50 protein-coding genes (1 of these 50 running past the window's edge) are annotated in these 57,671 nt (G+C 71.1%); 21 read left to right on the top strand and 29 right to left on the bottom strand.

Annotated features, from left to right (window positions below; translation table 11 throughout):
- Together OG520_RS07935 and OG520_RS07940 are read left to right on the top strand one after the other, a co-directional pair.
- A protein-coding gene (locus OG520_RS07935; RefSeq protein WP_406012691.1) for a DUF5709 domain-containing protein crosses the window boundary here: on the top strand, positions 1-131 show its 3' portion. Its footprint begins 322 nt before the window's first position; the window shows 131 of its 453 coding nt (coding positions 323-453); its start codon lies beyond the left edge, outside the window; the stop codon is at positions 129-131.
- 144 nt (positions 132-275) lie between these two features.
- Positions 276-644, top strand: coding sequence for a nuclear transport factor 2 family protein (locus tag OG520_RS07940; protein ID WP_406012692.1), 369 nt, complete (start codon positions 276-278; stop codon positions 642-644).
- 40 nt (positions 645-684) lie between these two features.
- Here the strand turns inward: OG520_RS07940 and OG520_RS07945 are convergent, their stop codons facing one another.
- The 4 genes from OG520_RS07945 to OG520_RS07960 form a co-directional block, all read right to left on the bottom strand.
- Positions 685-1,185, bottom strand: coding sequence for an SRPBCC family protein (locus tag OG520_RS07945; protein ID WP_406012693.1), 501 nt, complete (start codon positions 1,183-1,185; stop codon positions 685-687).
- 76 nt (positions 1,186-1,261) lie between these two features.
- Entirely contained in the window at positions 1,262-2,179 is a 918-nt protein-coding gene (locus tag OG520_RS07950; protein ID WP_406012694.1) for an alpha/beta fold hydrolase, read from the bottom strand.
- 25 nt (positions 2,180-2,204) lie between these two features.
- Positions 2,205-3,455, bottom strand: coding sequence for a beta-ketoacyl-[acyl-carrier-protein] synthase family protein (locus OG520_RS07955; protein WP_399329161.1), 1,251 nt, complete (start codon positions 3,453-3,455; stop codon positions 2,205-2,207).
- Complete coding sequence (locus OG520_RS07960) at positions 3,452-3,685, bottom strand: acyl carrier protein (protein WP_406012695.1); 234 nt, start codon at positions 3,683-3,685, stop codon at positions 3,452-3,454. The genes OG520_RS07955 and OG520_RS07960 overlap by 4 nt, the downstream gene beginning before the upstream one ends.
- A 227-nt stretch (positions 3,686-3,912) precedes the next feature.
- On the opposite strand from OG520_RS07960, the gene OG520_RS07965 reads away from it, so the two are divergent.
- From OG520_RS07965 to OG520_RS08005, 9 genes are all read left to right on the top strand, one after another.
- Positions 3,913-4,629, top strand: a complete 717-nt coding sequence (locus OG520_RS07965) for a nitroreductase family protein (RefSeq protein WP_406012696.1) — start codon at positions 3,913-3,915, stop codon at positions 4,627-4,629.
- 223 nt (positions 4,630-4,852) lie between these two features.
- Positions 4,853-6,403, top strand: coding sequence for a peptidoglycan-binding protein (locus tag OG520_RS07970; RefSeq protein ID WP_406012697.1), 1,551 nt, complete (start codon positions 4,853-4,855; stop codon positions 6,401-6,403).
- Positions 6,404-6,708: 305 nt separating this feature from the next.
- Entirely contained in the window at positions 6,709-8,163 is a 1,455-nt protein-coding gene (locus OG520_RS07975) for an MFS transporter (protein WP_399329157.1), read from the top strand.
- Between the two features lie 94 nt (positions 8,164-8,257).
- A complete protein-coding gene (locus OG520_RS07980) occupies positions 8,258-9,829 on the top strand; it encodes an FGGY family carbohydrate kinase (protein ID WP_406012698.1) in 1,572 nt (523 codons plus the stop codon).
- Between the two features lie 75 nt (positions 9,830-9,904).
- Complete coding sequence (locus OG520_RS07985) at positions 9,905-11,578, top strand: FAD-dependent oxidoreductase (protein WP_406012699.1); 1,674 nt, start codon at positions 9,905-9,907, stop codon at positions 11,576-11,578.
- Complete coding sequence (locus OG520_RS07990; RefSeq protein ID WP_406012700.1) at positions 11,575-13,128, top strand: FAD-binding oxidoreductase; 1,554 nt, start codon at positions 11,575-11,577, stop codon at positions 13,126-13,128. Before OG520_RS07985 ends, OG520_RS07990 begins: the two co-directional genes overlap by 4 nt.
- A gap of 51 nt (positions 13,129-13,179) precedes the next feature.
- A complete protein-coding gene (locus OG520_RS07995; RefSeq protein ID WP_406012701.1) occupies positions 13,180-13,839 on the top strand; it encodes a glycerol-3-phosphate responsive antiterminator in 660 nt (219 codons plus the stop codon).
- Positions 13,840-13,844: 5 nt separating this feature from the next.
- Positions 13,845-14,147, top strand: coding sequence for a putative quinol monooxygenase (locus OG520_RS08000; protein ID WP_385548995.1), 303 nt, complete (start codon positions 13,845-13,847; stop codon positions 14,145-14,147).
- Positions 14,144-15,283 (top strand): zinc-binding dehydrogenase, encoded by a 1,140-nt coding sequence (locus OG520_RS08005; protein ID WP_406012702.1) that lies wholly within the window; start codon positions 14,144-14,146, stop codon positions 15,281-15,283. Before OG520_RS08000 ends, OG520_RS08005 begins: the two co-directional genes overlap by 4 nt.
- A gap of 68 nt (positions 15,284-15,351) precedes the next feature.
- Here the strand turns inward: OG520_RS08005 and OG520_RS08010 are convergent, their stop codons facing one another.
- Positions 15,352-15,783 carry a nuclear transport factor 2 family protein gene (locus OG520_RS08010; protein WP_399329151.1) on the bottom strand — a complete coding sequence of 144 codons (432 nt, stop codon included), beginning with the start codon at positions 15,781-15,783 and terminating at the stop codon, positions 15,352-15,354.
- 106 nt (positions 15,784-15,889) lie between these two features.
- The gene (locus OG520_RS08015; RefSeq protein WP_406012703.1) at positions 15,890-16,468 is read right to left on the bottom strand and encodes a dihydrofolate reductase family protein; all 579 of its coding nucleotides are present in this window, start codon (positions 16,466-16,468) and stop codon (positions 15,890-15,892) included.
- Positions 16,469-16,692: 224 nt separating this feature from the next.
- Here OG520_RS08015 and OG520_RS08020 point away from each other — a divergent pair, with 224 nt between their 5' ends.
- Positions 16,693-17,730, top strand: coding sequence for a hypothetical protein (locus OG520_RS08020; protein ID WP_406012704.1), 1,038 nt, complete (start codon positions 16,693-16,695; stop codon positions 17,728-17,730).
- 29 nt (positions 17,731-17,759) lie between these two features.
- On the opposite strand, the gene OG520_RS08025 is transcribed toward OG520_RS08020, so the two are convergent.
- Positions 17,760-18,281: a DinB family protein gene (locus OG520_RS08025; protein WP_406012705.1), complete on the bottom strand. Its 522-nt coding sequence runs from the start codon at positions 18,279-18,281 to the stop codon at positions 17,760-17,762.
- A gap of 233 nt (positions 18,282-18,514) precedes the next feature.
- On the opposite strand from OG520_RS08025, the gene OG520_RS08030 reads away from it, so the two are divergent.
- Positions 18,515-19,747 (top strand): MFS transporter, encoded by a 1,233-nt coding sequence (locus OG520_RS08030; RefSeq protein WP_406012706.1) that lies wholly within the window; start codon positions 18,515-18,517, stop codon positions 19,745-19,747.
- Here the strand turns inward: OG520_RS08030 and OG520_RS08035 are convergent.
- The 12 genes from OG520_RS08035 to OG520_RS08090 all read right to left on the bottom strand — a co-directional run bounded on the left by OG520_RS08035 (position 19,734) and on the right by OG520_RS08090 (position 35,365).
- The gene (locus OG520_RS08035; RefSeq protein WP_406012707.1) at positions 19,734-20,501 is read right to left on the bottom strand and encodes an urease accessory protein UreD; all 768 of its coding nucleotides are present in this window, start codon (positions 20,499-20,501) and stop codon (positions 19,734-19,736) included. The genes OG520_RS08030 and OG520_RS08035 overlap by 14 nt on opposite strands.
- Positions 20,498-21,160: an urease accessory protein UreG gene (gene ureG, locus OG520_RS08040; protein WP_406016440.1), complete on the bottom strand. Its 663-nt coding sequence runs from the start codon at positions 21,158-21,160 to the stop codon at positions 20,498-20,500. The genes OG520_RS08035 and ureG overlap by 4 nt, the downstream gene beginning before the upstream one ends.
- A gap of 109 nt (positions 21,161-21,269) precedes the next feature.
- Positions 21,270-21,935, bottom strand: coding sequence for an urease accessory protein UreF (locus tag OG520_RS08045; protein WP_406012708.1), 666 nt, complete (start codon positions 21,933-21,935; stop codon positions 21,270-21,272).
- Complete coding sequence (locus tag OG520_RS08050; protein WP_406012709.1) at positions 21,935-23,638, bottom strand: urease subunit alpha; 1,704 nt, start codon at positions 23,636-23,638, stop codon at positions 21,935-21,937. The genes OG520_RS08045 and OG520_RS08050 overlap by 1 nt, the downstream gene beginning before the upstream one ends.
- Before the next feature lies 1 nt (position 23,639).
- Positions 23,640-24,032 (bottom strand): urease subunit beta, encoded by a 393-nt coding sequence (locus tag OG520_RS08055; RefSeq protein WP_406012710.1) that lies wholly within the window; start codon positions 24,030-24,032, stop codon positions 23,640-23,642.
- The gene (locus tag OG520_RS08060) at positions 24,029-24,331 is read right to left on the bottom strand and encodes an urease subunit gamma (protein WP_399329141.1); all 303 of its coding nucleotides are present in this window, start codon (positions 24,329-24,331) and stop codon (positions 24,029-24,031) included. The genes OG520_RS08055 and OG520_RS08060 overlap by 4 nt, the downstream gene beginning before the upstream one ends.
- Before the next feature lie 244 nt (positions 24,332-24,575).
- A complete protein-coding gene (locus OG520_RS08065; RefSeq protein ID WP_406012711.1) occupies positions 24,576-28,337 on the bottom strand; it encodes a S8 family serine peptidase in 3,762 nt (1,253 codons plus the stop codon).
- A 104-nt stretch (positions 28,338-28,441) separates the two neighbouring features.
- Positions 28,442-29,593, bottom strand: a complete 1,152-nt coding sequence (locus tag OG520_RS08070) for an XdhC family protein (protein WP_406012712.1) — start codon at positions 29,591-29,593, stop codon at positions 28,442-28,444.
- 94 nt (positions 29,594-29,687) lie between these two features.
- The gene (locus OG520_RS08075) at positions 29,688-31,139 is read right to left on the bottom strand and encodes an NCS2 family permease (RefSeq protein WP_406012713.1); all 1,452 of its coding nucleotides are present in this window, start codon (positions 31,137-31,139) and stop codon (positions 29,688-29,690) included.
- Between the two features lie 352 nt (positions 31,140-31,491).
- Complete coding sequence (locus tag OG520_RS08080; protein ID WP_406012714.1) at positions 31,492-33,876, bottom strand: xanthine dehydrogenase family protein molybdopterin-binding subunit; 2,385 nt, start codon at positions 33,874-33,876, stop codon at positions 31,492-31,494.
- A 2-nt stretch (positions 33,877-33,878) separates the two neighbouring features.
- The gene (locus OG520_RS08085; protein WP_399329136.1) at positions 33,879-34,472 is read right to left on the bottom strand and encodes a (2Fe-2S)-binding protein; all 594 of its coding nucleotides are present in this window, start codon (positions 34,470-34,472) and stop codon (positions 33,879-33,881) included.
- Positions 34,473-34,474: 2 nt separating this feature from the next.
- Positions 34,475-35,365 carry an FAD binding domain-containing protein gene (locus tag OG520_RS08090; RefSeq protein WP_406012715.1) on the bottom strand — a complete coding sequence of 297 codons (891 nt, stop codon included), beginning with the start codon at positions 35,363-35,365 and terminating at the stop codon, positions 34,475-34,477.
- Positions 35,366-35,634: 269 nt separating this feature from the next.
- Between OG520_RS08090 and OG520_RS08095 the strand changes: the two genes are divergently transcribed.
- Together OG520_RS08095 and OG520_RS08100 are read left to right on the top strand one after the other, a co-directional pair.
- The gene (locus tag OG520_RS08095) at positions 35,635-37,374 is read left to right on the top strand and encodes a PucR family transcriptional regulator (RefSeq protein ID WP_406012716.1); all 1,740 of its coding nucleotides are present in this window, start codon (positions 35,635-35,637) and stop codon (positions 37,372-37,374) included.
- A gap of 161 nt (positions 37,375-37,535) precedes the next feature.
- Entirely contained in the window at positions 37,536-38,321 is a 786-nt protein-coding gene (locus OG520_RS08100) for a hypothetical protein (protein WP_406012717.1), read from the top strand.
- A gap of 43 nt (positions 38,322-38,364) precedes the next feature.
- Here the strand turns inward: OG520_RS08100 and OG520_RS08105 are convergent, their stop codons facing one another.
- The gene (locus OG520_RS08105; RefSeq protein ID WP_406012718.1) at positions 38,365-39,129 is read right to left on the bottom strand and encodes a GntR family transcriptional regulator; all 765 of its coding nucleotides are present in this window, start codon (positions 39,127-39,129) and stop codon (positions 38,365-38,367) included.
- Between the two features lie 146 nt (positions 39,130-39,275).
- Here OG520_RS08105 and OG520_RS08110 point away from each other — a divergent pair, with 146 nt between their 5' ends.
- Both OG520_RS08110 and OG520_RS08115 read left to right on the top strand, forming a co-directional pair.
- Positions 39,276-40,124, top strand: coding sequence for a (2Fe-2S)-binding protein (locus OG520_RS08110; RefSeq protein WP_406012719.1), 849 nt, complete (start codon positions 39,276-39,278; stop codon positions 40,122-40,124).
- 191 nt (positions 40,125-40,315) lie between these two features.
- Positions 40,316-41,389, top strand: coding sequence for a DUF2637 domain-containing protein (locus OG520_RS08115; protein ID WP_399329130.1), 1,074 nt, complete (start codon positions 40,316-40,318; stop codon positions 41,387-41,389).
- A gap of 43 nt (positions 41,390-41,432) precedes the next feature.
- Here the strand turns inward: OG520_RS08115 and OG520_RS08120 are convergent, their stop codons facing one another.
- Positions 41,433-41,795, bottom strand: coding sequence for an ATP-binding protein (locus OG520_RS08120; protein ID WP_406016441.1), 363 nt, complete (start codon positions 41,793-41,795; stop codon positions 41,433-41,435).
- A gap of 375 nt (positions 41,796-42,170) precedes the next feature.
- On the opposite strand from OG520_RS08120, the gene OG520_RS08125 reads away from it, so the two are divergent.
- Entirely contained in the window at positions 42,171-42,593 is a 423-nt protein-coding gene (locus tag OG520_RS08125; RefSeq protein ID WP_266428614.1) for a ribonuclease domain-containing protein, read from the top strand.
- Positions 42,594-42,702: 109 nt separating this feature from the next.
- Positions 42,703-43,089 carry a barstar family protein gene (locus OG520_RS08130; protein WP_406012720.1) on the top strand — a complete coding sequence of 129 codons (387 nt, stop codon included), beginning with the start codon at positions 42,703-42,705 and terminating at the stop codon, positions 43,087-43,089.
- A 104-nt stretch (positions 43,090-43,193) separates the two neighbouring features.
- On the opposite strand, the gene OG520_RS08135 is transcribed toward OG520_RS08130, so the two are convergent.
- A complete protein-coding gene (locus tag OG520_RS08135) occupies positions 43,194-45,566 on the bottom strand; it encodes a M9 family metallopeptidase (RefSeq protein ID WP_406012721.1) in 2,373 nt (790 codons plus the stop codon).
- A gap of 350 nt (positions 45,567-45,916) precedes the next feature.
- Here OG520_RS08135 and OG520_RS08140 point away from each other — a divergent pair, with 350 nt between their 5' ends.
- The gene (locus tag OG520_RS08140) at positions 45,917-47,395 is read left to right on the top strand and encodes an aminopeptidase P family protein (protein WP_406012722.1); all 1,479 of its coding nucleotides are present in this window, start codon (positions 45,917-45,919) and stop codon (positions 47,393-47,395) included.
- Positions 47,396-47,487: 92 nt separating this feature from the next.
- On the opposite strand, the gene OG520_RS08145 is transcribed toward OG520_RS08140, so the two are convergent.
- The 7 genes from OG520_RS08145 to OG520_RS08175 all read right to left on the bottom strand — a co-directional run bounded on the left by OG520_RS08145 (position 47,488) and on the right by OG520_RS08175 (position 54,380).
- Positions 47,488-48,216, bottom strand: coding sequence for a GntR family transcriptional regulator (locus OG520_RS08145; RefSeq protein ID WP_399329126.1), 729 nt, complete (start codon positions 48,214-48,216; stop codon positions 47,488-47,490).
- Between the two features lie 88 nt (positions 48,217-48,304).
- The gene (locus OG520_RS08150; protein WP_406012723.1) at positions 48,305-49,249 is read right to left on the bottom strand and encodes an ornithine cyclodeaminase family protein; all 945 of its coding nucleotides are present in this window, start codon (positions 49,247-49,249) and stop codon (positions 48,305-48,307) included.
- Entirely contained in the window at positions 49,246-50,247 is a 1,002-nt protein-coding gene (locus OG520_RS08155; RefSeq protein ID WP_406012724.1) for a proline racemase family protein, read from the bottom strand. The genes OG520_RS08150 and OG520_RS08155 overlap by 4 nt, the downstream gene beginning before the upstream one ends.
- A 109-nt stretch (positions 50,248-50,356) precedes the next feature.
- Positions 50,357-51,265, bottom strand: a complete 909-nt coding sequence (locus OG520_RS08160) for a dihydrodipicolinate synthase family protein (protein ID WP_406012725.1) — start codon at positions 51,263-51,265, stop codon at positions 50,357-50,359.
- Between the two features lie 134 nt (positions 51,266-51,399).
- On the bottom strand, positions 51,400-52,866 hold the full coding sequence (locus tag OG520_RS08165) for an NAD(P)/FAD-dependent oxidoreductase (RefSeq protein WP_406012726.1): 1,467 nt from the start codon (positions 52,864-52,866) through the stop codon (positions 51,400-51,402).
- The gene (locus tag OG520_RS08170; RefSeq protein ID WP_399329121.1) at positions 52,847-53,173 is read right to left on the bottom strand and encodes a (2Fe-2S)-binding protein; all 327 of its coding nucleotides are present in this window, start codon (positions 53,171-53,173) and stop codon (positions 52,847-52,849) included. Before OG520_RS08170 ends, OG520_RS08165 begins: the two co-directional genes overlap by 20 nt.
- A 40-nt stretch (positions 53,174-53,213) precedes the next feature.
- The gene (locus tag OG520_RS08175) at positions 53,214-54,380 is read right to left on the bottom strand and encodes an NAD(P)/FAD-dependent oxidoreductase (RefSeq protein WP_399329120.1); all 1,167 of its coding nucleotides are present in this window, start codon (positions 54,378-54,380) and stop codon (positions 53,214-53,216) included.
- A gap of 156 nt (positions 54,381-54,536) precedes the next feature.
- Here OG520_RS08175 and OG520_RS08180 point away from each other — a divergent pair, with 156 nt between their 5' ends.
- A complete protein-coding gene (locus tag OG520_RS08180; protein WP_406012727.1) occupies positions 54,537-57,656 on the top strand; it encodes an alpha-mannosidase in 3,120 nt (1,039 codons plus the stop codon).
- Positions 57,657-57,671 lie beyond the last annotated feature (15 nt).

Consider the following 57,671-nt stretch of genomic DNA (forward strand, 5'->3'; position numbering starts at 1 on the left):
CCGGGCGGCTCACCCGGCAGCTGGACATCGACGAGCCGGACACCATGGCGGGCGAGGACGTCGGGATCGACGGGGCCGCGGCATCGGCCGAGGAAGCCGCCATGCACGTGGTGTCGGACGGCCAGGGATGAGACGGCGGCCCGCCGCCCCTGCCACCCCCGTCCGACCATGACTTCGGAGGTAATCGACGCCTTTCCCGCCGTCGGACATCGTGTTCCTCACGAGCCCACGAGGGCCCGGCCCGAGGGCCGGCACGCGAGGAGAGGAACAGCACGATGACCGCATACGAGGACGCCGTTCAGCGCTACTTCGCCGCCTGGAACGCGACCGCCGCCGAGGAGCTGGCGAAGGCCGTCGAGGCCGCCTTCACCGAGAGCGCCACCTACACCGACCCGCTGGCCGATGTGAGCGGCCACGAGGGGCTCGCGGCTGTGATCGACGGCGCCCATCAGCAGTTCCCCGGTTTCGAGTTCCGGATCACCGGCACGCCGGACGGACATCACGACATCGTGCGCTTCAGCTGGGAACTGGTCTCCGCCGCCGACGGTTCGGCGCCCGTCGCCGGGTCGGACGTGATCACCCTCGCCGACGACGGACGCATCGCCTCGGTCAGCGGCTTCCTCGACCGGGTGCCCGGCGCCTGAGCGTCCGACGGGAGGCGGACCCGGCACCGCGCCGCCCGCCTCAGGCCGGCTCGTCGAGGAACTTCCCGCCCTCCAGAAGGGTCTTGAGCGTCGACAGGATCGCGACCCAGCCGCCGCTGACACCCTCCAGCATCCTGCTGCCGGGGCTGTCGAACCCGTCGTGGGTGATCGTCAGCTTGATCCCCATCTCGGGCTCCTCGGCCGGCTCGATGTCGAAGGCGACCCTCGACCGCTCCCGGACGGCCTTCTCCCACTCCTCGTCCGAGGCGAAGTCGAACATCTGGCGGTGCATGGGCTGCAGGGTGTGCCAGGTGTACGAGAGCCGCCTGCCGGGATCCGCCTCCAGGACACGCTGACCGACCTCCTCGAACTCACCGTCCGGGTCCATCTTCCAGCGGACCGGTGCGCCGGCCTTCCAGGTCGAATCGGGGCCGTATCCGCCCATGTAGATCTTGATGAGTTCGGGGTCGGTCAGCGCCTGATAGAGCTTCTCGGCGGTGGTCTGGATGTAGATGACGTAGACGAACTCGGGCTTGTCCATGACCGTTCCTTCCAGGGTCTGATCGAGGTGGGACAGCGCGGTCGGCAGTGGTGTTCGTGCGTGGTCCGGGCAGGTCCTACGGGGTGTCGGCGAAGTCCGGTCCGGCCGGTGACCGCGACGCCCGCGACTGCGCCGGGAGTGCCGCGAGTCCGGGTGCCGCTTCCAGCGGGCGGTCGGTGAAGAAGCGGGCGGCGAGGTCCGCGACGTCGTCCGGGCGCTCCAGGACGACCCAGTGGTCGGACTCCCCGATCGTGACGAACCTGCTGCCCTCGATCGTGGCGGCGAAGGCCCGCTGCCGCTCGGGCGAGGTCACCGTGTCGTGCTCGCCCGCGAAGACCAGGGCCGGTACGCCGGCCAGTCCGCCGGAGAAGTCCGGCCGCCGGCCCAGTGCCCGGTGCAGCGACTGCGCGGCGTGCGGGGAGTGGGTGAGGGCGTACAGGAACGAGCGCCGCACATAGCGTCGCGCCAACTCGCCTCGGTGGATGTTCCGTTCGGGGTCCTGACACATCAGCACCCCGGCGGCCAGACCGGCGAGCCCCTCCAGGTCGCCGGTGTCCAGCCGGGAGACGGCGCGGCCCCACTGGGCCCGCTGGCCGTCGGTGATGTGGACGGGTACCCCGCCGAGGATCAGCCGGGCGATCCGGCCGGGGTTCCGGCGGGCGCAGCCGAAGGCGATCGATGTGCCGTAGGAGAACCCGAAGAGGTTGACCCTGGGCACGTCCAGATCGTCGATGATTCCGGTGACGGCGTCGTACAGGACGTCGTCACCCGCACCGGGCGGGAGCGGGTCCGCGTCGCCCATGCCGGGCAGGTCGGCCGTGACCACGGAGGCGATCGGCCCCAGGTGGTCGTCCATCTGCGGCCAGCCGTACATCCCCTGGAGCGCGCCGCCGAGAATGACGACCGGTTCGGTGTGCGGCGAGGGCTGCCTCAGGACCCGGTAGCCGTAGCGCAGCCCGTCCACCGACAGGGTCCGGATGATCTCGTCGGCCATGGTTCCGTGCCTCTTGGTTTCCGGGTCAGGCCCTGGTGAGAACGAGTGCGGCGTTGTGTCCGCCGAAACCGAGCGAGGTCTTGACGGCCGCGTCGAACGTTCCCGGCCGGGCCTCCTTGCTCACCACTTCGATGGGGATCGCGGGGTCGGGGGCGTCGAGGTTCACGGTGGGCGGTACGAGCCGGTGCTGGAGCGCCAGCACGGTCAGCGCGGTCTCGATGCCGCCGGCGGCACCCAGGGTGTGTCCGGTCATCGCCTTCGTCGAGGTGACCAGGGGGTGCTCACCGAGGACCCGGCGCAGCATCGTCGCCTCGATGAGGTCGTTGGAGACGGTCGAGGTGCCGTGGGCGTTGACATGGCCGATGTCCCCGGCCCCGATTCCGGCGTCCGCGAGCGCGAAGCGCAGGGCCCGCTCGATGCCCAGGCCCTCGGGGTCGGGGGCGACGGCGGAGTAGGCATCGCTGGAGGCGCCGTATCCCGCGATGTGCGCGCGGACGGTGGCGCCGCGGGCTCGGGCGTGCTCCGGCCGTTCCAGGACGAGGAGTCCGGCGCCCTCGCCGATGACGAAGCCGTCCCGGTGGGTGTCGAACGGGCGGCAGGCCGCCTCGGGGTCCTCACGCCGGGTGGAGACGGCCTTGAGCTGGCAGGCGCTGGCGATCAGCAGTCGGGAGCAGACCGATTCGGCGCCGCCCGCGATGACGATGTCGCAGGCCCCGGTGCGCAGCATCTGGTGGGCGGTGCCGATGGCGACGGTGCCGGAGGAGCAGGCGGTGGAGACGGCCTGGCTCGGGCCGAGTGCGCCCAGGTCGGTGGCGACGCTGCTGGCCGCGCCGTTGACGACGGTGAGCGGGGCGAGCTTCGGGGAGACACGGCGTGCGCCGCGTTCGGTGAGGGTGGTGTGCTGCTCGTCGTAGAACGGCAGTCCGCCGTGCGCGGAACCGATGACGACGGCGACGCGTCCGCCGTCCCAGACCGAGGGGTCGAGACCGGCGTCGGCGACGGCCTCGCGGGCCGCGATGACGGCCAGTTGCGAGAAGCGGTCCATCAGCCGCGCGGTCGCCACCCCGAGCAGCGCCCTCGGGTCGAGGCCGGTGATGGTGTACATGAAGTCGCAGGGCAGGCCGTGGAGTTCGGGCCGGTGCGGGACCGACGGCGCGGTCGACGCCTCGGAGACCGTGCGCCAGGTCGCCTCGGCCCCGGTGCCCGCGGCGGTCACCATGCCGATCCCGGTGACGGCGGCGGCGAACGGCTCGGGGCGGTACGGACGGCCCGTCACGCGGCGGCCTTGCGGTGCACCGCGTCGACGAGTTGGCCGATGGTGTCCCGCGAGGTCAGCTGGACGTCGTCCAGATCGACGCCCATCCGGTCCTCGATGAGCAGCCGCAGTTCCTCCAGCGCCAGTGAGTCGAGCCTGAGGTGACGGAGCGACACCTCGGGCCGGATGGCGAGCGGATCGGTGCCGAAGTTCGCCACCAGCAAGGTGCTGATCTCTTCTGCCGTGCTCATGCGGCGCTCCTGCGCTCTCGTACGCGGTGACGCCCTGCCGCGTGAGGTGTGCGTGCCATCGGGGGACGCCGGCTGGTCCGGAGGAACCATTTATACGCCTTCGCGAAGGTGGATCCGATCCGCGTTCCCCCGTGCGGTGGGGGGCCGTCCAGGTGTACGAATTCACATGGTTTACGGCGACCGGCAGGCCTCCCGCCGCCGATGACCGGCCCGTACACTCCGCGATCATGACGATCGACACGACTCATGCCGACGGACCCGCGCTCTTCCCGACGATGTCCACCATGCGTGCGATGCGCCGCCTGAAGCCTGAACCGGTGCCGGACGAGACGCTGGAGCAGCTCATACAGGCCGCCGTCTGGGGTCCCAGTGGCGGCAACATGCAGTGCTACGAGTACGTCGTGGTGACCGACCGCGAGGTGATGGCGCGTCTGGCGCCGCTGTGGAAGCGGTGCGTGGACGCCTATCTGGCGACGACGGGGAAGTACCCGCCGAAGGGCATGGACGAGGCGGCGTACGGCCGGATGGTCGCCGCGATCGAGTACCAGCGCGACCACTTCGCCGATACGCCGGCGCTGATCGTGCCCTGTTACCGGTTCCCGGAGCCGCGCCTGGACGAGGAGGGGCTGCCGGCCTCCGCACAGGCACTCGGGCCGGCCGCGGCCGAGCACATGATGAAGATCCAGACGCGCTTCCAGGCGCTCGCCGAGGGCTCCTGCGTCTACCCGGGGGTGCAGAACGTCCTCCTCGCCGCGCGGGCCCTGGGACTCGCGGCGAACATCACCATCTGGCACCTGATGCTGGAACAGGAGTGGAAGGAGGCCCTCGGCATCCCCGAGGACATGCACACCTACGCCGCCATTCCGGTCGGGTGGCCGCAGGGCAACTTCGGGCCGGTACGGCGCCGCCCGGTGGCGGACGTCATCCACCGCGACCGCTGGTAGCCCGGGGCCGGCTGCCCGCCCTGCCCGGTGACGCCCCATCCGCTCACCGGGCAGGCCCCGTGATTCCGCGTCAACCCATGGGAGTGAAAGGGGGTTCGACACACCGGGCAAATGATTGTCATGCCCTGGACAGATGGATACGCTGAGCGGGCTTCGCGGCCCCTCGGCCCACCCCACTCGGGCCCGGGGGCCGTTCTCTTCCCCCCACCGAGCAGGAGCAGGTATGCCCAGCCGCGCCGCAGCCCACGCAAAGGGCCGCGCATCCGTTTTGGCGGCCCTCACCGCCACCGTCCTCACCGTGACCGGCTCGCCGGCCTTCGCCGCACCGGACGGCGGCCACCCGATGAACCGGGCGTTCGCGCGGGCCGCCGCGGAGTTCGACGTACCGCGCGATCTGCTCGCCGCCGTCGGTTACGGCGAGACCCGGCTCGACGGCCACTCCGGGCGCCCCAGCCAGGCCAACGGCTATGGCGTGATGCATCTGGTGAGCAACCCCACGAACCGGACCCTGGAACGGGCGGCGGCCCTCACCGGCAAGCCCCTCGCCGAGCTCCGCACCGACACCGGGGCCAACATCCTGGGCGGCGCGGCGGTGCTGCGCAGTTACGCGGACAAGCTCGGCCTCGACGCCCGGGACCGCGACGACATCGACGCCTGGTACCCGGCCGTCGCCCGGTACGGCGGCGCGCGGGGACCCGCCGCCGCCCTCTACGCCGACACCGTCTACACCTTCCTGGCCGACGGGCTCAGGGCGGTCGTCCCCGGCGGCGAGCGGATCTCCGTGACGAGCCGTCCGGTCGCCCCGCAGAAGGGTTCGCTCTCCGCCACCGGCGTACGCACCCAGAGCCCCGACTACCCGTCGGCGCTGTGGGTCCCGGCCGACCCGCACAACTTCGCGGCGGGCCGCTCGGCGAAGATCGACAAGGTGATCGTCCATGTCACGCAGGGCTCGTACGCGGGCTCGATCAGCTGGTTCCAGAACCCGACCGCGGAGGTGAGCGCCCACTACGTGGTGCGCTCCTCCGACGGCGAGATCACCCAGACGGTGCGCGACAGCGACACCGCGTACCACGCCAGGAGCGCCAACGCCTCGGCGCTCGGCATCGAGCACGAGGGGTTCATCGACGACCCGTCCTGGTTCACGGACACGATGTACCGGTCGTCGGCGGCCCTGACCACGTACCTGTGCGACCGGTACGGGATCCCGAAGGACCGGGCGCACATCATCGGGCACAGCGAGGCACCGGGCAACGACCACACCGACCCGGGGCCCTACTGGGACTGGACGCGCTACATGCAGCTGGTCGGCGGGGACACCGGCGGCGACCGTGCCGACGGGCTGAGCTTCGCCGCGTACGCGACCCAGCAGAGCGGCTCGACGGGTGCCCAGGTCAAGGCGGTCCAGCAGCTGCTGAACGACCAGGGCTACACCGCGGGCGCGGTGGACGGCAGCTTCGGCCCGGCCACGAAGACCGCGGTGACGGCGTATCAGACGGCCCGCGGACTGGACGCCGACGGCGTGGTGGAGGCCAGGACCTGGACCGCGCTGCTGTCGGCCGGCGCGACGCCGAGCCTCCAGCAGGGCGTCTCGGGCGACGGGGTGAAGCGGCTCCAGCGCTCGCTGACCGCGGCGCTCGGCTCGACGGTCGGCGTCGACGGCAGCTTCGGCCCGGCGACGGTGAGTGCGGTACGCGGCTATCAGACGAGCCGGGGACTGACGGCCGACGGCGTCGTGGGGCCGGACACCTGGGCGGCGCTGCAGACGGGTCGCTGACATCCGTCACCACGGGCGGGGCGGGGTGCGTGCGGATCGCCCCGCCCCGCGCGCACCTCTCGCGCGCCCCCGCTCCCGCCCTCCGGACCCATGTCACGTTCAAGTAACCTGCCGGAAACCCTTGACGTTTCTCCTGGCTCGTTCTTAACCTCACTGCGTAGTTCGCATTCCTTGCAGTTCACGTGCTGCGGCGCTTTCCGCAGTGTTTTGACAGGCACAGACATAGACCACCTGTCGGTGGTTTCGTCATGCCTGTTTTTTTGTGCTCCCCGTGCCGCCGATGGGTCTTCCTCGAAGGCGGATTCATGGCACAACGTCCGAGCGTCAAAGGCGTCGCCGACGTCGTTGCGCTCATCGATGGGCTGGGAAAGATCACCGGCCGGGCGCAGGTCATCTGGTTTCTCGTGTTCGGCGGGCTGTTTCTCGACGCCTATTCGAACGCCGCGCTGAGCGCCGGTCTGGGGCCGATGACGTCCCAGATGGAGCTCACCAGCACCCAGGTCTCGATCCTCACGGCCACCGCTCCGGCCCTGGCGATCATCTTCAACCCGGTCGGCGGCTGGCTCGCCACCCGGATCGGCCGTGTTCCCCCGCTGCTCATCGCCAAGGTGTTCGCCATCGCGGGCGCCCTGCTGGCCGCCTTCGCCGGTGACTTCACCGTGGTCTGGTTCGGCCGGGTCCTGGTGGGCGTCGCGTACGGCATCGACTTCGCCGTCGCCATGGCGCTGCTCGCCGAGTACACGCCCGCGAAGCTGGGCGGGCGGCTGAACCTGTGGCAGGCCGTCTGGTACGTCGCCACCACCAGCAACCTCGCGCTCGCCCTGCTCTTCTTCAACCTGGACGTCGGCGCGGACATCTGGCGCTGGTCGGTCGGCTCGGCCGCGGTCGTCGCCGCCGCCCTGCTCCTGGGCCAGTGGCTGATGCTGCGGGAGAGCCCCACCTGGCTGGCGAGCAAGGGCCGGCTGGACGAGGCCGTCGTCAACCTGGACAGGATCTACAAGATCAAGGCCGTCGCCGGGAAGCCCGACGAGGCGACCCGCGCCGCCGCCGAGGCGCCCGCCATCGGGTTCCGCCAGGCCGGACTGCTCTTCAAGGGCGAGTACCTGCCGCGCACGGTCCTCTCCTCGGTCATCTCGCTCGGCCAGTCGATGCAGTACTTCGCGGTCGGCTGGTACCTCCCGCTGATCAGCCTGACGATCTTCGGCGAGAGTTTCGAGAAGGCCACCATCGGCTCGATGGTCTTCAACGCCTTCGGTATCGCGGGCGGGCTCCTCTCCGCCTACTTCGGCCGCCGGCTCGGGCTGCGTCTCAGCTCCGCCGCCGGGTTCGCCGGTGTCTTCGTGGCGCTGCTCGCGATGGGGCTGACCTTCGAGAAGGTGCCCACGGCCGTGGCGTTCCTGCTGCCGGTGCTGTTCATCCTCTGCCACTCCGCGGGCCCCGGCGCCAACGGCAAGTCCATCGCCGCGCTCTCGTACAGCAGCGACGTCCGTGCGCTCGGCACCGGTGTCACCGGGATGGTCGGCAGCTTCGGCAGTGTGGTCGGGCTGTACGTCTTCCCGCAGATCAAGGACTCGCTGGGGCTCGCCGACACCTTCCTGGTGCTCTCCGTCGTGCCGCTGCTCGGCCTGATCACCTGTCTGGCGATCAAGTGGGACCCCACGAAGGCCGCGTCCCCCGACGAGGTCGCCGGGCAGGACCGGGCCGCCGCCGGCGCCCAGGCGGGTCCGTCGGAATCCGCGGAGTCCGTGACCGCGCGCTGACCGGCCACCGGGCCTGTCGCACCACACGATGGTCCCCTCCCCTCTCTCCCCCTCCGCACAGCTCGCTCGCGATGCTCGCAATGAAAGGGCTGCAATGACGCAGACGTTCCCCGGCGCCGCCCCACGGCGCGGTGTGCTGTCCATCGACGAGGGCACCACGGGCACCCGGGCCGGAGTCGTCCTCGACTCGGGCGCCGCCCACGAGGTGTTCTACCGGTCGATCAAGGTCAGTCATCCGGACGACCTCTCGGTCGAGCAGGACCCGATGGAGATCTGGACCGCCACCGTCGAGGTGGCACGCCGGGCCGTCGGCCGGGCCCGCGAGGAGGGCATCGGGATCACCGCGGTGGCGCTCTCCACCCAGCGGGCCACCGCGATGCTGTGGGACCGGGTGACCGGGCGGCCACTGCTCCCCGCGGTGGTGTGGCAGGACCGGCGGCACGCGGCCGAGCTCACCGCGTACGAGGCGGAGTGGGACGCCGCCCTGCTGGCCCGGCAGGGCCGGCCGGTCGGCGCCCGCGCACCGTTCCTCTGGGCCGCCCGGCAGATCGCCGCGCACCCGGAGGTGGCCGCCTCGCACCGCGAGGGCCGGCTGCTCTTCGGCACCGTCGACACCTGGCTGATCTGGCGGCTCACCGGCGGCGCCGTGCACGCCACGACGCCGACGAACGCCGCCTCCACCGGCGGTTACCTCCTGGAGCGGCACGCCTGGGACGAGGAGTGGATCAGCCACCTCGGCTTCCCCCTCGACCTGCTCCCGGAGCTCCGCTCCGACGACGCCGGATTCGGTACCACCGACCCGGCCGCCCTCGGGATCGCCGTCCCGCTGGCCGCCTCCATGGGCGACCAGCACGCCGCACTCGTCGCGCTCGGCGGTCTCGCCGCCGGGCAGGGCATGTGCGTGTACGGGACCGGCGCCTTCGTCGACGCGGCGACCGGCACCACGCCCGCCCTGCCCCGGCCGGACATCTCCGGGGTGCTCGCCCAGCCCGGCCGGCGGCAGGGCGACATCAGCCACTACAGCCTGGAGGCGTACACCTCCACGGCGGGATCGGCGCTGCGCTGGCTCTGCGACGACCTGGGCCTGTTCGCATCGCCGAAGGAGCTCGGTGAGGAGGCGGGCCGGGTCCCCACCCGGCCGGGCCGCACCCCGCGTTTCGTCCCGGCGCTCGCCGGGGTCCGTACGCCGGTCTGGCACCCGGAGGCCACCGCATCCCTCACCGGGCTCACCCTCGCCACCACCCGCGCCGACCTCGCCCGCGCCGTGCTCGACGGGATCGCGCACTCGGTGTGCGACCTGATCGACGGGGTCGCCGACACCATGGGCACACCGTTCACCCGGCTCCGGGTCGGTGGCGGTGTCTCCGGCAGCGACCCGCTCATGCGGATCCAGGCCGACCTGACCGGCCTGCCGCTGGAGCGGGTCTCCGACTCCGCCACCGCCAGCCTGCGGGGCACCGCGTATCTCGCCGGTGTCGCCCAGGGCCTGTGGTCCTCGCTCGAAGAGGTCGTCGAGGCACAGCCGCTCGGCCGGATCTTCGAGCCCTCGATCACGGCGGCCGAGCGCACCGCACAGCGGTCCGCCTGGCGCGACGTGCTGATCGCCCACCTCGGCGACCCGGCGCTGCTCCCACTGAAGGACCCCGAACCTCACACCCCCCACTGACGGCCCCCCGACCGTCGCACCGGCGGTCCGTACCGACCACGCGGCCGCCGCACCGAAACACCAGGAGTTGATGTTGTGATCACCATGCCCGCCCGGAAGCCGCGGCGCAGCGCCGCGGCGACCCGCCGAACGCCCCTGCTGCTCGACCGGGCAGCCCTCAAGCGCCGGCTGGCCGACGACACGTACGACGTGCTCGTCATAGGCGGCGGCATCACCGGGGCGTACGCCGTGCTCGACGCGGCCTCGCGCGGGCTTCGCGCGGCGCTGGTCGAGAAGGACGACTTCGCCTCCGGTACGTCGTCGAAGTCCTCGAAGATGGTGCACGGCGGCCTGCGCTACATCGAGCAGGGCAACGTCAACCTGGTCCGCCACTCGCTCCTGGAGCGCCACCGCTTCCGCAAGAACGCCCCGCACCTGGTGCACCGGCTGCCGTTCCTCTTCCCGATCCTGGAGAAGGAGGGCATCTTCGACGCCCGCCTCGCCAAGGGTTTCGAGGGCCTGCTGTGGACGTACGACCTGGTCGGCGGCTGGCGGATCGGCAAGCTGCACCAGCGGCTCACCGTCCCCGAGGTCCTCGCGCAGGCGCCGACGCTGCGCGCGGAGAACCTCAAGGGCGGGCTGATGTACTTCGACGCCCGCACCGATGACGCCCGCCTCGTCCTCACCATCGTCCGGACCGCGGCGGCGCTCGGCGCGACGGTCCTCAACGGTGCCAGGGCCGAGGGTCTGCTGATGCAGATGGGCAAGGTGGCCGGTGCCCGGGTCTCGGCGGACGGCGACACCTTCGACATCCGTGCGCGGGCCGTCGTCAACGCCACCGGCGTATGGACCGACGAGCTCGACGCGAAGGCGGACGACGGCCACAAGCCGCAGGTCAGGCCTGCCAAGGGCGTCCACATCGTGGTCCCGTGGGACAAGGTGCGGATCAACTGCACGGTCACCGTGCCGATCCCCGGCCGGGCCCGCCGCGCGACCTGCACCCGCTGGGGCAACAGCGTCGTGCTCGGCACCACCGACGAGGACTACCAGGGCTCCCCCGACGATGTGCACTGCACCCGCGAGGAGATGGACTTCCTGCTGGAGGGCGCCAACACCGCCTTCGAGGGGAAGCTCACCCCGGACGACGTGGTCGGCTCCATCGGCGGTCTGCGCCCGCTGGTCGGCGGCAAGGAGGGGGCGACCCTCGACATGCGCCGCGACCACCACATCACCATCGGCCGCACCGGCATGGTGACGGTGACCGGCGGCAAGCTCACCACCAGCCGGCACATGGGCGAACTCGTCATCGACAAGGTGATGACCGTCCTCGGCCGCAAGGGCAGGAGCCGCACCACCGACCTCCCGCTGCTCGGCGGCGCCGGTTACGACGCCGAGGCCGTCGCGGCCTCCGGCGGCATCGCCGCGCACCTCGGCGAGCGCTTCGGCACCGAGGCCCGCTTCGTCGGCGACCTGATCCAGGACGACCCGACGCTGGCCGAGCCGATCGTCGCGGGCCTCCCGTACACCAAGGCGGAGGTCGTGTACGCGGCCCGCGCCGAACTGGCCCGCTCGGTCGACGACGTGCTCTCCCGCCGGATGCGCGCCCGGCTGTTCGCCCGGGACGCGTCAGCCGACGCCGCCGGGGCCGTGGGCGCGATCCTCGGCCGGGAACTGAACCTCACGGAGGCCGAGGTGGAGCGTTCGGTCTCCGAGTACCTCGCGGCCGTCCGTCACGAAAAGTCCGTACTCCTCGAAGGGGCAGCAGCATGATCAGCCGTCAGACCATCACCCACCCGTTCAACCGGGGCAACTACACGATCGGCGCCCCCAGCTTCGCCAAGTGGGCGCAGAACACCCCGATCGGGGACGGCGAGGCCGCCCTCCAGGTCGACCCGGTCGAGGTCCCCGAGACCGTGATCGAGGCGCTGCGCGAGGCCGCGCACGCGGTGCACACCGCCCGCGAGGAGGTCGTCACCCGGACCCGTGACTGGTGGGCCGGCTCGATGATCGGCGAGACCGAGGGCCGTCCCGCGACGCCGGACGCCGTGATCGTCGAGGCGGCCGACGCCGACCAGGTCGCGGCCGTGCTGCGGATCTGCCACGAGGCCGGCATCCCGGTCACCCCGTCCGCCGGCCGCTCCAACGTCACCGGTGCGGCGCTCCCCGTCTTCGGCGGCGTCGTCCTGGACGTCTGCGGGCTGAACGAGATCACCGGCTTCGACGCCGAGTCGAACGTCGTGGACGTCCAGGCCGGCATGTTCGGCGACCTCTTCGAGAAGCAGCTCCAGGAGGAGTACGGCGTCACCACCGGCCACTGGCCGTCCGCGTTCGCCGTCTCCACGGTCGGCGGCTGGATCGCCTGCCGCGGCGCCGGTCAGCTCTCCACCCGGTACGGCAAGATCGAGGACATGGTCGTCGGCGTGGACGTCGTGCACGCGGACGGTACGCGTGCCACGTACGGCGACTACGCCCGCGCCGCGGTCGGCCCGGACCTGCGCCAGCTGTTCGTCGGTTCGGAGGGCACCCTCGGCGTCATCGTCTCGGCGCGGCTGCGGGTCCACCCGCTGCCGGAGTACGCCAACGCCGTGGCGTACGGCTTCAAGACCTTCGCCCAGGGCCTGGACGCCTGCCGCAGGATCATGCAGCGCGGTGCGACCCCGGCTGTCCTGCGTCTGTACGACACCCTGGAGTCGGGCACCCACTTCGGCCACCCGGAGACCAACCTCCTGCTCGTCGCCGACGAGGGCGACCCGGCCATCGTCGACGCCTCGATCAAGGTGGCGGCCGAGGTCTGCGAGGCGTACGGCCCCGAGCTGGACAGCGAGGCGGTCTTCGAGCGCTGGCTGGACGAGCGGATGCTGGTCGGCAAGTCCGCCGACGGCTTCAAGCCCGGCCCCGGCTTCGTCGCCGACACCCTGGAGATGGCCGCGTCCTGGACCGACCTCCCGGTGATCTACGACGAGGTGGTCGCCGCGATCCAGTCGGTGCCCGGCACCCTGGCGGCGTCGGCGCACCAGTCCCACGCGTACACCGACGGCGCCTGCGTCTACTTCTCGCTGCGCGGCGACGTGGCCCCCGAGTCGCGCCGCGACTGGTACCGCTCGGTGTGGGACGCGGCCAACGCCGTGCTGATCAAGCACGCGGCGGCGCTCAGCCACCACCACGGCTGCGGTCTGCTGCGCGGCCCCTACCTGGAGGAATCCCTCGGGGCGGGCTTCGCGACCTTCGTCGCGGTGAAGAAGGCCCTGGACCCGGCCGGCATTCTCAACCCTGGCAAACTGGGCCTTCCCAGCCGATTCGGTACGTCTCCGCTGAACTGACACCAGCCCTCAGCAACCACGAACCCTTCCCTCCCCAGGCAGGCCCTTGCCATGACCCCTTCCCCGTCCCGGTCCGGTGCCGCACTCGACCCCCGGCTCACCGCGGCGTTCGCCGAGGTGCCGGTCGTCGCGTCGGTCGTCGGCACCCAGCCGCTGCGGCAGTTCCTGACCGCACCGGCCAAGGTGTGCATCCTCGCCTCGTTCGCCGTGGGGCAACTGCCCCAGGTCGTGCCGGCGCTGGGCCGGGCGGGGAAGACCGTGTTCGTGAACGTGGACAGCAGCCCCGGTCTGGCGCAGGACCGGGGCGCGCTGGAGTTCATCAGGAACATGGGCGCGCACGGCGTGGTCAGCACCCGGCTCTCCCTCATAGAGAAGGGCCGCCCGCTCGGCCTGCTGACGATGATGAAGGTGTTCGTCACCGACCGGTCCAATCTGCGCCGCTCCACGGACGCGATCTCGCGCGGGGCGCCGGACCTGGTCGAGATCATGCCCGCCCCGATCATCGCCCGGATGAGCGCGCAGGCACAGCGCGCGATGTCCCCGTCGGTGGCCGCGGGCTTCGTGGAGACCCCCGCGGACGTCGCGCTGGCACTGGCCCTCGGGTCGGCCGCCGCCGCCACGTCCGACCCCCGCCTCTGGACTCTGCGCCGGGACCAGCTGCCGCCGGTCCCGCCCACCGCCCTGAAGAGGCCCGCCGCACCCCAGGAGTAACCCCCATGACGTACGTGGTCGTAGCCCGCTACCGCACCAAGGCCGGTGAGGAGAACACCGTCCTGCCCCTGCTCGACACGATGGCCGCCGCCTCCCGCCAGGAGCCCGGCAACCTCGCCTACCGGGTCCACCAGGGCACCGAGGACCCGCGGGCGGTCGTGCTGTACGAGGAGTACGCCTCCGAGGCCGACTTCACCGCCCACTGCGCCACCCCGCACTTCCAGGAGATCGTGCTCGGCAAGGTCGTCCCGCTGCTGGAGAGCCGCGACGTGCTGCGCTGCGCCCCGCGTCCGGAGGTGGGCGCGTGAAGACCCGTGCGGTGGTGCTGCGCGGGATATCGACGGCCCGCCCGTACTCCGAGACCCGTCCGGTCGAGGTGGAGGAGCTGGAGCTGGGCGCCCCGCGCGAGGGCGAGGTGCTGGTCCGTATCGCGGCCGCCTCGCTCTGCCACTCGGACCTCTCGGTGGTCAACGGCGACCGGGTCCGTCCGCTGCCGATGGCGCTGGGTCACGAGGCGGTGGGTGTCGTCCAGGACACCGGACCGGGCGTCGGCCGGGTCTCCCCCGGCGACCACGTGGCGCTGGTCTTCGTGCCGAGCTGCGGCTTCTGCGGCGACTGCGCGGCGGGCCGGCCGGCCCTGTGCGCACAGGCCGCGGCGGCGAACGGTTCGGGGGCGCTGCTGCACGGCCCGTCACTGTTGACCGACGCCTCCGGCAATCCGGTCCACCACCAGCTGGGCGTCTCCGCGTTCTCCGAACACGCGGTGCTGGCCCAGGAGTCGGTGGTCCCGATCCCCAAGGACATCCCGTTCACCGTGGCGTCGATGTTCGGCTGCGCGGTGCTGACGGGTGCGGGCGCGGTGATCAACACGGCGGCCCTGCGTCCGGGGCAGTCGACGGTGGTCTACGGCCTGGGCGGCGTGGGCCTCTCCGCGGTGCTGGGCGCCCGCGCGGCGGGGGCGTACCCGATCATCGCGGTCGACCCGGTCCAGGAAAAGCGCGAGCTGGCTCTCCGGCTGGGCGCGACGCATACGTTCTCCCCCGATGACGCCTTGCGGCAGATCAGCGAACTCACCTCCGGTGGAGCCGAGTTGTCGGTGGAGGCGGTGGGCAGTCCGAAGGTGATGGCGCAGTGCCTGTCGGCCGTGGCACGGGGCGGCAAGGTCGTCTCGGTGGGTCTGCCCGCGCCCGACCGGGTGCTGGAGGTGCCGGCCCTGGCGTTCGCGGGCGAGGGCAAGTCCCTGCTGGGCTCGTACATGGGTGACGCGGTGCCGCGCCGTGACATCCCGAGGTTCCTGGACCTGTGGCGGGCGGGCCTGATGCCGGTGGAGCAGATGCACACGGGCACACTGCCGCTGACCGACATCAACGCGGCGATGGAGGAGCTGGCTTCGGGCCGGGCGATCCGTCAGGTCATCGACACCTCGGGCATGCTGAGCGCCTGACGGCGGTGACGTGGCACGGCCGACGGCGCCCCCTGCTTGTCCGAGGGGGCACCGTCGGCCGTCGGCCATCAGCTGTCGGCCTCCTCGGTCTCCGGTGCGGCCGCGGGCGAGAAGTGCAGGATGATCCTGCGCCGGCTGATGCGCCATCCCCGCTCGCCGCGCACGATCACATCCTCGTAGGTCACGCTTCCGCACTCGCCGTCCGGGCCGGCACCGATCCCCTTGGACCGCGCGTGGACCCGGCCGTCCCCGGCCTCGGTGAGGACGATGTTGGTGACATGGTGGCCGACGGGCGCACCCGGCTTGCCCGCCCGCGCCCGTGCCATGTCCCGGAAGGCGGCCAGCCCGTGCAGTTCCCCGTGCCCGAGGTTGGACGTTTCGTAGACGATGTCGTCGGTGAACACCTCGTCCAGCCGGTCCATTTCGTCGTTGTCGACCAAGTGCCCGTGCAGGGCGAGCAGTTCGGAGATGTCCAGACGGTCCTCGACACTGAGCGTCATCGCCGGTCCTTTCGTGAGATCTCGCGATGGTGCGGCAGTTATACGGGGAGGGCTCCCCGTACGACCCGGCACAGCACCGGTCGCGCACCGTCGTGGCCCGGGGAGTTCATTCCGCTGGAGCAACCGCGCGGCGGTCGTAACGGAGCAGCACGACCCCGTTGCCGAATTCCCTGGTCCCGGCCAGACGGAGGCCGGTTCGGACCGCCGAGGCCGGGAAAAGCGGTTTGCCCCGGCCGAGGACGACCGGATGGACGTAGACGCGGTACTCGTCGATCAGGTCGAGCCGCATGAAGGTCGCGGCGAGACCCGCGCCCCCGAGACACAGGTCCCCGCCGGGCTGCGCCTTCAGAGCCATGATCTCCTCGGCGTCGACCTCCCGCCTGATCGTGGTGTTCCAGTCGGCCCGCTCCAGTGTCCGGGAGAACACGATCTTGGGCATGTCCCGCCAGATGCCGGCGAATTCCGCCTCGGGTCCGCTGCTCGACGGATCGGCGTCGGCGGTCGGCCAGAAGTCCGCCATGAGCTGATACGTCACACGGCCGTCCAGGAAGCCGCCCATGGTCCTCAGCTGCTCGTTGAAGTGACTGTGCAGTTCGTCGTCGACCAGGTGCCAGTCGATCTCTCGGTCCGGCCCCTCCATGAAGCCGTCGAGAGACACCGACATCATCAGAACGATCTTCCTCATCGCAGTCCTCTCCCCGCCGGAGGCGTCACGCCACACGGGTGTCCGGCGCGAGAACAGTTGACGCCTCGGCCACGTGCCTGGCAACGAGTGACACGCTTCGCGGGCACGGAGCAGCACGACCGGCATACCGTGAGCCCTTCGAAGCGGCATCGCCCCGGGCCGGACGCCCGGCGGCCACGGGGGCTTCGGGGGGCGTGTTCCCGCAGCGAGGAATGAGGTTCGGCGTGAGAGTCGGTACGGCCCGATCGGCCGCGGTCCAGTGGGTCACCGAGCATGCCCGGCCCGATCCCTGGTTCCGTGGCGCCTATTTCAGCGGTTCCACGGTGGGTCTGCCGGACGGGGTCGAGCTGTCCCCGTTCTCGGACGTGGACGTCATGGTCGTCACCGCCGAACCCGACCCGCCCGCCAAGCCCGGCAAGTTCCGCTTCCGGGATGCGCTGCTGGAGGTCAGCCATCTGTCGTGGGGCGAGCTCGCCTCGGCGGACGAGGTGCTCTCCTCGTACCACCTGGCGGGGAGCTTCCGCCGCGACACGGTCATCGACGACCCGACGGGCCGGCTGCGCGAGCTGCGGGCGGACGTGTCGCGCCGGTTCGCCGAACGGCCCTGGGTGCGCCGCAGATGTCTGGACGCCGAGCGCCGCATCGAGACCCGCCTCGGCGCCTTCGACGCCTCCGCGCCGTTCCACGAACAGGTGATGTCGTGGCTGTTCCCCACCGGGGTGACCACCCACGTGCTGCTGGTCGCCGCCCTGCGCAACCCCACGGTCCGGCTGCGATACCCGGCGGCGCGCGAGGTCCTCGACGCGTACGGACAGGCGCATCTGTACCCGGAGCTGCTGGAGCTCCTGGGGTGCGCGAGGCTGTCGGCACGCAGGGCGGGCCGTCATCTGGACGAGCTGGCCCACACCTTCGACGCCGCCGCGGAGGTCGCCCGTACGCCGTTCTTCTTCAGCGGCGACATCACCACCGAGGCACGGCCGGTCGCCATCGACGGCAGTCGGCACCTCATCGAGCGGGGCGACCACCGCGAAGCCGTGTTCTGGATCATCGCGACCTTCGCGCGATGTCACACCGTACTGGCCGCGGACGCCCCCGAGCTGCACCGCGCACGCCTCCCGGCCTTCCGGGAGGCCGTCGCCGATCTCGGCGTCACGTCCACCGAGGACCTTCTCCGCCGGGGCGAGGAGGTCGTCGCCTTCCTCCCCGAACTACGGCGGACCGCCGGGCAGATCCTGACGGCCAACACCGGCATCACCGGATGACACGGGCCGCCGGCTGTCGGCCGGAACCGTCAGTAGTGGCCCGTCCTGCCGTCCAGGATCTCCCTGATGGCGTCCAGGTGGCCCGCGTGCCGGGCGGTCTCCTCGATCATGTGGAACATGATCCAGCGCAGGCTCGCGCCCGAGGCCTCGAAGTCCGGGTGCCGGCCCACCTCGTCGAGCGACCGTGCCGCGACGATCTCGTTCGACACCGCGACCTGCCGGTCGTAGTCGTCCAGCAGCTTCGCGAGCGGAACGCCCTCCACCCTCATGTCGGAGTCCTCGGGCTCGTCGAACACCGGTCCCACGGCCGGGCGGCCCAGCAGGACGACCTCGAACCAGAGGTGCTCGGCCCACCGGAGGTGTGACATGACACCCGCCATCGTCATGAGCGGCGAGGACGGCAGGACGGGGCGATGTGCGTCCGCCTCCGACAGTTCCTCGCACTTCCAACGGGCGGTCGCCCGCTGTGTTTCGAGCCAGCCGACGAGCTGAGTCCGCTCGTCCGCGTCATAGTCGGGGCGCTCGCGGGAGGGGTACGGGGAGGGCGACATGGGCGTCGACGCTACCCGAGGCAATGTCACACCTCACAGCACTTTTCGGCCATCGGGGCGCCGAACTCCCTCTCTACCCAGGCGTGTCGCCCTGATACCTTGGCCGACATGTTCCTCTCCCGTGTGTAGGACCCCGCACTGACCGCACCCCGTTTCCCACCGGGTGCGGCACTTCGGTGTCCCCGCATGCCCGCAGCGCCGTCCGCCGCGCTGCCCTCCCGAGGAACGTATCGATGCTTTCGCCATCACCCGTGCCTTCGCGCACGCCTTCCTACGCCACTGTCCTGCGTACCCGTCACGCCGCCCGCACCTTCGGTGCCGCCCTGTTGGGGCGGCTCTCGTACGGGATGGTCTCCCTCTCCCTGATGCTGGCGGTGAACGCCGCCACCGGTTCGTACTCCGTCGCAGGCGCCGTCATGGCCCTGTTCGGGGCGACCAGCGTCTTCCTCTCCCCCGCGCGTGCCGCGCTGATCGACCGGTACGGGCCGCGCCGGGCCCTGCCGCCGATGGCCGGCCTCTACGCGGCACTGCTCGCCGCCCTGGCGTATGCCACCTGGCGGCCGGGCGCCTCGGCGTTCCTGCTGGGGGCCCTGGCCTCCGCGGCGGGGGCCTGCTCACCGCCGCTGGGGCCGGTGATGCGGACCCTGTGGAGCGGCCTCGTCGCCGACCGGGAACTGCTGCGGCGCGCCTACAGCCTGGACGGTGTCGCCGAGGAACTCCTCTTCGTCAGCGGACCGTTGCTGGTGGGCGTGGTGGTGAAGTTCGCCTCGCCCGCGGCCGGTGTAGCGATCAGCGCCGCGCTGGTGTTCGTCGGCACGCTGGCGCTGGTGTCCTCACCGGCGGTACGCGGTACGGGCGCGACAGCGCCCGACGGCACGGCGGCCGGACCGGACCGCCCACCGGCCGGGCGGCGGCTGCTGGGCATCGTCGCACTGCGGCACGCGGTGCTGGTGACGGCGGCCGTGGGGTTGTGTCTGGGGGGTCTGGATCTGCTGGTGGTGGCGTTCGCCGAGCAGCGTCACCAGGGCGCGGCGGTGTCGTGGGTGCTGGCCGCGCTCTCGTCCGGGAGCGCGGTCGGCGGGATCGCCTACGGCGCCGTCTCCTGGCGGGCGTCGAACCGGGTGCGGCTGCCGCTGCTGGCCGCCGGACTGGGCGCCGCCATGGTCGGGGCGGGGCTGTCGCCCGATGTGTATGTCCTGGCCGCGGTCGCGGCGGTGGCCGGGCTGTTCGTCGCGCCCGCCCTGACCACCGCCTACCTCATCGCGGACGAGTCCGTGGGCGCGGGCAGCCGTACGCAGGCGGGTGCGTGGGTGAACACCGCGGTCAACGCCGGGTCGTCGGTGGGCGCCGCGGCGGTGGGCCTGCTGGTGGACCGCCTGCCGCCGGCCGTCTGCTTCGCGGTCGTGGCGGTGCCCGCGCTGTTGTGCGCGGCCGTGGTGGCGCGCGGCGCGGTCAGCCGTTCGTGACCGGGAGGCCTGGCGTTCCGGGTCCGCCCGGTGCGAGCCAGTCCTCCCAGACGGCGGCCAGTTCCGCCTCGATCACGGGCGCCACCGTGTCCAGCAGCCGTACCTGCGCCCCCGGCCCCGCCAGGTCCGTGCGGTACGGGTGGGGCCGGCCGCCCGGTGCGGCGCCGAGGGCGGTGACCGAGCCGATGATGCGGTTGGGGCCCAGGATGCCGGGGAGTTCACGCATGTCCGGGTCCATGAGGTCCAGGTCCTCGACCAGCAGCTCGCAGCCGCCGTACGTGGCACGCGTCAGCGCCCTGACCCCGCCGCCCCGCTCGCCGGAACGCCCCAGCACCAGGGTGTCGCGCCACAGCATCCGCGCCCCGGCCGCCAGTGCGACCTCCATCGAGCGCTCGACCCGGGCGCCCGTCGAGATCACGAACGGCCGGGCGTCCCAGCACAGTTCGCCGCCCTCCGCGATGTCCACCCGGGCCCGCCACCTCGACGTGCCGCCGCGGTGGTCGTACGCGACCAGGCCGGACGGCTCGACCAGCTCCAGCCGGGCGCCGGGGCCGACCGAGATGTCCAGCCGCAGGTCGTCGCCCGCGAGCAGACCCGCCCGGGTGCCGACCAGGGCGATCCGCACCCGGTCGGGGGACGGCAGCAGGGGCCGGGGCGCGAGGAAGGCGCCGGGGCGCAGTTCCCGGGCGATGTGGCGGCCCGAACCGTCGAGCTCCACGGTGACGACCGTGGGCTCGGCGGACTCCCCGGTCACGAGCCGCTGTGGCTGTGGCTGTGGGGTGCCATCGGGCCCGGGTCGGTGGGGACATGGGTGCCGGAGCTGTGACGTACGAGCATCCCCCTCACCCAGTCGGCGAGTTCGGCGACCGACACCGGATCGTGCTTGGAGAGCGCGAGGACCGGCAGGCCGTCACGCGCACTCGACGCGTCGGCGACCATCGCGGCCACATCGACCTCCACATAGGGCGCGAGGTCGGTCTTGTTGATGACCAGGAGATCGGCGCCGGTGATGCCGGGGCCGCCCTTGCGGGCGACATCGCCACCGCCCGCGACGTCGATGCAGAACAGCTGGGCATCGGCGAGGGCCGGGCTGAAGGTGGCGGTGAGGTTGTCGCCGCCGCTCTCGACGAGCACCAGGTCGAGCGGCCCGTACGCCTCCTCCAGGTCCTCGACGGCGTCGAGGTTGGCGCTGACGTCGTCCCGGATCGCGGTGTGCGGGCAGGCTCCGGTCTCGACGGCCCGGATGCGCTCGGTGGGCAGCACACCGGCCGAGCGGAGGAAGCGGGCGTCCTCGTCGGTGTAGATGTCGTTGGTGACGACGGCCATGGCGAGTTCACCGGCCAGCTCACGGCACAGGGTGGCCAGGATCGAGCTCTTGCCGGTGCCGACGGGGCCGGCGACACCGAGGCGCAGAGCGCGCGGCTGCTTGAGGGGCTGGTCGGTCCGGCGGCCGGTCTGCTGGTCGGTCCGGCGGTCAGTCTGCTGGTCGGTCCGGCGGTCGGCCTGCTGGTCGGTCTGCTGGTCAGGCAAGGAAGAGTCTCCGTTCTCGTTGTGCGTGTTCGAGCGCCCACTGTTCGGTGAGCGGGGGCGTACGGGCGGGCAGTTCCGCCGGGGCCCGCACCGCGAGGGCCTCGGCCACCGCGGCCGCCGCGTGCGGCTCGGCGTCGAGGATCCAGGCGACCGTGTCCAACGGGTCGCCGGGCAGCAGCTTGAGCGCCGCAGAGGTGATGGTCTGCAGTTCGTCGTAGACGACGCCCCGCGCCAGCTCCTCCTCCGACACCTTCATGACGGCCCCGAGCGCGCCGAGAGCCACCGGCCGCAGCGGCCGGGGCCGGATCCCGGTCAGGGCCGTGACCGCCGGGTGGCCGGGGGCCAGCCGGCGCGCCAGGCGCTGCACCCCGCGGCCGAGCGTCGCCGATGCCTCACGCAGGGGTGCGGCCGGGGTCCGCGCGGCGAGTGCCTGTTGTACGGGTCCGTAGTCCACCGGGTCCCGCTCCGCGGCCCGCAGGGCGAGTACGGCGGCGGCGGCCTCGGTGACGGCCGCGGTGTGCAGCCGGGCCCTCAGCAGGGCGGGGATCCGGTCACGGGTGAGGCCTGCCGCGACGGCCGGTTCGAGTCCCGCGCTGTAGGTGTACGCGCCGACCGGGAGCCGTCCGTCGCCGAGCAGCAGGGATGCCAGGCCCGCCATCAGAACATGGAGTACCGCTGGGACAGCGGCAGTTCGATGGCGGGGGCGGGCTCCACGAGTTCACCGTCGATCCTGATGGCGAAGGTCTCCGGGTCGACGTCGATGTCGGGCAGTGCCGTGTTGTTCGGCAGGTCCGCCTTGGTGAGGTGACGGGTGGGACGCACAGCGACCAACTCCCGTACCAGACCGAGGCGTTCGGCTAGCCCGTCGGCCAGGGCGGCCGGGGCGACGAAGCTGACCGAGAGGTGCGGGGCGGCGTCTGCGGCGGCGGTGGGGCGCAGGAGGACGGGCTGAGTGGTGGGGATCGCGGCGTTGGCGTCGCCGAGCGGTGCGTACACCACCATGCCGCCCTTGATGACGGCGGCGGGCCGGATCCCGAAGAAGGCGGGGTCCCACAGCACCAGGTCGGCGAGCTTTCCCGGTTCGACGGAGCCGACGACGTGGTCGATGCCATGGGCGATGGCCGGGCAGATCGTGTACTTGGCGATGTAGCGGCGGGCGCGTTCGTTGTCTGCGGGCAGCTCGCTGCCCCGGTCCCCGAAGCGCTGCTTCATCGTGTGCGCGACCTGCCAGGTGCGGCAGATGACCTCACCGATGCGGCCCATGGCCTGGGCGTCCGAGGATGTGATGGAGAGCGCGCCGATGTCGTGCAGGACGTCCTCGGCGGCGATGGTGGTGGCGCGGATGCGGGACTCGGCGAAGGCGAGGTCCTCGGGGACGCGGGGGTTGAGGTGGTGGCAGACCATCAGCATGTCGAGGTGCTCGGCGACGGTGTTGACGGTGTGCGGCAGCGTCGGGTTGGTGGACGCCGGGAGAATGTTGGGGTGGGAGGCGACGGTGATGATGTCGGGTGCGTGGCCCCCGCCGGCGCCCTCGGCGTGGAAGACGTGGATGCCGCGTCCGGCGATGGCGTCGAGGGTTCCTTCGACGTAGCCGGCCTCGTTGAGGCTGTCGGCGTGCAGGGCGACCTGGAGGCCGTGGTCGTCGGCGGCCTTCAGCGCCGCGTCGATGGCCGCGGGGGTGGCGCCCCAGTCCTCGTGGACCTTGTATCCGCCCGCTCCGCCGAGTGCCGCCTCGCGCAGGGCCTCCTCGCCGACGGTGGAGCCCTTGGCGAACAGCATGACGTTGAGCGGGACACGGTCCAGGGACCGGTGCATCATCGCGAGGTTCCAGGCGCCCGGGGTGACCGTGGTGGCCTTGGATCCCTCGGTGGCGCCGGTGCCGCCACCGATGACGGTGGTGGTGCCGGTGGCGAGGGCCTCGTGCAGGGTCTCCGGCATGAGGAAGTGGACGTGGGTGTCGATGGCTCCGGCGGTGAGGATGCGACCTTCGCCGGAGACCACGTCGGTGCCGGGTCCGATCACCAGCTCGGGGTGGACACCGTCGCTGATGTCGGGGTTGCCGGAGCGGCCGAGCGCGACGATCCTTCCGGCCCGTACGCCGACATCGGTCTTGACGATGCCCCAGTGGTCGAGGACGACGACATTGGTGATGACGAGATCGAGGGCGCCGTCGGCGCGTGAGGCGGTGGACTGGGCCATGGATTCGCGGATGGACTTGCCGCCGCCGAACACGGCCTCGTCGCCACCGAAGCAGCGGTCCTCCTCGACCTCGATCCAGAGGTCGGTGTCGGCGAGGCGGACGCGGTCGCCGGTGGTGGGGCCGTAGAGCGACGCGTAGGCGTCACGGGTCATTCGTGCCATGTCACATGCCATCCCTTCGCGCGGCCCGCGGGTCATCCGCGTGTTCGGCCCGCAGGCCATCGGTACGTGCGGCCCGCAGGCCATCCGTATGCGCGGCCCGGGTGCCCGGCACGACGATGCCGGGCACCTTCCGGCGGCCCCCCAGTTCGACGAGGGTGACCTCGGCGCCGACTCCGGGCTCGAAGCGCAGGGAAGTTCCGGAAGGAATGTCGAGTCGGAATCCCTCGGTCGAGGACCGGTCGAAGGAAAGTGCGGGATTCGCATCGAAGAAATGCAGATGCGAGCCTATTTGAATGGGGCGGTCGCCGTCATTCACCACGGTCACATGCAATTGAGTACGAGTGTCATTGATTTTCAGTTCGCCGGACCCGGTCCGGATCTCACCCGGGATCACGGGATCGGCGAGGTGATCGTGACGAGCTTGCGCCCGTCCGGGAAGGTCGCCTCGACCTGGACGTCATGCAGCATCTCGGGCACTCCTTCCAGCACGTCAGCGCGGGTGAGAACGCCCCGCCCCGCGGTCATCAGGTCACTGACGCGGGCACCCTCGCGGGCGCGTTCCATGGCCCAGCAGGCGAGCAGCGCGACGGCCTCGGGGTAGTTGAGCCGCACACCACGATCCCGCCTGTCACGAGCGACCATTCCGGCAACACTCAACAGCAATTTCTCCGTGTCGGACGGAGTGAGAAACATTGGGAAACCTCCATGGCGACAGCCCCCGGAATTCCCGGAATCGCTTCGGCCACGTTCCTCTTATAAGCCTCCCGGCCTCACCGTGGCAACTTGCACCGTGCCGCGATAAGTCCCTTTCTGGCCTTATCGCCCACCATATACGGGCAAAGTAGACAAATTTTGTCCATCAAGAAACAGCAAAGAGAGGCGGCCACGCATCCCCGCCAGGGGGTGCGTGGCCGCCTCAAGAGCGAAGCTCAGCAGGTCACTTCAGGCCGAAGGCCCGGATGATCTCCTGGTCGACGCCCAGCCCGTCGGCCGCCTCGGCGTACACCTTGAGCGAAACGAACGAGCCGGCCTTCTTCGGGGTCTTGAACCGGGCGGTCCAGGAACCGGCCGCGTCCTTGCGGAGCTGCACCGCGTCCCAGGTCTTCCCGTCGTCGTAGCTGACCGACAGCGAGGCCCCGGTGGCCTTCACCGCACCCTTCAGCCACTCCTGCGTACCGGAGGCAAGACCGACCTCGGTCCACTTGCCCGCCTTCACGTCACCGGCCAGGTCGGTACCGACCCGGTAGTCCAGCTGAAGCATCGGGATGTCGGCCTGGAACGGGCCGTTCTCGTCCATGGCACCCGAGACGAAGTTCCACTCGGTGTGGGTGCGGGTGGACGTCTTCCACACATCGCCGTCCCGGGCGGAGTCGAGGACGAAGCGGTACGGCAGCTTCTCGGGCGAGACGTCCCCGGCGAAGCCCGCCCGGCCCGCGGCCTTCTTGATCAGGGTGTCGCCCTGGTAGAAGGCCGTGGTGGTGGTGTCGTACTCGTCCTCCGGCATGGCGCCCGAGTGGCCCGCGCCCGAGTCCGTCCACGGGGTGAAGTTGTACTGGATGTCGTTGTGGACGGACCGGAACGGACCCCAGTAGCCGGTGCCCAGGCGCGGGCGGGCGATCGGTGCGAACCATTCGGCCGGGTAGGTGCGGCCGGCCGTGTAGTCCAGCTCGCCGCTGCGCATCTCCTGGGCGGAGTCCGTCCCCGTGGCGTTGAGGACCGAGTGGTTCTCGTACCAGAAGGAGGCTCCGGGAAGCGGGGTGACCCATTCGTCGCGGGTGCCGGGGAACTTCTCGTACTCCTCGAAGCCGATGCCCGGACCGTAGTCGGGGATGTCGTAGCGATAGCCGCCGCCGAGCATGTCCTTGTGGCCGTAGAAGGTGTTCTCCACCTTCGCCAGCCGGCGGGCCGACGGGGCGTACTCCAGCGAGCGGTCCGGGACGACACCGTCGTGGCGGTCGACCAGGTCGTACACGTAGCGGGCGAACTTCCGCTGGGCGATCGTCACCTTCGAGCCGTGCCGGGCCACGTCGATCAGCTTCTCGCCCGCGAGGCGCTGGACCGAGGCGACCGGGACGGCGGTCTCGGTTCCATAGGGGGCGTACGACTCCATCGCGACGCCGTCGCCGTCGTTGACGACGAAGAGCGCCTTGGCGCCCGCGGCCACCGCGTCGGCGGCCCGGTCCTCGGGAGCGACCGCGTCGCTGCGGCGGATGACGACCGCCTTGCCCTTGACGTCCAGGCCCTTGTAGTCGGCCACGGCACCGTTGCCCGCGAAGACGGCGGCGAGCTTCTGCGTGCTGTTCTCCGCGACCGGCGAACCGCCTTGCGCGGTCACCGGGACATCACGGCCGCCGGCCGTCAGGTCGATCAGCTTCTCACCCTGCCGCCAGCGGGTCAGGAAGGAGAAGCTGCCCTGGGTGACCTTCTTGGTGGGGCTCGCCCACAGCTGGTCGTACATCAGCGGGATCTGGTAGGCGTCGCGCTGGACGGTGCCGTCCGGTGCGGTACGTGCCATGTCATATCGCAGCTGCCTGGTCTCGGTCTCCTTCGGCGTCCGCACGGAGACCTTGCGGGCCTTGGACGCGTCGAGGGTGACCGTGGTGGCCTTGTCGAGGATGACCTCGGGGGCCGCGAGGAAGGCCAGGGCCTTCGAGTCGGCGCGGTCACCGGCGATGTCCGCCGCCGACCAGGTGGTGTAGTTGCCCGGCGGCAGCCGCAGCGTGGTCTCGCCCGGGACCGCGACGGACTGCAGCTGCGGGTCGCCCAGTGCGCCGAGGACGACGGTGCCGTCCATCGGCTTGCCGTCGCGGTCGCGGAGCCTGAGCGTCAGGTCGTACAGCTCCTGCTCCTTGTTCAGGGCGAAGCCGGTGTGGGCGACGGTGGTGCCCGCCGCGTCCTTGGCGATGACCTGTCCGGAGAACTGGGTGTTGTTCGCGACCTTCGACGGGTCCAGCGAGAGCACGGCCTCGGCGGTGGAGCCGGCCGGGACGGTCAGCTGCTTCGTCGAGAGGGTGTAGGCGTCGGCGTCCGTGTCCGTGGCCAGGTCCAGCGTGACGTCCTTCGCACCCGTGTTGCGGTAGGTGATCGTCCGCTCGGCGACCGGGTCGGACGGGGAGTGCGGCCAGTCGTACGAGGCGACCGCGACGGAGCCGGTGGCCTCGATCGTGGTGTCGACCGCCGCCTTCACATCGAGCCGGCCGGTGCCCTGCTGGTACGGGGTGTAGTCCGGGAGCTCCCTGGACGAGCTCATCAGTGTGTCCTTGATCCGCTGACCGGACCAGTCGGGGTGACGCTGCTTCAGAATGGCTGCGGCGCCCGCGACATGCGGGGTCGCCATCGACGTACCGGACATCGACTGGTACATCCCGTCGATGCCCGGCACCGACTGCGAGGCGGCCGCGTTGATGTCCACGCCCGGTGCGGAGAGGTCGGGCTTCAGACCGTAGGACCTGACCAGCGGGCCCATGGACGAGAAGTCCGCGCGGTTGTCCTTCTTGTCGACGGCGGCGATGGTGAGCGCCTTCTCCGCCGACCCGGGCGAGCCGATGGTGCCCGCTCCGTAGGCGTTGCCCGCGGCGATCACGAACAGCGGACCGCCGTCGGCGGAAAGGGCGTCGACTGCCTGGGACATGGGGTCGGAGCCGTCGTCCGGGATGCTGGAGCCGAGGCTCATCGAGACGACGTCGGCGCCTTCGGCCTTCGCCCACTCCATGGCTTCGATGATGCCGGAGTCGGCACCGGAGCCCTCATCGCCGAGCACCTTGCCGATGATCAGGTCCGCGCCCGGGGCGACGCCCTTGTTGACGCCTTCGGAGGCGGCGCCGGAGCCCGCGATCGTGGAGGCGACGTGCGTGCCGTGGCCGTTCCGGTCGACCACCTCCTCGCCCGGCACGAAGCTCTTGGTCTCGAGGATGCGGTCCTTGACGTCCGGGTGTGTGGCGTCGATGCCGGTGTCCAGGACGGCGACCTTGGAGCCCTTGCCGTCGTATCCCTCGGCCCACGCCTGCGGGGCGTTGACCTGCGGCACGGAGTCCTTGAGCGCGGCCTCCGCACGGCCGTCGAGCCAGAGCTTGGCGATGCCGCCGTCCAGCGAACGGGGCGCGGGGGCAGCGGCTATGCCGTTCCAGAAGGTGCGGGCGGTGTCCTTGCCGGCCTTCAGCGCGGCGCCGTGGATGCTCTCCAGGGTGCGGACCTTCTTGGCGCCACGCGGGGCGGCGGGCAGCGAACGGCCCTTGCCGGCCGGGTAGGTGGCGATCAGCGGAATGCCGCCCGACCTCTTGTCGTCGTACCCCATCTTCGCGAGGGCGGAGACATTGAACAGCCTGCGGTCCAGTTTCCCGGCCGCGAGCAGCCCGGTGGCCTCGTCGGGCAGTACGTAGATGTCGTCGCCGGCCTGCTGGACATGCACCCCGCCGGTCGCGCCGTCGGGGCGGTCCACGGTGACGGTGTCCTGCTTGCCGACGCCATCCGTGTAGTGCACGACATCGCCCGTGAGCAGGGTGATGTCGTACTCCTTGACAGGGGCGCCGGCCTGGCGGTCGGCGGGCGGACGGAGCCCGCCCGAAGCTGCGGAAGCGAGGCCGGCTGCGGGGACCAGCGCACCGCTCACGAGGGCGACTGCGGTCGCCAACAGCAGTGCTCTGCGTCCCGCGCGGGCGGATCTCGCCCGGCCGGAAGCGGAGGAGGGAGTAGAAGTCATGCTGCTGATCTACCGGCAAACGCATGGCTACGGTTGAGTTCACACCTGGCGTGAAGCCGCCGTGGCGGCAACCCGCCCGCAGCGGTCGGGGTCCGGAGGCCGGTTCAGGCCACGAATGTGATCACTCCGGCCGGCGACCGGCCGGCCTCGTGATGGATCGGGGTGTGCGCACCCTTGAGCGGAACGCCGCTGCCGCCGCGCCGGTCGGCGACGATCTCCGCGGCGATCGACAGCGCGGTCTCCTCGGGGGTACGTGCTCCGAGGTCGAGGCCGATCGGCGAGTGGAGCCTGGCCAGTTCCAGCTCCGTGACGCCGACCTCGCGCAGCCGGTCGTTGCGCTCCAGGTGGGTGCGGCGCGATCCCATCGCCCCGACGTACGCGACCGGCAGCTTCAACGCCAGTTCCAGCAGCGGGACATCGAATTTGGCGTCGTGGGTGAGGACGCACAGGACGGTGCGCGTGTCGACGTCGGTCGCCGCGAGGTAGCGGTGCGGCCAGTCGACGACCAGCTCGTCGGCCTCGGGGAAGCGGGCCTTCGTGGCGAAGACCGGGCGGGCGTCGCACAATGTCACGTGGTACCCGAGGAACTTGCCCGCCCGGACGAGTGCCGAGGCGAAGTCGATGGCCCCGAAGACGATCATCCGGGGCGGTGGGACGCTCGATTCGACGAGCAGGGTGAGCGGTTGTCCGCAGCGCGAGCCGTCGGCGCCGATGACGACACCACCGGTGCGGCCCGCGTCGAGCATGGCGCGGGCGTCGGCGGCCGCGGTGCGGTCCAGTTCCGGATGTCCGCCGAACCCGCCCTCGTACGAGCCGTCGGGGTGGACGAGCAGGGGGCGCCCGAGGAGTTCCGCCGGCCCGTCGGTGATCCTGGCGAGGGCCGCTGCCGTCCCCCGTGCGGCGGCGGCGAACGCGGCGGCGAACACCGCCCGTGCGGGGTCGTCCGCACGGACCGGTGTCACCAGGATGTCGATGACGCCGCCACAGGTCAGTCCGACCGCGAAGGCGTCCTCGTCGCTGTAGCCGAACCGTTCGAGCACCGCGGTGCCGTCGTCCAGCGCCTGCCCGCACAGCTCGTACACCGCACCCTCCACACACCCGCCGGAGACGGATCCGATCGCCGTGCCGTCACGGTCGACGGCGAGCGCGGCTCCGGGCTGCCGGGGCGCGCTGCCGCCGACCGCCACGACGGTGGCCACGGCGAAGTCGCGTCCCTGCTCGACCCACCGGTTGAGCTCTTCGGCGATGTCCAGCATGGCGTTTCTCCTTCTACGGATGTGCGGAGGGGCGGAAAGGGCGGCGGCGGGAGGTTCCGCTGCGGACCGGCTGCGGTGCGGACCGGCTCCGGTGCTACTTGGCGCCGATCCAGCTCTCGATCGGGCTGAGCGCGAAATACACGACGAACACGCCGGTCAGCACCCATATGAAGACGCCCACTTCACGCAACTTGCCCTGCGCCGCCTTGATCGCGGCGAAGGAGATCACCCCGGCGCCGACACCGGCGGTGATGGAGTAGGTGAACGGCATCAGCGCCACGGTCAGGAAGACCGGCACGGCGATGGAGCGGTCGCTCCAGTCGACATGACGGGCGTTCTGCATCATCATCGCGCCGATGACGACCAGTGCGGCGGCCGCGATCGGCCCCGGCACGATCTGGGCGAGCGGGGTGAAGAACAGTCCGGCGGCGAAGAGCACACCGGTGACGACGGAGGACAGACCGGTGCGGGCGCCCTCGCCGACGCCGGTCGCCGACTCTATGAAGACGGTCTGCCCGGACGCCCCTGAGACGCCGCCGATCGCGCCGCCCGCACCGTCGATGAACAGTGCCTTGGAGAGACCCGGCATCCGGCCCTTGCTGTCGGCGAGACCGGCCTCGGTACCGACACCGATGATGGTCGCCATCGCGTCGAAGAAGCCGGCCAGCACCAGGGTGAACACGATCATGCCGACGGTCATGACGCCGATGTCGCCCCAGCCGCCGAACTCGACATGGCCGAAGAGCCCGAAGTCGGGCATCGAGACCGCGCTGCCCTGCAGTTCGGGCGCGCTGCCGCCCCATGCCTCGGGGCTGATGTCGCCGACCGCGTTGACGATGACGGCGAGAACCGTGCCGACGACGATGCCGATCAGGATCGCGCCGGGCACATTGCGGGCCTGCAGCATGAAGATGAGCAGCAGGGTGACGCAGAAGAGCAGTACGGGCCAGCCGGCGAGCTGCCCGCCGACGCCGAGCGTGACGGGGGCGCCCTTGCCGACGAAACCGGCGTTGACCAGGCCGATCAGCGCGATGAACAGGCCGATGCCGATGGTGATGCCGTGCTTCAGGGCCAGCGGTATGGCGTTCATGATGATCTCGCGCAGCCCGGTGACGACCAGCAGCACGATCACGGCGCCGTACATCACGCACATGCCCATGGCCTGCGGCCAGGTCATGTGGGGTGCCACCTGGGTGGCGAGCACGCCGGAGACGGAGAGTCCCGCGGCGAGGGCGAGGGGCACTTTGCCGATGAAGCCCATCAGCAGGGTGGACACGGCGGCGGCCAGGGCGGTCGCCGTGATCAGCCCGGCGTGGCTGAGCCGGTGGCCCGCCGCGTCCGGCCCGGACAGCAGGAGCGGGTTGAGCAGAAGGATGTAACACATCGCCATGAAGGTGGTGATACCGCCGCGCACTTCGCGTGCGACGGTGGAGCCACGGTCGGAGATGTGGAAGTACCGGTCGAGCCAGGATCTTCCGGCGGGGACGCGCGAGCCTTGGCCCGCGTCCTCCGCACTGGTCCTGGGCTCCACTGACTGCTGGGTCATGATGCCTGACTCCCAAGGTTCACAGGGGGACCCGCGATGGAGAATCGATATGCGGGATTTGGGATGACTGCGCTGGCGGCACGACCCGGGGGACGGCCCGAGGCGAACTGTTCATGCAGAGTGGAATGTGACGTGTGACGTGGTACATGTGCGGCGTCACACGCACTACTGGTGCTGCGGCACTGCGGATGACGCGGATGCTGCGGACTGCGGGTGCTGCGGTACTGCGTACTGCGCTACCGCGGGTGACGCGGCACTTCGGGTGCTGCGGTTCCCCGGGCGGTGCGGGCAGCGGAAGTGTGACGTTCCTGGGAGGCACGCACCGCCCGGGGAGATCGTGTGGAGCCGAGGCTCAGGTGCCGGTGAGGTGCTCGGGGCGTACCGGCGTCCTGTTGAGCTCCAGGCCCGTCGCGTTCCTGATCGCCGCGAGGACGGCCGGGGTCGACGACAGGGTGGGGGCCTCACCGACGCCACGGAGCCCGTACGGGGCGTGGTCGTCGGCGAGTTCGAGCACGTCGACCGGGATGGTCGGGGTGTCGAGGATGGTGGGCAGCAGGTAGTCCGTGAAGGACGGATTGCGTACCTTCGCGGTCTTCGGGTCGACGATGATCTCCTCCATGACGGCGATACCCATGCCCTGGAGGGTGCCGCCCTGGATCTGGCCGATGACCGACAGCGGGTTGAGCGCCTTGCCGACATCCTGGGCGCAGGCCAGTTCGATGACCTTGACCAGGCCGAGTTCGGTGTCGACCTCGACGACCGCGCGGTGGGCGGCGAAGGAGTACTGGACATGGCCGTTGCCCTGTCCGGTGCGGAGGTCGAACGCCTCGGTGGGCCGGTGGCGCCACTCCAGCTCGATGTCGACCGCCTCGTCCTCCAGTACGTCGACCAGGTCGGCCAGCACCTCGCCGTCGTCGGTGACGACCTTGCCGCCCTCCAGGAGCAGTTCGGCGGTGGCCCACGCGGGGTGGTACGTACCGAACTTGCGGCGGCCCATCTCCAGGACCTTCTCGCGGACGGCCTCGCAGGAGTGCTTCACGGCGCCGCCGGTGACGTAGGTCTGCCGGGACGCGGAGGTGGAGCCGGCCGAGCCGACCCGGGTGTCGGCCGGGCGGATGGTGACCTGGGCGACGCCGAGTTCGGTACGGGCGATCTGGGCGTGGACGGTGACGCCGCCCTGCCCGACCTCCGCCATGGCCGTGTGCACGGTCGCGACCGGCTCGCCGGCGATGACCTCCATGCGCACCCGGGCGGTGGAGTAGTCGTCGAAGCCCTCGGAGAAGCCGACGTTCTTGAGGCCGACCGCGTAGCCGATGCCGCGTACGACGCCTTCGCCGTGGGTGGTGTTGGACAGTCCGCCGGGCAGGGCCCGTACGTCGGCCTGTTCGCCGGCCACCTCCCACTGGCGCTCGGGCGGCAGCGGCCTGGCCTTGACCCGGCGCAGCAGTTCGGCGACCGGGGCGGGCGAGTCGACGACCTGACCGGTCGGCAGCAGGGTGCCCTGTTCCATGGCGTTGAGCTGCCTGAACTCGACCGGATCCATGCCCAGTTCGGCGGCGAGCTTGTCCATCTGGGCCTCGTAGGCGAAGCATGCCTGCACCGCGCCGAAGCCGCGCATGGCGCCGCAGGGCGGGTTGTTGGTGTAGAGCGCGATGGCCTCGATGTCGACGTCGTCGATGACGTACGGGCCGACGGAGAGCGAGGAGGCGTTGCCGACCACGGCCGGGGAGGCGGATGCGTAGGCTCCACCGTCCAGCACGATGCGGCATCTCATATGGGTCAGCTTGCCGTCGCGGGTGGCGCCGTGCTCGTACCAGAGCTTCGCCGGGTGCCGGTGGACGTGTCCGAAGAAGGACTCGAACCGGTTGTAGACGATCTTGACCGGCTTGCCGGTGCGCAGGGCGAGCAGACAGGCGTGGATCTGCATGGACAGGTCCTCGCGGCCGCCGAAGGCCCCGCCGACGCCGGAGAGCGCCATGCGGACCTTGTCCTCGGGCAGGCCCAGGACCGGGGCGATCTGGCGGAGGTCGGAGTGGAGCCACTGGGTGGCGACGTACAGGTCGACGCCGCCGTCCTCGGCGGGCACGGCCAGGCCGGACTCGGGGCCGAGGAACGCCTGGTCCTGCATGCCGAAGACGTATTCACCGCTCACCACGACATCGGCGCGGGCCGCCGCCGCGTCCGCGTCGCCGCGGACGATGGGCTGGCGGTGGACGATGTTGGGGTGCGGTACGTGCCCTGCGTGGTGGTCGTCGCGTCCCTCGTGGACGAGGATCGCGCCGGGGGCGGTGGCGGAGGCCTCGTCGGTGATGACGGGCAGTTCGCGGTAGTCGATCCTGATCTTCGCGGCGGCGCGGCGGGCCGTCTCCGGGTGGTCGGCGGCGACGAGCGCCACCGGTTCGCCGTGGTGGCGGACCTTGCCGTGGGCGAGCACGGGAGTGTCCTGGATCTCCAGGCCGTAGTTCTTCACCGAGGTCGGCAGGTCGTCGTAGGTGAGTACGGCGTAGACACCGGACGTGGCGAGCGCCTCCGAGGTGTCGATGGAGACGATCTCGGCGTGCGCGACCGTGGAGCGCAGTGTGTGGCCCCAGAGCATGTCCTCGTGCCACATGTCGGAGGAGTACGCGAACTCGCCGGTGACCTTGAGGATGCCGTCGGGGCGGAGCGTGGACTCGCCGATGCCGCCCTTGGTGCGGGTGCCCTGGTTGATGCTGGTGGGGTTGCCGGTTACGCCCATCGTCAGACCGTTTCTTCCGCGCGGGCGGCCGCGAGGCGGACCGCGTCGAGGATCTTCTCGTAGCCGGTGCAGCGGCAGAGGTTGCCGGAGAGCGCCTCGCGGATGTCCGCGTCGGACGGTTCCGGGTTGCGTTCCAGCAGCTCGTCGGCGGCGACCAGCAGGCCGGGGGTGCAGAAGCCGCACTGGACGGCTCCGGCGTCGATGAACGCCTGCTGGATCGGGGAGAGTTCACCGCCTTCCCGGGTCTCCTCGCCGGCCGGCTTGGCCTGCCACTGCCGGGCCTTGTCGAGCGCCGTGCCGCACGCGCCGGAGGCGCAGCCGCTGCCCGGGTGCTGCTCGGAGCGGTGGGCGGCGAAGTCGGCGAGTCCCTCCACCGTGACGACCTCGCGCCCCTCCACCTGGCCCGCCGCGACCAGGCAGGAGCAGACCGGCACACCGTCCAGGCGGACCGTGCAGGAGCCGCACTCGCCCTGCTCGCAGGCGTTCTTGGAGCCGGGCAGGCCCATCCGTTCGCGCAGCACGTAGAGGAGGGACTCGCCCTCCCAGACGTCGTCCGCCTCGTGCCTGCGGCCGTTGACCGTGAAATTGACGCGCATGATCAGGCAGCTCCTTCGGTGCTGCGGCCGTTGCCGCGGTACGTCTCCCAGGTCCAGCCGAGGGTGCGGCGGGCCATGATCCCGACCGCGTGCCGGCGATAGCTCGCGGTGCCGCGCACATCGTCGATCGGGTTGCAGGCACCGGCGGCGAGCGTGGCGAACTGCTTGGCGATGGACGGGGTGATGATCGTGCGGCTGTCCCAGAAACCGCCCTCTTCGAGCGCGGCGTTCAGGAATTCCTCGGCCGCCTTCGCCCGTACGGGCGTGGGGGCGGCCGAGCCGATGCCGGTGCGCACCGTGCGGGTCTCGGGATGCAGGGCCAGGCCGAAGGCGCAGACGGCGATGACCATCGCGTTGCGGGTGCCGACCTTGGAGTACTGCTGCGGCCCGTCGGCCTTCCTGATGTGCACGGCCCGGATCAGCTCGTCCGGTTCGAGGGCGTTGCGCTTGACGCCGGTGTAGAAGGCATCGATCGGGATCATCCTGGTCCCGCGTACGGATTCGGCCTCGACCTCGGCGCCGGCGGCGAGCAGCGCCGGGTGGGCGTCCCCGGCGGGCGAGGCGGTGCCCAGGTTGCCGCCGACGCCGCCGCGGTTGCGGATCTGGGGCGAGGCGACGGTGTGGGAGGCGAGCGCCAGTCCGGGCAGCTCGGCCCGCAGGTGCTCCATGATGTGGCTGTACGGGACGGAGGCGCCGAGCCGTACGTACTCCTGGCCCACCTCCCACTCGGTCAGCTCTCCGATGCGGTTCAGGTCCAGGAGGTACTCGGGCCGCCGGTGGTCGAAGTTGATCTCGACCATCACATCGGTGCCACCCGCGATGGGCACAGCCGTCGGGTGCTCGGCCTTGGCGGCGAGCGCCTCCTCCCAGCTGGCGGGGCGAAGGAAGTCCATGAGTGGCTCTCTTCTTCTCAATCGGGTCGTTCACTGGGGGCGGGGGGGGCGGGGTGCGGCCGGCCCTCGACCGGTCGTTCATGTGTTGTTAACGCGGTGTGGGGCCAAGTACACAAGCCGTGCTCCACCCGGTGCAGTCACCGAAACCATGAAGGAGTTGGCTGGTCGATCTCCTCGTCTTGTAGATTCGAACGAATGGCGGGGATCAGTAACCTCACCGCATTACCCAGTTTTCACCCGCACCAACGAAAGAGATCGGCGGCGACGAGATGCGGCTGCGCGCACTGCTGGAGACCGACGCGCTGGGCCTGCGGCTGCTCGGCGGCGAGGACGAGCTGGACCGTTCGGTCCGCGGCGTGATGACCACCGACCTGCGGGATCCCAGCCGCTACCTGTCGGGCGGCGAGCTGGTCCTCACGGGCCTGGCCTGGCGCCGGGACGCGGCGGACTCGGAGCCGTTCGTACGGATCCTGGCGGGTGCCGGCGTGGCCGGGCTCGCGGCGGGCGAGGCGGAGCTCGGCGACATCCCCGGCGATCTGGTGGAGGCGTGCGCGCGGCACCGGCTGCCGCTCTTCGCCGTCCATGAGACCGTCGCGTTCGCAACGATCACCGAGCATGTGGTGCGCCAGGTGTCCGGTGAGCGGGCGGGCGATCTGGCGGCGGTCGTGGACCGGCACCGCAGGCTCATGACCTCGGGCCCGGCGGGCGGCGGGCCCGAGGTGGTCCTGGATCTACTCGGATCCGACCTCGACCTGCATGCCTGGGTGCTCTCCCCCACCGGCCGGCAGATCGCGGGCGCCGGTGAAACGTCACTGCCCGGACCGGTCGGCGCCGTGCTGGCCGGCCACCACCTGGCCGCCACCCGCACCGGTCGCCACGCCCCGCACCGGGCCACGGTCGACGGCACCGCGTATTCGCTCTTCCCGATCCGGAACACCGGCCGCGGCGCCGTCCCGGCCTCCCGCGACATCCGTGAGTCGGTGCTCTCGGACTGGCTGCTCGCGGTCGAGGCGGACGCGAGCGACTGGCCGCCGGCCCGGCTGGATCTGCTCCAGGGCGTCACCCAGCTGATCGCCGTCGAACGGGACCGGCGCGACGCGGCCCGCACGGTACGCCGCAGGCTCGCCCAGGAAGTCCTGGAACTGGTCCAGACGGGTGCGCCGCCGGCCGAGATCGCCGCCAGGCTGCGGGTCGCGGCCCCGGTGCTGCTGCCGGGGCTCGGGTCCGCGCCGCACTGGCAGGTCGTGGTGGCGCGGGTCGAGTGGGGCGGCGCGGAGGGACAGTCCGCCGCCGGCGCCCCGGCGGGGTCCGGTTCCGCCGTCGCGGGCGGCCCGGTCGCCCAGGCGCTGCTGGAGGAGATCCTGGTCGACCCCGCGGTCACCGGTCCCGACTCGGCGGACCGGATCGCGGTCGCCCATACGGGCGAGGAGGCCGTCGCCCTCGTACCGCTGCCCGCCGTCACCGCGCCCGCGCCGGACCGGGACGCCGCGCACACCGAGGCGGGCGTGGATCCCGCACTCCATGCCGATGTGCTGCTCGCCGCGGTCCGCGAACCGCTCTCCGCGGGCCTCGCCGACGACGGCCGGCTGACCCTGGGTGTCAGCGCGGCGGTCCATTCGCCCGAGGGACTGCGCGGTGCCCTGGAGGAGGCCCGGCACGCCCGCCGGGTGGCGGCGGCCCGCCCCGGCCGGGTCTGCGCGGCCGGACACCACGAGCTGGCCTCGCACGTGCTGCTGCTGCCGTTCGTCCCCGACGACGTGCGCCGCGCGTTCACCGCACGCCTGCTCGACCCGCTGCGCGACTACGACCGGCGCCACCGCGCGGAGCTGATCCCGACGCTGGAGGCGTTCCTGGACTGCGACGGATCGTGGACCCGCTGCGCGGCCCGGCTCCATCTGCACGTCAACACGTTGCGCTACCGGGTGGGGCGAATCGAGCAGTTGACGGGGCGTGACCTTTCGCGCCTGGAGGACAAGCTCGATTTCTTCCTCGCCCTGCGTATGAGCTGATTTCCCGGCCCTGTCACGGCTGTTGGCGGCTCCATTCGTTTGTGAAATCTTTCACCTGAGATTGAACGACCCCTTGGCCCGGCGTGCAGATCCGTGCTGAGATGCGGCCAGACTCACAGCTCGATGGCGCGCTAGGGGAGGGCAATGTGGCGCATACCGCCATGTCTGGTTCCGGAACGACAGCAGATGACGATCCGCCGCTCCAGACAGCGGTATGGCGGCTGCGGTCACGCGCCTGCTGGACGGACGCCGCCGCACTGCTCGAACCCGGCGCCGGCACCGATCCGGCCGCGGCGCTCCAGCGGACCGCCCTGCTGACCGAACGGTGCCTGTACACCGGAAAGGGCTGGAGCGACGCCGAGGACGCGCTGCGCACCGCGGAGGCGCTGGCCCACGACGACGACGAACGCGGCGCGGCCGCGTGCGAGCGCGGCCATCTGGCGTACGCGTCGACACTCCTGGGAGTACGCGACCGGGCCGACGAGGCCAGTGTCGCGCTGAGCCGGGCCGCCGCACTGCTCGCCCCGTCCGCGCCGGGCCGCCCGCTGCTGGACTTCCGGCGGGGCCTGATCGCGCAGAACATCGCCGACTCGCCGGAGGCCGCGCGCGCCGCGTACCGCAGGGCCCACGCCGGAGCCACCGCACAGGGGGACGCGCTGCTGCTCTCCTCGACCTGGCGCCATCTCGCCCTGCTGGCCCTGCGCGAGGGCGAACTGGCGGAGGCCCGGCACGGCTTCGCGGAGTCCCTGCGGATAAGGGAGGAGCTGGGCTATCTGATCGGTACGGCTCCGGCCCTCATCGCCCTCGCGGACTCCGAGCCGGAGCCCGAGCTGGCGACCCGGCTGCGCGCCGAGGCGGGCCGGCTGTTCCGGCTGCTCGGGGGCGTGCCGACGTGGCTGGCGCCGCATCTGGACCCGCCTCCCGCGGAGACGGCCGAGGCGAACTGAGACCGGAGCCGGGCGGGCCCCGGGTCCGGGGCGCCGCGCCCGGTCAGCCCTCGGCGCCGGTGAAGTGCTCCTGTACCAGCGACTGCACGACGGCCAGGTCCTGGGCGATCAGCGCGTCGAGCAGAGCGGTGTGCTCGGCCGCGTCGGCGAGGAGGTCGGCGCGGCGGGTGACGGGGTTGCTCTCCAGCGGCCACTGGGAGCGGCGGTGCAGGTCGTCGGCGACCTGCACCAGCTGCTCGTTGCCGCAGAGCGCGAGGACCGCGCCGTGGAAGGCCCGGTCCGACTCGGCATAGCCGGCCCGGTCGCCCACGGCCGCGGCGGCCACCGTGGCCTCGGCCAGCGGGCGCAGGGCGCACCAGGCGCCGGGCGGGACGGTCCGGGCCAGCCGCAGCATCACGGGGACCTCGATCAGGGCGCGCACCTCGGCCAGCTCGGCGAGCTCGCGCGGGCCGCGCTCGGACACCCGGAACCCTCGGTTCGGTACGACCTCGACGGCGCCCTCGATGGCCAGCTGCTGCATTGCCTCGCGCACCGGCGTGGCGGAGACCCCGAACCGGGCACCGAGAGCCGGGGCCGAATAGACCTGCCCCGGAGCCAGCCGGCCGTCGACCAGGGCGGCGCGCAGCGCCTCCAGGATCTGGCCGCGTACGGAGTGCCGCTGCACCACCGCGCGCGGGGCGGGCGGCTCGCTGTGGGTGTGTTCGCCACGTGCCTGCTCGCCACGCGTCTGTTCGGGCACCCGGACGACCGCCGGGACGGTCGCGGGCGCGGCGGTCCCGTACGCCTCACGCACTCTGCCCTGCTCCACTCGGACCTCCTCGGCCGGACGCGGGCGCGGCTCGCGTACGCCATGCCTCCTGTGCACGATAGGCGCAGGACGCCGCAGTTCAAACATCGATCCGGTCGGGTAAGGTAAGGCTAACCTGCAAACGGTCGCGATTCGGTGGTCCCTGCATGACACTCCCCGCCCTGCTTCCCGGCACCACGGCGTCCGCCGTGACGGACGCCTACGCGCGCCTGGCCGATGTCTTTCCCGGGGTGCGCGCGCAGGTGCTGGCGGATGACGAGACCGCCCCTCGCGGCACCGGCTGGGTGGGCGCCGACGAGCTGGCGGCGGGGGGCGCCGCGCTCGACGCCTTCCTCGCCTGGGACCACGCCCAGGTGGTGCGGGACTACGGGCAGCAGCCCCGCCCCGACGTGGTCGCCAGCTTCGGGCTGCACCGCTACGCCTGGCCCGCCTGCCTGCTGGTGACGGTGCCCTGGTTCCTGCATCGGCGGGTGCCCCGGATTCCCGTCGGGGACGTGGCGTTCCAGCGGGCGCTGGGTCATCTGACCCTCCGGGTGCGGGAGTTCGCCTGCCTGCCGGACGATCCGGCCGCCGAGCTGCCGGGCGCCCGGGTGGTATCCGACGAGACGGAGCTGCGGGCCGAAGTGCTCGCGGCGGTGGCCGACCACATCGGCCCGGTGCTCGACGGCTTCGGACCTCGGATGCGACGCGGCAGGCGCGCGCTGTGGGGCATGGCGACGGACGAGATCATCGAGGGGCTCTGGTACATCGCCCATCTGCTCGGCGAGGAACGACGGGCGATGGCCGAGCTGGAGGCACTCCTGCCGGGCACCACGAAGCCGTACGTCGGCTCCGCGGGCTTCCGCGATCTGACCGGACCGGACGGCGAATCGCTGCCCACCCGCGACCGGGCGAGCTGCTGTCTGTTCTACACGCTGCGCCCCGAGGACACCTGTGTCACCTGCCCGCGTACCTGTGACGCCGACCGGGTGCGGAAGCTGACGCCCACTCACTGATCAACACCACTCGCGCGAGTAGTACAATTCGAACGCAACTCATCGGTCGCGTGCGGGCATTCGAGCCGACCCCGGTCTTCCGTACGCCGTGCCGACCCAATGGCGTTCTCTTGCCCCGAAACCCCCTGTGCATGATGGGGTTTCGGCAATCATGGCGCCCGAAATGCCCTACGCAACGCAAGGGACCGCGCATGAGACTGACCGACATATCGCTGAATTGGCTGCTTCCGGGCGCCGTGCTGCTCGTGGGAGTCCTGGCGGCGGTGGCGGTGGTCGCGCGCGGCAAGCGCGCCGCTGACACATCCGCGGCCGAGGACAGCTGGGAACGCAGCGAAGAGCGCCGCAGACGCAAGGAGGCCCTGTACGCCACCGCCTCGTACGTCCTGCTGTTCTGCTGTGCGGCGGTCGCCGCCGCGCTCTCCTTCCACGGGCTCGTCGGCTTCGGCGAGCAGAACCTCGGCCTCTCCGGGGGCTGGGAGTACCTCGTCCCCTTCGGCCTCGACGGCGCGGCCATGTTCTGTTCCGTACTCGCGGTGCGCGAGGCCAGCCACGGTGACGCTGCGCTCGGCTCACGCCTGCTCGTGTGGACGTTCGCCGGCGCCGCCGCCTGGTTCAACTGGGTGCACGCACCGCGCGGGATCGACCACGCGGGCGCCCCGCACTTCTTCGCGGGGATGTCGCTCTCGGCGGCCGTGCTCTTCGACCGGGCCCTGAAGCAGACCCGCCGGGCCGCGCTGCGCGAGCAGGGCCTGGTGCCCCGTCCGCTGCCGCAGATCCGGATCGTCCGGTGGCTGCGCGCCCCCCGGGAGACCTTCGGCGCCTGGTCGCTGATGCTGCTGGAAGGCGTACGCACACTGGACGAGGCGGTCGACGAGGTACGTGAGGACAGGCGGGAGAAGGAGCAGAACCGCCTCCGCAGGAAGGACCAGGAGAAGCTGGACCGGGCCCACATCAAGGCGCTGAACCGGCAGAACCGGGCCTGGCGCCGGGTCGGCCGCGGCGGCACCCAGGTGGACGTCCAGGCCATCGCCCCCACGGCGGGCTCCGCGTCCGTCGTGGAACCCGCCATATCCGAGCCGGGACAACTGCCGTTGCGCCCCCGGCCATCCCTGCAAGCCGTGACGGGGCCGAGCGCCGTCGCCCCGGGCCGGAACCCGAATGATCCGGTCACCGTCGACCTCACCGCCGAGGACGACACCCAGGCACTGCCCCGGCTCGATTCGCTGGAGCAGAAGCTGAAGGATCTGGAGCAGCAGTTCGGCTGATCCGCAGTCACAGGCCCTGACGGCCCGGTTCCCTTCCGGTCCGTCAGGGCCTTTCGCCGTCCAGCTCGAACCAGACGACCTTGCCCAGCGCATGGGCGCTGACTCCCCAGGCGTCCGCGAGGCTCCGCACCAGGAGGAGCCCTCGGCCATGCGTACCGTCGTCGGCGTTCGGTACGTACGACAGGGGCAGCCCGGACACGAAGTCCCGTACCTCCACCCGTAATCTGGCGGGCGCCACGCTCACCGTGACGACCGCGCCGCGTCCCGTGTGGATCAGCGCATTGGTCACCAGCTCGCTGAGCAGGAGCTCCGCCACCTGGGCCGGTTCGGTACTCCATCGGTAGCGCAGGAACTCGCGTAACGCATGGCGCACTTCACCCACGGCCGCCAGATCGGTGTGGGCCAGTCTGCGATGCAGCCGGACCGGCTGCCGCTCCTTCGCCCCCGGTTCGTGCGAGGCCTCACCCTCCATGGAATCGGCATCTCCCTGACGTTCCATCATTTCCGCCGCCCGCACAGTGAATCGCCCCCTTCTCGTGGTCCGGTCTCCCGTGTCCGATGCTTCTCGTTGAACTCCTTCGCGGAACATGTTCACGGGATGCATGCCCCGCTGACGGGCCGCCACGCTTGTCGACTCATCAATAAGTGAACGGAGAACCGGAACCGGCCGGAGGACTGCCGGACATCTGCGCGACACATTTCCCCCCTCGGGTTAACTTCCAAAAAATTCACATCGGTTGGCGTTGACGGGACCGTGTCTACGCGCGTCATCATGGTGGCTATGCGAATCCCCCCACGGATCACCACGCTCGGTGGCGCAGCCGCCCTCCTGTCCGTCCTCCTCGTCGGCGCCCCGGCCACCACGGCCACCGCCTCGACCGCATCCACCGCCTCCTCCACCTCCGTCTCCATCACGTCGGTCGGCAGCATCTGCTATTCGGCGCTGCCCGCCCAGGCGCACGACACCCTCGACCTGATCGACGCGGGCGGCCCGTTCCCGTACTCGCAGGACGGCTCCGTCTTCCAGAACCGTGAAGGCGTCCTGCCCGGCCAGAGCGCCGGCTACTACCACGAGTACACGGTCGTCACCCCCGGCTCCCCGACCCGCGGTGCGCGCCGGATCGTCACCGGCGAGAAGGCGCAGGAGGACTACTACACCGGCGACCACTACGCCACCTTCGACCTGATCGACCAGGGCTGCTGAAGCCCGGCCCCTCCGGACCGATCCGCGCCGTAGACCCCCACCTGCGGCGCGGATCACGTTCCGGGGCCGGCAAACGGACCCGACGCTCAACGACTTGTACCCTCCCCCCATGACCGTGACCTATCTGATCGACGGCTCCCGGGTCACCGGCCTGGAGCAGTTCTGGGAAGTGATCGGCGAGGCCGTGAACGGCCCCGGCGGGTATTTCGGCCGCAACCTCGACGCTCTTGCGGACTGTCTCCGCGGCGGGATGGGCACTCCGGACGACGGCGACTTCGTCTTCGAGTGGCGGGACCACGCGCTCTCCGCACGGGCCCTGGGCCACGAGGAGACGGCCCGGCAGCTGCGGCGGAGCCTGGAGCGGGCCCACCCCAGCAACCGGGCGGCGCTCCGCCGCCGGCTCGACGAGGCACTCGCGGGGCGCGGACCGACGGTCTTCGAACAGCTCGTGGAGATCCTGCGGAACGACGGGCCGGGCGTCCTGCGGCTGTTGTGAGCTCCGGGCCGTGTCCGGCGGACGCTCCCCGGAGGAGAGGAACAGCACCGGTCGGCCGAGCAGGATCACCACTCGGCCGACCGATACCGTGGGGGTCGTAGGGATCAGAACTCGGTGGTGACCTTGGCTCCGTCGAACGCCTCGGTGCCGTAGAGGCTGATGAAGTGGTAGCCCGGCGCCGGGTTGTTGACGGTCAGGGTGTGCTCGTTGCCCGCGCCGACGGACTTGTCGGTGTAGACCTTGGTGGTCGCCCACTCCTGCGAGCTGTAGTAGAGATCGGCGTCACCCGTGCCGCCGGAGGCGGTGATCTTCAGCTGGGTGGTGCCGGCCGGGATGACGACGGCCAGGTAGGCGTAGTCGCCCTTGACGGCCTTCAGCCCGCTGCGCATGCAGTTCTGGCCCAGCAGCCTGGTGTCGGCGTCCTTGCACTCGGTGATCTCACCGGGCGGGTTGGTGGATCCGCCGCCGCAGGCACCTGCCGCGCAGGCGGCAAGCCAGGTGTTCCAGTCGGCGTCGTAACGGCTGCCGATGGTCGACGTGAGCAGGGTGCGGGCGCCGTCCCAGTCGCCCTTGCGGTAGAGGCCGAGCAGGGTGTCGACGTCGGAGCGGTGGGATTCGAGCATGTAGCGGACGGCCAGGTAGCCCCAGTTGTAGACGCGGGTCTGGTCGGCGTTGTCGTAGGTGGTGTCGAACAGGGTCCGCAGGGTGTAGGTGCGGTTGGCGGCCTGGGCGACGGCGTCGTCGTAGGTGACCTTGCGGTACGAGTACGAGACGAACTCCGCGAAGCCCTCCACCCACCAGACGGTCGGGGTGGTCATTCCGGCGGCGAAGTCGCCGTACATGTCGAAGCGGCCGTCGAGGTAGTGGGTGTACTCGTGGTTGAGGTTCCAGATCTGGAAGTCGGGGCGGGCCCACTCGGCCTCGTAGGCGATGAACCGGGGCTGGTTGCCCTCGGCCTTGGGGTCGCCCTCCAGGTACATGCCACCGTTGTTGGTGTCGATGCCGAAGATCACTCCGGCGTAGGTCTGGTAGTCGGTGCTGGAGTTGAAGGCCACGACCTCGATGGTCTTGTTGTTGTCGTCGGCGACCGCGCCGTTGTCCCGGGCCACCTCGTGGAAGTAGGCGTCCTGGGCGCGCAGGCTGGAGCAGCTGGCTTCGAGCTCCGCCTCGGTCATGTCCTGCGCCCGGATGGTGATGCTGTCGCTACAGGTGTACTTCACCGGCAGGACGGCCTTCTCGAGACGCGCCGCGAGGTCACAGGCGCCGTAGGCCGCGCAGTTGTCCTTGTCGTAGGCGTCGACCATCTTGGCCAGATTGACCCAGAGCGGGGCGGTGGGGCCGTCGATGGAGCTCTTGCCCATCAGGTCGACCGCGAGCGGGCTCGCCTTGGCGCGCAGCGAGTCCTCCTTGAGGAAGCGGCCGAGCTCGAGTCCCGCGTTGGAGACAAGGAACGACTGCTTGGTGTCCAGCAGGTCGAGGTGGTTCGCGGCGAAGTCGTGCAGGGAGTTCAGCACACTGGAATCGGCCTCGATGGCACTGATGAACTCCGGCACCTGGTGACCCCGGAACATGACCGTGTACACGCTGTTCACGGCGTTGACCATGTACCAGGAGCTGTTGTACGACTCGTCGTAGTCGGCCAGCATCCGCTTGACGATGTTCAGGTAACGGGCGTTCTCCCCGGCGCTGTCGACCAGGATGATCGCCTCGGACAGGCTCTCGCCGTTGGCGTCGGTGACGTCGAAGGCGTGCGAGGAGCCGAAGAAGCCGTCGAGCGCGCCCTGGATGGCCGTACGCAGGCGCGGCCCGTACTCTCCGACGGTGTCGGGGTCGTAGTACTGCACGTAGTAGCCGGCCCGGAGGAAGAGGACCAGCTGGGGCATGCCGGTGCTGCTGTCACCGGGGTAGGAGGCCGATGCGTCGCGCATGGCATCGGCGATGGTGACCATCTGGTCCTCGCGGAAGGCGTTGTAGCCGTCCTGGCCCTTGAGACGGAACAGCGTGTTGACGCAGTCGGTGGTCGCCGCCTTGACCTTCTCGACCAGGGCGCTTCCGGTGTTGTTGGTGAAATCGGTGGTGTTGCACTCGGCCGCGTCCTTGCCGAGCTTCTTGGCGCGGCGCTTCTCGGCCTTCATCGAAGGTGCCGGGTGGCTCGGAAGCGCGGTGGCCTGGTCGTCGTAGTCCCGCTTGAGCGCGTCCTTGGACGCGGACAGTGGCGGCCGGTCGGCGGCCTTGAGCGACTTGCGTTCGACGTGAGCGGCATCGTCGGCGGGTGCCGTCAGCGACTCGGCGGTGGGGCCGCCGGGGTCCTCGGTCCGGGTTTCCGCCCGTCCCTGAGCGGCGCCCGAGGAGTGGGGGGCCGCGGCCGACGCGGCGGGACGTTGCTCGACGGCCTGGCTCGGTGCCGTGAACAGGCCCACGCCCAGGCATGCTGCCAGGACCACAGTGGACAATCCGGTTATTCTCTGTCGAACCATAAGGTTCTTCACGTGCCGCCTCCCAGCGGAGTGGTAACCGCGCAACAGGGCGCGGTTGTGGGGGAATACAAGAGGCCGGTGGCGAACCGGGTCTGAACTGCACTCACGTCGCGACATGAGCACTGCTCCGTTCCCCTTGCGCGCTGTACAATGGCACATGTCACATGTTCTTTGGAACCCCTCTCGCGCACATTCATCCGCGCGACAACTTCTCGTCGCAGCACGGGATATGACACGCGGCCCCGAACGCGCCGGCCGCCGCCACCGGTTTCCCGACCACCGCACCACCGTGTCCCCGGAGAGCCGGAATTCCGGCCCCGCCACCGGTCCCACAGAGCCCCCGAGGAGCAATGCCCGTGTCCCGTTCCTTCTCCGCGCCCCGCACCGGCAGCCACGACCTGCCGGTGTCACCCGCCCTGGACGCCTTCATGGGCACCGGGTGGGCCAAGTCCCCGCTGCCGACCGGACTTCGCGTCCCCTCCATCGACGCCACCCCCGCCCGCCGGGCCCGGCTGGCCGCCCGCTTCCCCGGCGAGCGCCTGATCATCCCGGCGGGCGCGCTCGCCGTCCGCTCCAATGACACCGACCACCGCTTCCGGCCGCACACCGGCTATGCCTGGCTCACCGGCCTCACCGGCGAGGACCAGGCCGGCCATGTCCTCGTCCTGGAGCCGGACGGCGACGAGCGCCACGAGGCGGTGCTCTATCTGCGGCCCCGGTCACCGCGCACCGGCCAGGAGTTCTACCGCGACCGCAGATACGGGGAGTTCTGGGTCGGCCGCAGGCCTGACCTGGCGGAGGCCACCCGGCTGACCGGCATCCGCTGCGCGCATCTGGACGCCTGGGAGAAGCTGCTCACCGGGCCGCAGCCACCGGTGCGGGTGCTGGGCGGCGTGGACCCGTCCGTCGACGAACTGCTGCGTTCCTGCCGCGCGTTCCCGCACGGACGCTCGGCTCCGGCCGGGCTCTCAGCGGTGCTCAGTGAGCTCCGCCTCGTCAAGGACCCCTATGAGACCGGCCAGTTGCAGCAGGCCGTCGACGCGACGGCGGCGGGGTTCGAGGACGTGGTGCGAAGCCTGCCGCAGGCGCTGCGGCACCCGCGCGGCGAGCGCTGGATCGAGGGCGTCTTCGATCTGCGGGCCCGGCTGGAGGGGAACGGTCCGGGCTACTCCACGATCGCCGCAGCCGGGGCGCACGCCTGCGTCCTGCACTGGATCCGCAACGACGGACCGCTGGAACGCGACCAGTTGCTGCTCCTGGACGCCGGGGTGGAGACCGACTCGCTCTACACGGCCGACATCACCCGCACCCTGCCGCTGTCCGGCCGCTTCTCCCCCGTGCAGCGCACCGTCTACGAGCTGGTGCTCGCCGCCCAGGACGCGGGCATCGCGGCCCTGCGCCCGGGAGCGCGATTCCGTGACTTCCATCTGGCGGCCATGCGGGTCATTGCCGAAGGGCTGCACGCGTGGGGCGTGCTGCCGATGTCCGCGGACGAGGCGCTCGATCCGGACAACGGCTTCTACCGCCGGTACACGCTCTGCAGCAGCGGCCACATGCTCGGCATGGACGTGCACGACTGCGCGCAGGCGCGGGCCGACACCTATCTGGACGGGCGTCTGGAGGCCGGTCAGGTACTGACCGTGGAACCCGGGCTCTACCTCCAGCCCGACGACGAGACACTGCCGCGGTCGCTGCGCGGGATCGGAGTGCGGATCGAGGACGACCTCGTGATCACCGCCGACGGCGCTCGCCTCATGTCGTCCGCGCTGCCGCGCACCGCCGACGGCATCGAGGAGTGGATGGCCTCGCTGCTGGAGAACCGGGCCTGAGACCTGCCCCAACGGCCGCCCAACGGGCGGTCGTTGGGGGCGGGGGGTGTGTGGCCGTCGGAGGGCGGTGACAGGTGGAGGGCCGGGGTGGATCAGGCCTCTGCGACCGGCAGTTTCACGCTTCTGATCCGCTTGCCTCCCGCGCCCGTTTCATTGGGTTCCTCCTCGGCCCAGAGATTCCTGACATGTGACATATGAGCCAGCATGCACCGCTCGGCGCGCTCCGCGTTGCCGGCGATCAAGAGGTCGAGCAGCTGACCATGTTCCTCGGCCGACTGGACCAACAGCCCGGTTTCATCGAGCCGGTTCAGCCCGAAGAGGCGTGATCGCTTGCGCAGATTACCGACCTCCTCCACCAAGCGGCGGTTTCCCGCCAGGCCGAGCAGTTCGAGGTGGAAGCGGCGGTCCGCCTCCAGATAGCCGAGGATGTCGTGCTCGGCAGCGGCTGCGACGATCGCCTGGGCGAGTGGCCGCAGCGCCTCCAGCTCCCTGGTCCTGCCCATCCGGGCGATGCGTCCGACGGTGGGAACCTCGATCATGACCCGCAGCTCGGTGAAGTCGTCGAGATCCTGTTCGGTCAGCTCCGTTATCCGGAAGCCCTTGTTGCGTACGGCTTCGACCAGGCCCTCGCGAGCCAGGTCGAGCATGGCCTCGCGGACCGGGGTGGCGGACACCCCGAAGTCGGCGGCGAGCGCGGGAGCGGAGTAGATCACCCCCGGACGGAGTTCCCCCGCGATGAGGGCCGCCCTGAGGGCGTTTGCCACCCGGTCACGCAAGTGCTCCTGCGCGGAGATGGCGTTGAGCGTCGTCAGGCGGGCCATATGTGTTCCTCCAGCGCCGTGCGGGGCCTCAGAATACAATGTCACGTTTCCGCCAGGGCCCGTCGTTCCGGAGCTGTGGACAACTCGCTCAAGGCGCCGAATTCCGGTGCACCGCCGCGGCGACAGCGAGGTCCTCCCAGCCCATCCCGACGCTCTTGAAGAACCGGGGACCCTCGAAGTCGGCCGGCCTCCCCTCGATGTTGCGACCGGTCACCAGCTCGGCGAGGTTGGCGACGATGTCCTCGGCCCCGAAGGCGCCCTCCGCCAGCGGGATCAGTAGATCGCCCGCCTCCGACAGCGCCGCCGACCGCGATTCGACGATGACGGCGGAGCGTGACACCAGCGCGGTGTCGACCTCCCGGGCATCGGGGGTGTGCGAGCCGACCGCGACGACCGTCGCCCCGTCCGGCACGAGGGAACCGTCGAACAGCGGAGTGGCGGAGGTGGTACAGCAGAGCACCAGATCGGCCGTGGCGACCTCACCGGTACCGTGCCCCTGCCCCACGCGGGCGTCCACCCCGAGCCGGCGGGCGTGCTCGGCCAGTGTCTCGGCCCGGTGCGGGTTGCGGCCGACCACCGTGACCCGTTCGACCCGGCGTTCCGCGAGCACCGCGGCCAGGTGCCCGTATGCCTGGGGCCCGGTTCCGAAGAGCACCAGATGGCGCACGACGGACCCGGTGAGGTGGCGGATCGCCAGTGCGGACACGGCCGGTGTACGCAGGGTGGTGAGCGCGGCCCCGTCCAGCAGGGCGAGCGGCAGCAGTGTGGGGGCGTCGAGCAGCAGATAGCTTCCGGTGATCCGGGGCAGGTCGCGCGCCGGGTTGGCCGGGGCGACCCCGGCGATCTTCACTCCGGTCACCTGCCGGGTGGTCGCGGGCATGATCAGCAGCTCCCCGCCGGGCACTGTGACATGGTGCCGGGGCGGCGCCGTCTCCGGATCCAGTCCCCCGCTCAGCGCCGCCTCCAGTGCGTCCACGGCTCCGGTCGGTCCCAGGGCCTCGATGTCGTCGGCGCCGAGCAGGGGAAGATTCACAGCAGGAATCCTTCGGGGAAGGGATCGGACGGGTTCAGGAAGAATTGTGCGGTACCGGTGATCCAGGCGCGGCCGGTGACGGTGGGGACCACAGCCGGCAGTCCGCCCACGGTGGTCTCCTGGACGAGCCGTCCGGTGAACGAGGTGCCGATGAAGGACTCGTTCACGAAGTCGGTGTCCAGGGGGAGTTCACCGCGTGCGTGCAGCTGGGCCATGCGGGCCGAGGTGCCGGTCCCGCAGGGCGAGCGGTCGAACCAGCCGGGGTGGATGGCCATCGCGTGCCGGGAGTGGCGGGCGTCGGACCCGGGCGCGATCCACTGCACATGCTTGAGGCCGTGGATGCTGGGGTCCTCGGGGTGGACGGGCCGGTCGGTGGCGTTGACCGCGTCCATCAGGGCGAGCCCGGCAGCCAGGATGTCGTCCTTGCGCGCCCGGTCGAAGGGCAGCCCGAGGTCGGCCAGGTGAAGCATCGCGTAGAAGTTCCCGCCATAGGCGAGGTCGTAGCGCAGCTTCCCGTAGCCGGGGACGTCCAACGTCCGGTCGAGCGCGACGCTGAACGCCGGAACGTTGGTGAGGGTCACGGCGGTGGCGGCGCCATCCGTCACCTGTACGTCGACGCTGACGAGCCCGGCCGGGGTGTCCAGCCGCACGGTGGTGACGGGTTCGGTGACCTCCACCATGCCGGTCTCCACCAGGACGGTCGCCACCCCGATGGTGCCGTGCCCGCACATCGGCAGATAGCCGGAGACCTCTATGAAGAGGACGCCGTAGTCCGCGTCCGGCCGGGTGGGCGGCTGGAGAATCGCGCCGCTCATGGCGGCGTGACCGCGCGGTTCGTACATGAGCAGGGTGCGCACGGCATCCCGGTGCTCCTGGAAATGGTTGCGCCGTTCGGCCATCGTGACACCGGGGATGGTGCCGATGCCGCCGGTGATGACGCGGGTGGGCATGCCCTCGGTGTGTGAGTCGACGGCATGGAAAATGTGACGTGTCTGCAAGGCTCCCCCTGGTTCGTCAGGACGGATACGAAGAACACAAGAAACGGGACGGAACGAAACGGTCCGGGCCGGACGCTCCGTCCGGGCGTACGGCGGCCGGATGCCGCTCTCAGTGAAGGCCCCCGGCGAGTGCCTTCTCCGTCGCGGCGCGTACGGCGGCCGCGTCGTCGGCGGGGAGGGGGAACCGGGGCGGACGGGTGCGGCCGCCGTGGCGTCCGGCGACGTCCATGGACGCCTTGATGGCCTGGACGAACTCCGGCTTCGAGTCCCACCTCAGCAGCTCGTGCAGCTCCCGGTACAGCGGCAGAGCGGTTGCCATGTCACCGGTGACAGCGGCCCGGTACAGATCGACGCAGCAGGACGGCAGCATGTTCGGGCAACCCGCGATCCACCCGACGGCGCCGGCCAGTGCCAGTTCCAGCAGTACGTCGTCGGCGCCCACGAGCAGGTCGAGACCGGGCGCCTTTTCGGCGATCTCGTACGCCCTGCGGACGTCGCCGGTGAACTCCTTGACGGCCACGATACTGCCGTCCTGGTGGAGGCGGGCGAGCAGGTCCGGTGTCAGATCCACCTTGGTGTCGTACGGGTTGTTGTACGCGACTACCGGCACCCCGGCCTCGGCCACCTCGGCGTAGTGGGCGCGCACCGCCTCGTCCTCGCAGCGGTATCCGTTGGGCGGCAGGAGCAGTACGGAACCGGCGCCCGCCTCGGCGGCCTGTTCCGCCCAGCGCCGTGATTCCGCGCTGCCGTAGGCGGCGACGCCCGGCATGACGCGGCTGCCGTCGCCCGCGGCCTCGACGGCGACCCGGACCATCTGCTCGCGTTCACTGTCGGTCAGGGTCTGGTACTCCCCCAGTGAGCCGTTGGGCACCACTCCGTCGCAGCCCGCCTCGATGAGCTGCCGCACATGGGTGGCGTAGGCGTCGTAGTCGATGGTGCAGTCGTCGCGCAGGGTGACCGGGGTGGCGACCATGACGCCGTGCCAGGGGCGGGTGCGTGAGTCGGTGTTCGTCTGCATCGTGGCTCCTTGAGAGGTGTGACATGTCACGGTGTGGAGGAAACATGGACAACAGTGGGTGAACGCACCGTTCCGGTACGCGGGAGCCCGTAGCGGCGGGCCGTCGGGCTCCGAGGGAAGGACTGGCTGCGGGCCTACCCGGGCCCGGCCAGGTCGGCAAGTGTGGAGAGCTTCACGGGGCAGGCCAGCGGGCGCCGGTCGGGTCCGCCCGGCTCCTGCCCGGCGCCGTGCGCGGCGGCGAGTTCACGCACGGCGAATCCGCACGTCCGGCCCTGGCACCACCCCATTCCGGCCCGGGTGAGCAGTTTGACGGTCCTGGTGTCGCCGGCTCCCAACTCCTCGCACGCCGCGCGGATCCGGCCCGCGGTGACCTCTTCGCAACGGCAGACCTCGGTATCGCCGGTCAGCCACTCGCTCCACCCGGACCCCGGCCGGTGCACGGTCCCCATCAGAGTGGCGAAGGCCCGCAGTCGGCGCCGGGAGCGCCGCAGTGCGACCGCTCTGCGCGCCTCCTTCCTCAACGCCCCGCCCCGCACCTCGCGAATGACGGAGAGTGCCGCCAACTCACCCTCGTACAGGGCGAGTTCGACGCCGCCGACGCCACCGGACTCGCCGGCCGCCCAGACCCCGGGGACGGTGGTCCTGAGCTGCTCGTCGAGGGTGACCGCGTGTGTGCCGTCGGGGCCCGGACGCGTGGCGCAGCCGGCTGCCACGGCGAGTTCCAGCTGTGGCACGAGCCCGTGTCCCACGGCGAGCGCGTCGCAGTCGATCCGACGGCCGGTCCCCGCGACGGGGCGCCATCGGCGGTCCACCCTGCTGACGGTCACCGCCTCCACCCGCTTGTCGCCGTGCACCTCGGTGACCGCACGGTGGGTCAGTACCCGGACCCGGGCGCGCGCCAGCGCCGCCCCGAACCTGGCACCTTCCACCGCCTTGCCGGGGTTGGCGGCCAGCACGCGGGGAGCACGGGCGTACGCTCCGTAGCCGGCGGCTTCGACCAGCGCCGGGACGCGCGCCCCCGCACGCGTCAGCGACAGGGCGACGGCCTGCAGGAGCGGCCCGCTGCCCGCGACGACGATCCGGCGCCCCGGCAGCACCAGCCCCGACTTCAGCATGGCCTGGGCCCCCGCCGCACTCACCACTCCCGGAAGTGTCCAGCCCGGGAAGGGCAGTTGACGCTCGTGGGCCCCCGTGGCCAAGAGCATTCTGCGGGCCCGGACGGCGGTGCGCGTCTCCTCGTCGCCCCCGGTGACCGCGTGCAGGATCCAGTCCCCGTCGCCGGTTCGTTCGACCGTCCACACCTGGTGGCCGGTGAGATGGCGGATCCCGCCGGTGTCACGGTGCGCGGCGAGTCGCGCGGAGAGTTCCGCGAAGGCGCGCCAGTTGTGGTGAAGGGCCCCGGGCCGGGTGGCGCCGAGTCCGTCGGCCGGGCTGCGGTAGTACTGCCCGCCGGGCGCGGCGGCCGCGTCCAGCAGCACCACGTCGAGCCCGTGGTCGGCGGCGGTGACGGCTGCGGCCAGGCCTGCCGGTCCCGCCCCCACCACGGCGATGGCGGCGCGGCCGGTCTCCCGCACCCGGCGGTCATCCGTCGAGTGCGGCATGCCCGTCGCCCTCCTGCGTAGTGATGGTGTCGCCCGGCCCGGCGGGCAGCAGGCAGGCACGCTGGTTGGGCCGCCCGTTGACGGTGGCCAGGCAGTCGTAGCAGGCGCCGATGCCGCAGAAGGCGCCCCGCGGCCGGCCGTGGACCCGGGTGGTGCGCCAGGTCAGGATGCCCGCCGACCAGAGTGCGGCAGCGATGGTCTGGCCCGGTAGTGCGCGGATCGGGCGACCGTCGAAGGTCAGCCGGAACTCCGGTTCGGGCTCGGCCCCGACGAGCTCGGCGGGGGTACGTGCACGGGTGCGTCTCACTGGGTCCTCTCCTGGGGCACGGGCGCCCCGCTCTCCGCCGTCATGTGACATGGCAGGTGGCATCGAACCGGTCGGGGGCGAACGGTCCGAGATCGAGTACGGGCCGCTTCCCCCGGATCGCGTCGGCGATCAGCAGTCCGGTGGCGGGCGCCAGCCCGATCCCGGCACCCTCATGGCCGCAGGCGTGGAAGAGCCCCGGCACCCGGGAGTCCGGTCCGATCGCGGGCAGATGGTCGGGCAGGTAGGGACGGAACCCGTGGTAGGCGCGCAGCACCCGCACATCGGCGAGCACGGGGAAGAGGGCGGCGGCCTGGGCCGCCAGCCGGGCGACCACCGGAACGGACAACGTCCGGTCGAAGCCGACCCGTTCACGGCTCGCCCCGATGAGTACCGGACCCGAGGGCGTCCCCTCCACCACGGGCGAGGTCTGCAGCGCCGCCGACCCGCTCGACACGTCGGCCACGTACTCCGCCGCGTAGACCTTGTGCCGGATCAGTCGAGGCAGTGGTTCGGTGACGAGTACGAACCCCCTGCGCGGCAGGACCGGGAGGTTCGCCCCGGCCAGTGCGGCGAGGTCGCCGCCCCAGGTGCCCGCCGCGTTGACGACCACGGGGGCCCGCAGTTCGCCCCGTGTCGTGCGTACCCCGCGTACGGCGCCCTTCCCGTCCCTGAGTATTCCGACCACCTCCTCCCCCGGGCGCATGAGCGCGCCGGCGCGAGTGGCCGAACGCAGCAACTCGGCTGCTGCCAGCGCTGGTTGGACCTGCGCATCCTGCGGATAGTGGCAGCCGCCGGTCAGGTGCGGTGCGAGCTGGGGTTCGAGGTCGCGGAGTCGGTCGGATGTGACGTGGTACGCCTCGACGCCCGCCTCCCGCTGGCCGGCGGCCGTCGAGGACAGGGCGGTCAGGGAGTCCTCGGTCGCCGCGACGACCACACCGCCCTTGAGCTCGTACTCGATGTCCGGGGGCAGTTCCTCGGACAGTTGCTGCCACAACGTGGCGGAGAGCAGGGCCAGTTCCAGCTCTGGTCCCGGCACTTTGTCGGAGACCAGGAGGTTTCCCTCGCCGGCTCCGGTAGTGCCGCCGGCCACCGGCCCGCGGTCGACGACGGCTACGGAGAGTCCGGACCGGGAGGTGTAGTAGGCGCAGGCGGCGCCGACCATTCCGGCCCCGACGATGACGACATCCAAGGGGTGTCTCGTAAGCACGTCAGTAATATGTCACATTGCTTAAGGGCCGCCAAGGGCGCGCACAGGGCCAGTTGATCAACCGTCACCCCGTCGCGCGGCTTACAGGGGTGCCGGGTCGGCCGCCGGGGAAGTGGAGCCAAGGACACCCGCAGGCACCGACCCCGAGGAGCCGTGATGCACGACGACCGCACCCTGGTGGAGGACCGCCTCGAACGTGCCCTTCACCAGTTCATCCGCCCCGCCCAGTACCCGGACCGGACCCCGCTCGCCCTCTCCGTGCGGCACATCCCCGGCGAACCCGTTCCGGTGGCGCGGGTCCTCCAGGAATCGTTCGAGCCGTTCCGTACCGGCACCGAGTGGGGTAGGCCCTGGTCCACCAGCTGGTTCCGGCTGGAGGGGACCGTGCCGGCGGAGTGGGCGGGGCGACGGGTCGAGGTGGTCGTCGATCCCGGGTTCTCCGGTCAGGGGCCGGGTTTCCAGGCCGAGGGCATGTTGTACGACACCGCGGGCGTCCCCATCAAGGGCATCCATCCGCGCAATCGCCATCTCACGCTGGCCTCCCCGGCAGCGGGCGGCGAGCCGGTCTCGCTGCTCCTGGAGGCGGCGGCCAACCCGGCCGTGCTGGAGCACGGTTTCGCGCCGACTCCGCTCGGGGACGTGACGACGGCGGGTGACCGGCCGCTCTACCGGTTCGCCGCCGCGGACCTGGCGGTGCTGGACGAGGAGGTCTGGCATCTGGTCCTGGACATCGAGGTGCTCTCCGAGCTGATGCGGGAACTCCCCGTCGAACGTTCTCGACGGCACGAGATCCTGCGGTCGCTGGAGCGCATGCTCGACGTGCTGGACCTGCACGACGTGGCGGGCACGGCGCGAGCCGGCCGGGACGAGCTGGCCGAAGCGCTGTCCCGCCCGGCCGCGGCGAGCGCGCACCGGATTTCGGCCGCCGGTCATGCGCACATCGACACGGCGTGGCTGTGGCCGCTGCGGGAGACGGTGCGCAAGGCCTCGCGCACCTTCGCCAATGTCACCGCACTCGCCCAGGACTATCCGGAGCTGGTCTTCGCGGCTTCGCAGGCCCAGCAGTACGCCTGGGTGAAGGAGCACCAGCCGCACATCTGGAAGCGGATCAAGCAGGCCGTGGCGGACGGGCAGTGGGCGCCCGTGGGGTCGATGTGGGTGGAGTCCGACGCCAACATGCCCGGTGGCGAGGCACTGGCCCGGCAGCTCGTGCACGGCAAGCGGTTCTTCGAGCAGGAGCTGGGAGTGGAGACCGAGGAGATCTGGCTGCCGGACTCCTTCGGCTACACGGCCGCGTTCCCGCAGCTGGCCCGGCTTGCGGGAGTGAAATGGTTCCTGACCCAGAAACTGTCCTGGAACCAGAGCAATAAAATGCCACATCACACCTTCTGGTGGGAGGGCATCGACGGGACCAGGGTCTTCACCCATTTCCCGCCCGTGGACACCTACAACGCCCAGTTCCACGGCCGCGAACTCGCCCACGCGGAGCGGAACTTCGCAGAGAAGGGCCTGGCGACCCGCTCGCTCGTCCCGTTCGGCTGGGGTGACGGCGGGGGCGGGCCCACCCGCGAGATGCTGGAGAAGGCGCGCAGGCTCAAGGACCTGGAGGGTTCGCCGAGGGTGGGCATCGAGCGGCCGGCAGCGTTCTTCGCGGCGGCCGAGGAGGAGTACGGGGCACAGGCTCCGGTCTGGTCGGGCGAACTGTATCTGGAGCTGCACCGGGCCACGTACACCACCCAGGCCAAGACCAAACAGGGCAACCGCCGCAGCGAACACCTTCTCCGCGAGGCCGAGTTGTGGGCCACGGCGGCGGCCCTGCGCAACCCCGCCGACCGCTACGGCTATCCGTACGAGGCACTGGACCGACTGTGGAAGACGGTCCTGCTGCATCAGTTCCACGACATCCTGCCCGGCTCGTCGATCGCCTGGGTGCACCGCGAGGCCCGCGAGACATACGAGCGGGTACGGGTGGAGCTGGCGGACCTGACGGCGGACGCGGTAGCCGCACTGGGTGCGGCCGAGGGCCTGGTGGTGCTCAACTCGTCTCCGTACCACCGCCGTCAGGTGGTCGAGCTGGACGCGGAGGCGGGCGGGGTGCTGCCCTCCGGCGCGCATGTGCAACACCTGGGCGACGGGCGCACGGCGGTGCTGGCCGACACGCCAGGGCTCGGTGCGGGTCCGCTGAACGGCTCGGCGGTGCCGGAACACCCGGTCACCGCGACCGATTCGGCGGGCGAGGGCCTCGTGCTCGACAACGGGCTGCTGCGGGTGGTGGTCGACGGCGACGGCCTGATCGCCTCCGTGCGCGATCTCGGCGCGGGGCGGGACGTCCTCGTCCCCGGCCACCGGGCCAACCTCCTCCAGCTGCACCCGGATCACCCCAATCACTGGGACGCCTGGGACATCGACCGGCACTACCGCCGCACCCGCACCGATCTCACCGACGCCGACTCCGTCGAGCTGGTGGAGGAGGGGCCGTTGCGGGCCGCGGTCCGCGTGCTGCGATCCTTCGGGCACTCACATGTCACACAGGAGATCCGGCTGACCGCGGGCAGCCGACGGATCGACATCGACACCGAAATCGACTGGCGGGAGTCGGAGAAGGTACTCAAAGCGGCATTCCCGCTCGATGTGCATGCCGAACGGTCCACGTCCGAGATCCAGTTCGGTCACGTCCACCGTCCCACGCACGACAACACCGGCTGGGACGCGGCCCGTTTCGAGATCTGCGCCCATCGCTGGCTCCGGGTCGCCGAGCCGGGGTACGGCGTCACATTGCTCAACGACTCGACGTACGGGCACGAGGTGACCCGGACCCCGCACGGTTCGGGCCTCGGCACGACCGTACGGCTGACGCTGTTGCGCGCCCCGCACAGCCCCGACCCGGAGACCGACCTCGGTCGGCACCGGTTCAGGTACGCGCTGGCACCGGGCGGCGGGATCACGGACTCGGTACGGGAAGGGCTCGCGCTCAATCTGCCGTTGCGGGCGGCCGTGGCTCCCGTGCTGCCGTCGCTGGTCGACACGGGGCATCCGGCGGTCACGGTGGAGTCGGTGAAACTCGCCGAGGACCGGAGCGGCGATGTGATCGTGCGGCTGTACGAGTCGGCGGGCGGTCGCGCCGGCACCACGCTGCGGGTCGGTTTCCCCGTCGTACGGGCCCAGGTCACCGATCTGCTGGAACGGCCGCTGCGCGAGGCGGACACCGACGAGCACGGTCTCGTACTGTCGCTGCGGCCGTTCCAGATCCTGACACTGCGACTGACCCCGGCGTGACGGCCCGGGGCGTGG

The organism is Streptomyces sp. NBC_00984 (assembly GCF_045162475.1).
GTDB lineage: Bacteria > Actinomycetota > Actinomycetes > Streptomycetales > Streptomycetaceae > Streptomyces.

Excerpts from the sequence above, each read along its gene's own strand:
- OG520_RS08160 (WP_406012725.1), bottom strand. The coding sequence starts at position 51,265 with ATGCAGACGAACACCGACTCACGCACCCGCCCCTGGCACGGCGTCATG.
- OG520_RS08070 (WP_406012712.1), bottom strand. The coding sequence starts at position 29,593 with ATGCTGGACATCGCCGAAGAGCTCAACCGGTGGGTCGAGCAGGGACGC.
- OG520_RS08140 (WP_406012722.1), top strand. The coding sequence starts at position 45,917 with ATGCCCGTGTCCCGTTCCTTCTCCGCGCCCCGCACCGGCAGCCACGAC.
- OG520_RS08050 (WP_406012709.1), bottom strand. The coding sequence starts at position 23,638 with ATGGCACGAATGACCCGTGACGCCTACGCGTCGCTCTACGGCCCCACC.
- OG520_RS08135 (WP_406012721.1), bottom strand. The coding sequence starts at position 45,566 with ATGGTTCGACAGAGAATAACCGGATTGTCCACTGTGGTCCTGGCAGCA.
- OG520_RS08085 (WP_399329136.1), bottom strand. The coding sequence starts at position 34,472 with ATGCGCGTCAATTTCACGGTCAACGGCCGCAGGCACGAGGCGGACGAC.
- OG520_RS07965 (WP_406012696.1), top strand. The coding sequence starts at position 3,913 with ATGACGATCGACACGACTCATGCCGACGGACCCGCGCTCTTCCCGACG.
- OG520_RS08030 (WP_406012706.1), top strand. The coding sequence starts at position 18,515 with ATGCTTTCGCCATCACCCGTGCCTTCGCGCACGCCTTCCTACGCCACT.
- OG520_RS08045 (WP_406012708.1), bottom strand. The coding sequence starts at position 21,935 with ATGGCGGGCCTGGCATCCCTGCTGCTCGGCGACGGACGGCTCCCGGTC.
- OG520_RS08090 (WP_406012715.1), bottom strand. The coding sequence starts at position 35,365 with ATGGACTTCCTTCGCCCCGCCAGCTGGGAGGAGGCGCTCGCCGCCAAG.
- OG520_RS07980 (WP_406012698.1), top strand. The coding sequence starts at position 8,258 with ATGACGCAGACGTTCCCCGGCGCCGCCCCACGGCGCGGTGTGCTGTCC.
- OG520_RS08080 (WP_406012714.1), bottom strand. The coding sequence starts at position 33,876 with ATGGGCGTAACCGGCAACCCCACCAGCATCAACCAGGGCACCCGCACC.
- OG520_RS08000 (WP_385548995.1), top strand. The coding sequence starts at position 13,845 with ATGACGTACGTGGTCGTAGCCCGCTACCGCACCAAGGCCGGTGAGGAG.
- OG520_RS08075 (WP_406012713.1), bottom strand. The coding sequence starts at position 31,139 with ATGACCCAGCAGTCAGTGGAGCCCAGGACCAGTGCGGAGGACGCGGGC.
- OG520_RS08060 (WP_399329141.1), bottom strand. The coding sequence starts at position 24,331 with ATGTTTCTCACTCCGTCCGACACGGAGAAATTGCTGTTGAGTGTTGCC.
- OG520_RS07990 (WP_406012700.1), top strand. The coding sequence starts at position 11,575 with ATGATCAGCCGTCAGACCATCACCCACCCGTTCAACCGGGGCAACTAC.
- OG520_RS08165 (WP_406012726.1), bottom strand. The coding sequence starts at position 52,866 with ATGCCGCACTCGACGGATGACCGCCGGGTGCGGGAGACCGGCCGCGCC.
- OG520_RS08025 (WP_406012705.1), bottom strand. The coding sequence starts at position 18,281 with ATGTCGCCCTCCCCGTACCCCTCCCGCGAGCGCCCCGACTATGACGCG.
- OG520_RS08110 (WP_406012719.1), top strand. The coding sequence starts at position 39,276 with ATGACACTCCCCGCCCTGCTTCCCGGCACCACGGCGTCCGCCGTGACG.
- OG520_RS07960 (WP_406012695.1), bottom strand. The coding sequence starts at position 3,685 with ATGAGCACGGCAGAAGAGATCAGCACCTTGCTGGTGGCGAACTTCGGC.
- OG520_RS08145 (WP_399329126.1), bottom strand. The coding sequence starts at position 48,216 with ATGGCCCGCCTGACGACGCTCAACGCCATCTCCGCGCAGGAGCACTTG.
- OG520_RS08065 (WP_406012711.1), bottom strand. The coding sequence starts at position 28,337 with ATGACTTCTACTCCCTCCTCCGCTTCCGGCCGGGCGAGATCCGCCCGC.
- OG520_RS08115 (WP_399329130.1), top strand. The coding sequence starts at position 40,316 with ATGAGACTGACCGACATATCGCTGAATTGGCTGCTTCCGGGCGCCGTG.
- OG520_RS08095 (WP_406012716.1), top strand. The coding sequence starts at position 35,635 with ATGCGGCTGCGCGCACTGCTGGAGACCGACGCGCTGGGCCTGCGGCTG.
- OG520_RS08010 (WP_399329151.1), bottom strand. The coding sequence starts at position 15,783 with ATGACGCTCAGTGTCGAGGACCGTCTGGACATCTCCGAACTGCTCGCC.
- OG520_RS08100 (WP_406012717.1), top strand. The coding sequence starts at position 37,536 with ATGTCTGGTTCCGGAACGACAGCAGATGACGATCCGCCGCTCCAGACA.
- OG520_RS07940 (WP_406012692.1), top strand. The coding sequence starts at position 276 with ATGACCGCATACGAGGACGCCGTTCAGCGCTACTTCGCCGCCTGGAAC.
- OG520_RS08180 (WP_406012727.1), top strand. The coding sequence starts at position 54,537 with ATGCACGACGACCGCACCCTGGTGGAGGACCGCCTCGAACGTGCCCTT.
- OG520_RS08015 (WP_406012703.1), bottom strand. The coding sequence starts at position 16,468 with ATGAGGAAGATCGTTCTGATGATGTCGGTGTCTCTCGACGGCTTCATG.
- OG520_RS07995 (WP_406012701.1), top strand. The coding sequence starts at position 13,180 with ATGACCCCTTCCCCGTCCCGGTCCGGTGCCGCACTCGACCCCCGGCTC.
- OG520_RS07975 (WP_399329157.1), top strand. The coding sequence starts at position 6,709 with ATGGCACAACGTCCGAGCGTCAAAGGCGTCGCCGACGTCGTTGCGCTC.
- OG520_RS07950 (WP_406012694.1), bottom strand. The coding sequence starts at position 2,179 with ATGGCCGACGAGATCATCCGGACCCTGTCGGTGGACGGGCTGCGCTAC.
- OG520_RS07945 (WP_406012693.1), bottom strand. The coding sequence starts at position 1,185 with ATGGACAAGCCCGAGTTCGTCTACGTCATCTACATCCAGACCACCGCC.
- OG520_RS08130 (WP_406012720.1), top strand. The coding sequence starts at position 42,703 with ATGACCGTGACCTATCTGATCGACGGCTCCCGGGTCACCGGCCTGGAG.
- OG520_RS08125 (WP_266428614.1), top strand. The coding sequence starts at position 42,171 with ATGCGAATCCCCCCACGGATCACCACGCTCGGTGGCGCAGCCGCCCTC.
- OG520_RS07970 (WP_406012697.1), top strand. The coding sequence starts at position 4,853 with ATGCCCAGCCGCGCCGCAGCCCACGCAAAGGGCCGCGCATCCGTTTTG.